A 57,671-nucleotide genomic window follows, 5' to 3' on the forward strand; every position below is an offset into this window, starting at 1 on the left:
ACAGGCGCTGTCGCTGGCTAACAGAGAGCTGTCCTGTATTTGAAGGCGATTGCTGTTGATCGTAAGATTCAGGCGATAAAGCTAAAACATCGGGACACGGATAAAGTCGCGTTGTAAAAATAAGCAATTAACTTTCCGTAAATAAGATATCTCAGTAGGCTAACGGGTTAGCAAATTCGGTAAACAGACAGCTGTAAACTTCTTTGTGAGATTTTTAAAGCATTACTGAGCGTGGCTGTGAGTTATTATGCGCCCGGCCAAAGAAAAAATGAGATTTTTTGTTAAAAGAAAATAGTTCAATTTTCTGTGAGTTTCTCTGAAGCGTTTTCAGCAGGTAATGTTGCAAGGCGTCAGGGTTGTACTGGGTTGGAAAATGTATGACCATAAACAATGATAAATGCTCTCAATGGAAGCTGAACAAATAAAGATAGAAAGATTTCTATTGAAATAAAAAATAGATGGAGCTTGCAGCAAATGAATGAGGCTTGTAATGATGAGATGATCTTTAACCTGGGGGAAGGAGTTAAGTTTTTGCCGGGAGAAAGATGCATCGTCAATGAATCAGGCACAGTTATTGGCTTATCGGAGAATAGTTACCGCTTTTTATTACTGATACTAAATGGCGAAACGGATAAGCAAGCAATAATTAAACAGGTCTGGCATGAACAAAGAGGCTCGGTTAGCGATAGCAGCTACTATGGCCAGATTTACATGCTCAGAAAAGCGTTTAGCTTAGTGGGTTTACCTAACTCACTAATAAAAACCATTCCCCGTAAAGGCGTAAAATATATGGGGAAGGTAGAAAAGAAGGCCGCGGACGCCGCGGCGAATGCCGTAGCGGGGGAAGCTATCCTGCTTGATAAAGCCTGTATGCTGGAAGAGAGTCAGGAAGTCAATGCCATACGGCTGGAAGAAGAAGATAATCAGCCGGTATTGCCAGCAGAGGAGGCGCCGCAGACCCGCGAGAGCAAGGATATGGCGCCATGGTATAACTCCAAACGGTGGAACTTTTTCATTACCGTTCTGGCCGTTATCGCCGTGTGTTGGTTGACCACTCTGTTGATGGCCGTTTTCTATTTTTTCAGATAAACAACGATTTTTGATAGTAATTGATAATTACCAATGGTTTCGCTAAGGACTATTAAGAGCGGTGCTGCTTAACTATGCACAGTCTGAGGCCGGAGTGCTTTTAGACAAAATTTACTCTCTATATTTTAAGGAAAAAATGGATGAATAGCTTAACCAAATTATACGTAGCAGCTCAGGTTCGTTTAGCTCAGTTCAGCAAAAATGAGAAGGGTGTTACTGCTATTGAGTACGCACTGATTGGTGTAGCTATGGCTACTCTGTTAGCCTTTGTTCTGGGCGATCAGGACAGCGGTTACCTCGGTGCGCTGAAAGAAACCTTCACCAAAATCACCGACGCTATCCAGAGCGTAACCATCGATAAATAAGTTTTAAAGTATTTAATACAGAGTGAAATAAATTTGTATTGCTGCAGGAATAGCCTATATTCCTGCAGCCTTTCTGTTATATTAACAATGGTTCAGGATGTGAACATAATAGTCTGGCTGATAAACATAAATTTTATTGCTATTTCTCTGTTGTTAATAGTTATTGCCTGGCAAGACATAGTCCGCCGGACCATTACTCATCGTAATCTTCTTTTTCTCCTGCTGTTATTAATTCCTCTTTTACTGTTGCGACATCAGACACCTAATATTTCCGCTGCCCTCTTGATCCTCCTGGTGGGTTTTGTATTATTCATGGTCAACGTGATTGGCGGTGGCGATGTTAAATTTGTTTCGCTGCTTTCTCTTTCTCTTCCCCATCGTGAAGTAATAATATTTCTATATACGATTGCTTTTCTCGGAGGGATAGTAACGTTAACTGGTTTGATTTTTTTCCGTCGTCAAATTCGTGAGCAGGGAGTGCCATATGGTGTAGCTATATCACTGGCTTATATCCTGGTTTATCCCTTACCTCCATTTTTTTCTCTTTATCAGGACTACCCATGAATCACAGGATGATTTTCTTTCTTTCAATAATTGTTATCGGCGTTGGTATTGCCGGTATCGTATTGCAAAAGAATCAGGCACCGACAAAAAAAACAGTAGTCTCAGCACAGCAAGAAAATAAAAGTAAAGTTATTGTTGTAGCAGAGGCAACAAGGGATCTGCAGGCCCACGATATTTTAAGGCCTGATGATTATCAGTTAAGGTCTGTCGAAATAAATAAAGACGCTAACGATATTCGGGACATTTCTTCTGTAAGCGCAAGCGGCCTTGATGGTTTCCTGTTGCTCAATAATTTATCAAAAGATAGCGCCATTCTGCCGGAGATGGTGGCATCGCCGAACAGTAAGGACTTTATTTATCGTAGCCTTAAAAGCGATGAGCTCACCTATGCTTATCCTGTAATGCAGCAGGAAGATTACCTTTTATCTTCTCTGTCGCGGGGACAGAAGGTGTCGATCTATATTCGCCTGGCGGAAATTGAGAAAGATAAAACAAACTCGGTAGGGCTGGTTTCCGAAGGAAATTCCGGCACCTCAAAACAGATGAAAAAGTTTTCTCTTAGCAAGGTAACAGATGCTTTAACTATCCTCGACGTTAAGAAAGAGGAAAAGAAAGAGGATCAGCGTAAAAGCTATAACCGGGACGAGCCGGTGGGCAGCATTATTTTACGCATGAATCAGTCACAGCTGGCTAAGCTGAGAGTGGTTGAAAAAGCAGGGGATATTCTTCTGTTCCCGGCGGATGATAATATTGCGAATTATGAAAAATATAGAATGGATGAGGTTTTACCTCAATTTGGCTCAGTCAGGGAATTAAGGGGCGGAAAGTGACGTATCGTGAACATTTAGCAATATCACCGATGTGCCAGGGGATTAACGCTTTAAGGGTCTTAATCTTTATCACCGCCATCTTATTTTGTTTCAGTTCGCTGGCGCGTGAGGTTTATATGGAGCCTGGCGATTCTCAGTCGGTACAGGTGCAGGGAAACATCGATACCGTCTTTATTTCCTCTTCTGAGGTGGCGGATTATGAGGTGATCGGCGATCGCAGCATCATGGTGTATGCCAAAAAACCTGGCCATACCGATTTACTGGTATTTGATAAAAGCGGCGAGCAAATTATGAAGAGCTCGCTGATCGTCGATCCGATCTTAGGCGCGGTACAGAAAAAAATCTCGCGCGTGGCACCTGACAGTTCGGTCTCCATCCAGAAAATGGGCAAAAGCTACATTATTAGCGGAACGGCTGCCAATGAAGAACAACGCGATATGATTTATCAGATCGTGGGTGAAGGCGTCGGCGCCAAGCGGACCGTGTACAAAAAAGAGCTTGCTGAGCTTGACAGCTCCAGCGGCAGCAGCAGTGACAGTAACGACAACAGCTGGCTGGAAGAGACCGTCTACCAGGAAGTGATCAACAAGCTGCAGCTGCCGATAACCAACCAGGTCAACGTTAAGCTGTCGATTGCGGAAGTCTCTAAATCTTTTACTGATAATGTGGGGCTTGACTGGGGAACGACATCAGGCGGGACAGCAACGACGCCTGGCACCTTCCGCTTTATCAAGTTTGACGCCAATACGCTGACCAGCCTGGTTCACGCTATCAGCAATGATTCCGTGGCGCGCGTTCTGGCGGAGCCTAACCTCTCGGTGCTTTCTGGCGAAACCGCCGAATTTCTGGTGGGCGGCGAAGTTCCCATTATTACCAGCTCCAATAATGGCGTAAGCGTGCAGTATAAGGAATTTGGCATAAAACTGAATATTGGCGCCAAGGTCAGCAACAGCAAGCGTATTCGCATTATGTTGGGCGAAGAGGTCAGTAATGTCGACAGTACCTTTAAAACCAGCGGCGGGGACAGTTTTCCCACCTTTAATACGCGGCGTGCGCGCACCACGGTTGAACTGGCCGATGGTGAAAGCTTTCTGCTGGGTGGCTTGATCAGCAATAACGAACGCGAAGAATTAGCTCGTCTCCCCTTTATCGGCGATGTGCCCATTTTAGGCGCGCTGTTCCGCAACGCGAAAACGGAGCGTACTCGTGGTGAACTGGTAGTGGTCGCTACCGTTAATTTGGTGAAGCCGATAGGCATGCGTGACGTGGTGTTACCCGATTTCCAGCGTACTTCCACCTGGGCCCGTTTCCTGAACTTTGACGGCATTAATAATCGCCGCGATCGTAAATTAGCTCAGGATTTTGTTGAACAGGGAGGATTTATCAAATGACGCCAGCTAAATATTTATTATCCAGCCTGTTTGCTCTTTTTCTGGGATTTAGCGCCAGCAGTCAGGCTGAAACCTATGGCCTGCCGAAAATAAATGAACAGCAGCTGGTTTTAAGCGACCAGGGACAAATTGCGCTGGAGATTATGGCAGGGAAAATTATTACGCAGACCCGCCCCGATTTTTCAGGCTACGTGCGTCTGATCTGGACCGGCGATAACTGGTCTGCGACCGCTAAGCAGTTAAGGCATATGCTGATTAATAAAGGACTGTCGCCTGAACGCGTTATGCTGGCGCAGGAAAGCGGCGGTTACCGCAGCCAGAATATTATGGGAATTCAGGTGTTGATTCAGCGCTTTGCTTTGCGTTTGCCTGAATGCACCTATGCTATGCAGAACTATCGCTTCCGTCTACGCGATGAGCAGGGATGTGCGCTGAATAATACGCTGAATTCTTCCATTATCAGTTCTTATCCCTATAATTTTTAAGGAACGGCGCAGATGTTGTTATTTCCGCAGAAAGAAGAGAAAGCCGCTTTTACAGAGAAGACTTTCTATGTACTCTCTGCCCGTGCCGATGTGAATGAACGTCTCTGCCAGATGCTGCATCTGGCAGGATTCAACCAGATTGAATCACGACATCAGCGTATCGGGCAGATCGGCAATCTGGAACTTTCTCCGCATGCTTACGGCGTTATCATTGATATTGAGAACCTGGAGCAGACGGATGATATTATTACCGCAGTACAGGCGATTGTGCCGCGCAATGTCTGGTGTTGCCTGGTGGGCGATAGCGATTCTATTGTGCTGGCGCAGATTTTTTCCCGTCACGGGCTGTTCTATTTCTATCTGAGCGCGCAAAGCGAAGATTTGATCCAGGCAGCGATGAATGGCGTAGTAAAAAAGACGCAGCGTAAGGCTATCGCTATCAGCGTGTTAGGGTGTAAAGGCGGTAATGGTAATACCGCCATTTCCTGGGATTTAGCCAACAGAATTTCCCAGCTGCGCAAAATGCCTACGCTTTTTATTCAGGGCGGCGCAGGTTCGCAGGATCTCGATCTGCTTATTGGCTGTAAACTGGTACAGGAAATTAATCCGGTTAATAAAAACCTGGATGCCATGAGCTGGAAAGAGGAAAGTTTTCCTGAAGTAGAAAGGGAACTATTCGATAAATACAATTTCCTGATCATGGAAGAGTCTATTGTTTCAGCCGATAAAGAAGTATTGCGTCAAATTGCTGAAAAATCTTCCTGCCTGATCGCATTAATGGATCGTTCTATGGCCTCGATTCGTATCGTAAGGCACATTATGGAAATCGTTGACGCCATTAAACGCTCCCAGCGCGCCCCAAAACGCTTGATTCTGTGCCTGAATGACAGCCGGCCTGTCACGATGGATATGCTGAGTCTGGAAGATATTCAATCACTGCTCGGCCGCCCGATTGATATCTATTTCCCCTATCGTAAGAAAGGTTTACTTTCAGCGTTGCCTTTTTTACAGCGTGAAAGACCGCCGATTGAAAGCTTAACGTTAAAGGTATTAGGTGAGTCTGAACCGGTAAAAAATCCACTGTTACGCCAGTTCGGGGGCAGGAAAGGGAAGCGCTAAATGGATATTAGCATTGAAATACAAGAGACGCTGCGCGACGGCGTCCTAAAAAATATTGAAATCAATAAGATTGAGCATCTTTTAAACGATCGCTCCTTATTATTAGTCGAAATGAATCGACTGCTTGAAAGAGTTATTGAACAGCAAAACATTTATCTTAACAGCCAGGCGCAGCATAGCATGGCTGAAATGATGGCTGATGAAATTATCGGTTTCGGTCCGCTTCGTCCGCTGCTGGAAGATGATACCGTTAGCGATATCCTGGTAAACGGGCCCAGCCAGATTTACGTTGAACGCTTTGGTAAACTGGAATTAACCAATTGCCGGTTTATTAATAATGCGCAGTTAACGGATATCGCCAAACGCCTGGTACAGCGCGTGGGGCGCCGCCTGGATGAAGGGCGGCCCTTGGTCGATGCGCGTTTGCCGGACGGGAGCCGTCTGAACGTGGCTATTCCGCCGATCGCTCTGGATGGCACCTCCATCTCTATTCGTAAATTTGGTAAAAGCAACATTGAGCTGTCGGATCTTATTCGCCTTGGCGCGATGAGCGGGCAGATGGCGAATTTCCTGATTATCGCCGCCCGCTGCCGCCTGAATATCATTATTTCCGGCGGTACCGGTTCAGGGAAAACCACGTTGCTGAATGCGTTATCAAAATATATCGATCCCAGCGAACGTATTATCACCATGGAAGATGCGGCCGAACTCAGGCTGATGCAGCCGCATGTCCTGCGTATGGAGACTCGCCTTGCCGGCGTGGAGAACACCGGGCAAATTACCATGCGCGCCCTGCTGATTAACTCCCTGAGGATGAGGCCTGACAGGATCATCGTTGGTGAGTGCCGCGGCGAAGAATCTTTTGAAATGCTGCAGGCGATGAACACCGGTCACGACGGATCGATGTCGACGCTTCATGCCAATAGCCCGCGCGATGCCATTTCACGTCTGGAGAATATGGTAATGATGGCAGGGATGCATATTCCGATTGAATCTATCAGAAGGAATATTGCCTCTGCGATAAACATTGTTATCCAGGTATCAAGATTAAATGATGGTTCTCGAAAAATAATGAACATTAGTGAGGTTATGGGTATTGAAGGCGATCGCGTTGTTCTGCAGGATATTTTTACTTTTCAAAGCCATTCTGAAAGGGATGAAAATGGAAAAATAGTGGGCGAATTCATCAACCATGGGCTGCTGGTGCGTTCTGCTGCTATGCAAAACGCCATCATGTTTAACCTGAGTGATGAGCTAAAACAGATATTTAGCATGGAGTAAGCAATGCCCTACTTTATCCTGCTTTTCGGGATTGCCGTACTGATTGTCAACGCGTTCCGCTGGCGGAAACTTATGCGGGCGGTAGAGCATAGCGCTCCGCCGCGCCAGAGATCGTCGCGGCTTTCCAGCCTGTTTTCTTTATGGCAGGAATGGAAAAGGTATGCCCTTGGCGATGGCTCGTGGAAAGCCATGAAGGGGTTGCTGATAGCGCTGGCGGCTATTGTATTGCTGCTCCTGCTGAATGCTAACTGGCTTGATTTCGATAACCTGATTTTTATCCCGCTGGTGCTGATCGCCGCGGTCATTATACAAATTCGTGTCGGCAGAACCCTGCGCCGGCGCGAGTTTGAAAACCGTTTTCCTGAAGTGCTGTCGGTGGTTAACGCCGCCGTGTCTGCGGGTAACGGTATCCAGCAGGCGCTGCATCGCTGCGGGGAAGGTATCGACGGCGAGCTGGGGCTGCTTTTTCACCGCATCGATCGCCGTCTTACGCTGGGCGAAGAGCCGGAACGCGTGTTTAACGACGCCTGGCAGGAGTATCGCTATCGGGAGTTTTACTTCTTCGTGATGGTGATGCTGGTGAGCTTACAGCGCGGCGGCCAGCTGCGCGCCCTGATTAGCCGCCTGTCGAGGGTGATTACCAACAGTAAGAACATGGCGCGCCGCAAGGCGGCGATGACCTCTGAGGCGCGCATGTCGGCCAAGATTGTTGCCGCCATTCCGTTACTTTTCTTCTGCGGAATGAAATATTTTAGTCCGGAGAACTTTGATTTTATTATCGAGGATCCGATAGGGCGGATAATTTTATATTACGTGATTGCCAGTGAAGTCGTGGGCATAGGTATTATCTGGCTGATGATGCGGAAGGCGACATAATGACATCCTTTTTTATAATTATATTTTTCACGGGCATAGTTTTAGCTTATTTAGCATTACGTCAACAGCAGCAATGGAAACAGAAACGTAAGATTATCGATCCTGACAATGAAGAGCGTAAGCTTTTATCCAAGGCTTTGCTGGACTATGAAGCGCTCATTATTGCCAACAGCAGCTGGCTGAGTTTCCTGAAGCGTATGGATGAAAGCCTGTCATTGAAGTTTCGCATTTGCGGCGCCATTGCCCTGCTGCTGTTACTTTGTAAATGGCTGGGATTTATTGAAATAGAGATGAAGGGGCTGGCGATGTGCGTGTTGCTGGCTCTGGTTGTCGTTATCGTTCTGCCGGGCATATTGATTCGTCCGGGCGTGACCAACAGCATTAAGAAAATGATGGATGCGCTGCCTTACTTTGTCGATTTGACGGCGGTATGTATCCAGGCAGGAATGACGGTAGAAAGTGCGGTGAAGTTTGTTGCCGAGCGCTCTGACGATCTTGATAAAAATCTGGCCAGCCTGATGCGCTACCTTACCAAACGTGCGGAGGTCAGCGGTCTGGAAGATGCGTTAACGGAGATATATCATTCAATAAATATTACCGAAATGCGTATGTTCTGCGGCACCTTGCAGCAGAGCGTACACTACGGCACCTCGCTGTATGATAATTTGATGGAACTGTCTAAAGATATTAGAGAGTTACAACTTCTTGATTCAGAGGAAAAAATAGGGAAGCTGTCCGCTAAGATGAGCGTCCCTTTGATTCTGTTTGTTATGTTTCCCATTACGGTACTGATTGCCGCGCCAGGTATTTTAAGGATTATTAAAAATGGACTTTTCTAAAAAAATCACAATTTGGGCAATCTGCGCCGCCTTATTAACGGGCTGCGTTGCACATGCTCCTAAAGATGCTGCAGACGTTACTTATCAGGAAGATATTTTACTCAAAGCGAAAAATTACAGCGGGCTTATTACGCTTTACCGTAGCTGGCTGAAAAAGAAAGAAGATCCCCAGGTAAGGATGAAGCTGGCTGGTTACTATTACCAGGCGGGAGATTACAAAAACTCACTTTATATTTTACAGCCGCTTTATAACAAGCCGGATATCAGTATCTATACCCTGCAGGCAAAAAATATGATCGCGCTGGGCGATTATAAACAGGCTATTCGGGTAACGGATAAAATGATTCAGCACGAGGCGCAAAGCGCGGAAGCCTATAACCTGCGCGGTATTGCTCTGGCGCTCTCCGGTAAGCTGGAGGAAGGGCAGCAGGCGATCGAAAAATCCCGCTCTTTATTTATCGCCGATGATGTTGCGCTTAATAACCTGGCGATGGTGGCGATGCTGGATCGCCGTTATCAGGAAGCGGTTGGCTTGCTGTTGCCGCAGTACCTGCGCGGCAGAAAGCAGGGACGTCTGCTGCATAATTTAGTGCTGTCGCTGGTGAAAGTTGGCGACCGGCGCTACGCCCGCAGCATTATTGAAACGGAAAACCTTTCGGACAGGCCGGATGAGCTGATTGACGCCCTGGCAAAAATTACTCCCGGCGGTAAGGAGATAGGCTAATGGGACGGCGATGGAAAGCAGCTCGTCAAAGCAGATTTCTTAAAAATCAACAGGGGATCGCGACGATTGAGTTCGCCTTAACGGTGGTGATTTTTATCTGCATGTTCCTTTTTGTAGTAGAAATCGCCCGGCTGGCTTACGTCTCGTCCGTTATCGATCTGGCGGTATCTGAAGCGGCAAAAGAAGCTAAAAACGCGCCCGCCGGCAGCAATGGCGGCTACCGTAGTCGCTTTGAACAGCGTCTGCTAACCCAGGGTGGGACGTTCTGGAGCTTTTTAACCCGTGAGGATGCCGTCTCCATCAATATCGCCTTTGCTACCTCAATAAGGGATATGATCGATAACGGCGGCGATACGTCGAACTATATTAAGCGTCCCATCGCCCGTTACCAGGTGATTTATCATTACCACCCAATGTTTTTTCCTTTCCCCGGTGCATGGGCGAATCAATTTTTGAATCGTGAGGTGATCTTTGTCCAGGAATATGAACGTTCGAAATTTATGGACTGATCGGCGTGCGGCGGTTTCCGTAGAGTTCGTAATGATCTCTATCGCGCTTATCGTGTTTACGTTTTTTTTAACCGATTTAATTATCCGGCAGGCAACAATAGGAAAACTGGATCGGGTTTCCTATTCCGTTTCGGGTATTTTGCGTGAGCGCATTCAGCTTTTTGACGCCCGCGAAACGTTAAATCAGCAGGATGTGGAGCTGGGCGTCGAGCTGGCTGAGCGTATGCTGAAGGATATGCATACCAATGTCGATCTTTCCAAACTGGCTATGCAGGTGGAAGAGCTGCACTTTGAGGATCCGATTAGCCTTAATGACGAGCGTAAACAGGTAAAACTGTACCGTAGCTGGGCTGGCGGAAACAGCGCTACCGGCTGTCGGGCTCCGCAGCCGTTAAACCAGATGACGCAGTTAACGCCCAAAGGCAGCTACGGGCGCTGGGTGCCTTTATATCAGGTGACCGTTTGCCTGCCGAATAACAGCCTGTATACCCGTTTAACATCAACGGAGCAGAAGCCGGTACTCTCTTCCTTCGCTATTGTGATGCTGCGGTGATAAATGAAGATAACGTTTTTACTTTTGCTGCTGCTGTTAGCGCCGGGGCTCTCCCTGGCGCAGTCGCGGGCGGTGGTTTTCATTGATTCGGAGCAGGCGGAGCAGGCGACTTTAGCGGAAGAGCTTAACCTGATGCTCTACTACAGCCCAACGCTGCGCTCAAAATTGCAGGTTGAGCTTTTTGACATTAACCCGCGGGGCGTCGCCTTCTCCGGCAATCTGGTTTATCAACTTGATCGCAACGGGCAGGCCGTATCTCGCTATCGCCCGGATTCTTTACCTTATCTCATCTGTCTGGATGAAGACAAAGAACGCTTAAGGATAGTTTTCGCGAAAAAGGAACAGTTATGTCTGTGCGTACAAACTTGTTAACGGCGCCAGCGCGTTTTTGTGCCGATCGACGCGGAGCATTTGCGATTAGTTTCGCTATGCTCGGCAGTTCATTACTGGCATTAGCAGCTTTTGGTTTTGAGGGATCGCGCTATATCACCGAGCGCGCAAGGTTATCTGACGCTATGGAGCAGGCGGCGCTGGCCTTGACCGCAGAAGATAACGGCGAAGGCGCTGCGCGCAACTATTCGTTGTCCAGCGACTATTTTCGCGCCTACATGCGCCATGATAAATCCGTATTCAAGCCCACCGTGATTGTGAAGCGCGGAACCTCAGCGACTAACCACAATCTCTCCTACGTTGAATATCGCGTCAGCGGTCAGACGCTGCAGGATTCATGGTTCTCCTCCTCGTGGTTCCCCAGCTTTGATAAACAAGTAAAAATCGGCGATAACGGCGCGGCGCGTAAGTATCGCTCCAATATGGATGTACTGTTTGTTACGGATTTCTCCGGCTCAATGAATGAGAGTTTCGGCAGCAGTACCAAACTGATGGAGCTGAAGCGTATCGTATTACAGCTTTCTGAAGAGCTTTTCGCCTATGATATGAGCAATAAGGTTGGCTTTGTCCCGTTTGGTTGGGGCGCCAAAAATGGCGGCAACTGTGATTTACCCTTTGTGGTTAACAGTGCGGTGCCGCCTAACCTTATCTCTTCGAACGATAAGCTTACCAGTCTTGAAAGATACGTTAATATCTCTGGCACCGTCGCCTCGATTCCGAACAAGGTTAATCAGATCTACATTCCATTAGCGCAGGCCTCAAAGGACGCCTGTTTAAATGAAAGTAGTTCCTGGAAAGTACCTTTAACCAGCGACTATAACCAAATCGCGCAGATTAACGGCATGACGGCCAGCGGCGGTACGCTGGTGAGTACTGGCCTGTTGCTGGCTACGCCTTATCTGGTTGAAGGCACCGAGTCGCGTAAGGTGATGGTCATTGTTTCCGACGGCACCGACGATCCTAACACGGTGCAAATTACGCCCAAGTTAATTAACGCCGGCATGTGCGACAGAATCCGTGAGGTAATTTCCACCGAGGAATCCGTAGGGAAAATCACCTTTATTGGTATTAACTATGCGCCCACATTCGACTGGAAAAGATGCGTCGGTGAGAAAAACTTTTACCTGCCGCAGAATATTAAAGAGCTGGAAGACGATTTGCGTCGGGCGGTATTTGAAGAAGTAGGACATAATGTTTTGAAAGATTGATAAAGTCTGAAGTCGGTCATTTCCGATCCTGTTCATAGTTCTCATAAAAATAACAGCTAAGGCTGTTATTGAGAGATTTTATAAGGGTAAATAAGGATAATTTAAGTGCTTAACTTTCACAAAAGGCTTAGCATTCGCTTCGTAGTTATCCATAGCCTGTTAATAAAGCGTGGATAGTTGCAATGATATGAAAGTAATTATTAGCTGGCGTTTAACGGGCTGCTTTAACTGTAACGCCAGCAAATCTTTCGTATTAATTATTCCCGTTCCATTTATGATTAAGGATTGATTTTTAAATGAAAACAAAATTTATGCTCTCTGTATTGGCTGGTCTGGTAGTTTCTGCTTCAGCAATGGCTTCTACCCCTGCCAGCTACGATACTAAATTCAACGTTAGCGCAAACGTACCGGACAGCGTGAAAATCACCGATCCGGATGGCCGTCCGGTGACTGAAGTTGACGTAGTTCTGGAAGCTGCTCCGTCTGGTAAAATGGAAGCAGAAGTTCGCGATCTGAAACTGTGGAGCAACAACGTTGCTGATACCGCTGTTCAGCTGGTAATGGATGACGCTGGTATGGCTACGGGCGAAGCTTTCACCCTGTTCAATACCGATGGCGGCACGATGAAGTCTATGACTTATAAAATCGCTACCGCTACTACTGGCGGTCCGCAGGAGTTCGTAAACTCAGGCGACAGCAATAACTACAACCTGACAGTTAACGGCACCCACGCCGAGCTGCCGGTTGCGTTCCAGTTCACCTCTATCGATAATTACGATACTCTGGGCCAGGGTCACTATACTGGCGTAGTTTACGCTAACGTAGTTGCTAACCCGTAATAATTCCTTTAAAGGATTGGGGCAGTCTACGGACTGCCCTATTAACATATGATTACTAATAACTATATTGTCGGACTGGGTGCGGCAATTCTGTTATGGAGTCAGGCTGTATTATCTGTTACTCGTTCACAGGTAGATTTAGAGATTTCAGCAGAATCTATACCCAAAGTCACAATTTATTATGATGGTAAGCCTGTTGATGGCAAAGATATTGATTTTCCACTGGCTATTGGCAGCACATCAAGGAAATTTGAAAATACTTCACCACTAATTCATTTAGTAGGGAATGTTGACCAGGCTGATATTATTTTTACCGATAAAGAATTTAAATTATTACACGCCAATGGCGATCAAAACAGCATAGCACTCACTGGTAGTTTTATTTTTAAGAAAGTAGAAAAAGAATCTACGCAAACTTTACGCATGCCGGTAATAAAGAAATTAACTCAGGGCTCCACTGAGAATGGCGTAAAGATCCGTTTTGTTTCTGAACATCTGGCTGTTGACTATGCTAAAGGTAAATACGCTAATACTTTTACCTTAATGGTTTCGCCGATCCTTTAATTTTTTAAGAAACGCTGGGGAATATGAATAAGACAATAAAACTTATAATATGCTTGCTGGGGGCTGGCTCAGGAGGCATCACCTTCCCGTTGTTGGCTTCTGATATTGCACTCCCGGACGGGTTTGAAGATATTTTTGATGCCAGGCAAAATGGCGTATTCAATATTATCTACACTGACATCTCTATTGCGTCGATTGCCGTAGAATTCGATCGTCGTGAGGTTCGGCTGCTGGCGCCCTCGGTAATTGTTGAGCAGATTACCGCAGAGGATATGCCAGCGTTAACGCTATCAAAAGAGGCGCTGTTAGAGAAACTGTCAGCGCCTTTAATGCGCGTAGGCAAAGAGGCCTACGCCGAAAAAGAGATTGTCGCCAGCCTTGATGAATCGGATGCGTCGCTGCGCCTGATTTTCCCGGCCTCGTACTTTAAGGCGAAAGAAGAGGCTTATGAACGCACCTATGTGCCTTATCGTAATCAGGCAGGGTTTGTTCATAGCCATAACCTTAACTATTTATCGGACAGCTATAGCGACAGCCTGAGCGTATCGGCTGTAGATACGCTTAACCTGACCGGCAATAGTTATATTAAGGGAGCGTGGAGCTATGCCGAAGGAATTAATTTTAACCTTGACGAGCTGGCGCTAAACCTTGAGCACAACAATACGCGTTTTAAGGCGGGGCGTCAGCGCTTAACCGGTAACCTGGACGACAGTACGCCGTCCATGAACTACAGCTTCTATAACTCCGTCAGCTATGATGGCGTTTCATTAGGCTATATGCTGGATGGTTATCTCGATCCCGGCAACGGCGCCGCCACGCCGGTGACGGTCTATTTACCGCAGGCGGGAACGGTTGAAGTTTACCGCAGCGGACGCCTGATCGATCTCCAGCAGTTTCCTGCCGGCCTGCAGCGTTTAAACACCGATTCCTGGCCCAGCGGCGGTTATGACGTCACGCTGGTAGCCAAGCTGAATAGCGGCAGCCGGGAAGAGAAAGTGCAGCCGTTTTTTAAACGCAACGGCAGGTTTCGTTCCGGTGACATAGAATACCTGGCCCAGATGGGACGTTACGATCAGCGCCGCGGCGCGCTGGCCTCCCGTACCTTCCGTGGAAGCTGTAACAGCGGCTGCGATAACTATAAGCATGGCATTGGCGATAACTATTTCGCCAATCTGTCGCTGGGTTATACCACCGAGTCAGCCTTCTCCTTCGGGGGCGGGGTGCTAATGGATAACGAAACTGTCTACGGCAACGCCAGCATGGATATTCCGGTTAACAGCTGGTTTGCCCAGCGGTTATATGCTGATGCCGTTTACGGTGATGAAAATAGCTTCGGCTATCAGGTCGGCCTGATGAAAAATATTCATCGGTTCGGCCTGAACGTTAGCTATCGTGATAACCGATACCGCGGCGAGGAGAGCGAGTTCCGCCGTTTTGGTATTGTCCCCACCTACAATTTTGACTATCTGCAGTTTGGCGTGAGCGCCAATTTGCCCTGGAACGTGGGGCTGGGGGTAACCTACGGGCTTAATACGCTTTATCAGGACTACGGGCGCCAGCAAAAGTCAGAATTTGAAAGCTGGGATGTTACTTTAAACCGTGATTTTATGCTGTCCAATATGGTGAATTTACGCGTCGATTTAGGCTACCACCGCGGCGTTAATGAATTTACCAGCTTATATTCCAACGACAGCGCTACGGAAGATCGCATATTTGCTCAGCTGACGCTGGGATTACGCGAGCGTAGCTACAACCACTATCAGTCTCTTTATTTACGTTCGCGTTTTAACGACGACGGCAGCGACAAAAATCTTTATAGCGCCGACTATACGCTGGATTTAGATAATCCGGAGTTCGATCGCGGCGGAAGATATTCACTGAACGCCAGCTACGATCGTGGACCGGGTGAAAGCAATAGCGCCGGCGCCGGCGTATCCGTAGATAACCGTTACGGCTACAGTGCGGCAGGCATTACTAAGTCTTTTGGTAATAACAACTACAGCCAGCTCTATCTTTCACAGCGTAGCGGATTCGCCATTGGCGACGGAGAGATCGCTCTTGGGCGAATGGGCAACACTTCGGCGCTGATTGTCGATGCCCGCGACCTGCCTGAAGATCAATATTTTGAGGTGCGTAACCTTAGCGGCGAGCCGGTAGTGGTTAAGGGCGGCCAGAAAACAACGATGGGAATTGCCCCTTATCAGAAAGTAACGCCGAAGGCCGAGCAGATGTTTACCGGTAAGACGGATGCTTTTTATAACCTGACTACGCAATCAACTACGACCTGGGCGCGCCCGGGCCAGGTGTATCAGGTCAAGATCTCCGCCACGAAAAACCAGACGGTTACCGGACGACTTTATTATGACGGTCAGCCGATGGCTCATGCTCGCGTCGTGGGGGGTAACGCCATGTCCGATGAAGAGGGTTTATTTGTCGGTGACTTTACCTTGAAAACTGACAGCCGTCTGGAATCGCTGACGGTAAATAAAGAAGGGCAGGTTTATATCTGTCCACTGTTAGAACAAAACGTCCGGGTGGCCCAGGGCATAATGCAGATTCGTGAGGTTAATTGTGAAATTCAATAAAGGATTATGGTGGTCGTTAGGGATGGCATCTCTGTTGGCGACCGGGGCCGCAAAGGCTATCGAAGTTATTCCCGTGGTGAAGGAAATTAAAGAAGAAACGCCGCGAGAAAACTACATTACGGTTAAATCTGTTTTCCGCGCTGAAGAGAGCGTGGATGACAAAAAAACCGCTAAGCAGCAGCAATACGAGTTCGTTACGCTGGAACTGTTTTACGTCCCTAACCCCGGTGACGGCAAAGAGGAACGTATTAAAGAGCTGGGCGCGGAAAATCCCACGCTGGTCTTCTCGCCCACCAAGCTTGTCGTTCCCTATGGCGAAGAGCGCAAGGTTCGAATTATGCCGCTGAAACCGGTTACCCATGAACAGGTCTACCGCCTGCGCGTTCGTCCCGCCTATCCGGAGCAGGCGCTGGATAAAGGAAAAGTTCGCTTTGCCATCGGCTATGACGTGCTGCTGCGCTATTTGCCGAGCGGCAAACGTACTCAGGGTATCGCCCTGAGCTGTAATAAAGATAAGTGGGTATTAAATGCAACCGGCAACGTCCGCAGCGAGCTGCGCAATTTAGTTATCGATGGACGTAAAGTAAAAGGGCAGTACAACGTCTATCCCGGCACCGATCGTACGCTGACGGTAAGCAAACAGCTTGCGTTTGAACTGCAAGGTAAGCTGCACACCTATGAAAATTGCCAGCGTAAGGAGTAACGCCATGCGACGGTGGTTAACCTTATCTACTTTGCTGTTGCCCTTGGGCGCTCTGGCCGAGGGCGCGATAATGATACAACCGAAACTTAACGGAGAAATACATATTTTCTCCGAGGGAGCGACGGGAGGCGGTGGACAGGATGTTATGGCCTTTACACAGAAGGCAGGTAAATCGCTGACGGTAAACGTTATTCCGTCAGGCCCGGCCAGCTGTAAAGATGGTAATATTGTGCTGCCGTCGTCGCTGCGTTTACCGATGACTTTAGTCGAAAGTAATCATAAGTTACGCTGCGGAGAACCGTTATTTTTTGACAGCGACGCCAGCCAACGGTTGCTCAGGGTTAAAGTTGAAGCCAACTATCAACAACAAAATAGCCGCGCGTTATTTGCGCAGCAGGAATATAGCGGCCGGGTACAGATAGGCAGCGTCAGTTTTAATACCGAAGCCGGTGAAAGCGAGCAGTTCCCTATTTATCTGGATGCCACTCTGCTGGCGGCGAGTACCGCGCCGGTTTTGAAAGTGGCTTTTAATAAATCTGCGGCCTCATTCGGACAGGTAAGCGAAATGCAGGATTATTCGATTACCAGAGAATTGAGGATAACCAAAAAGACGCAGGCAAGCGAAGAGTCGTTTCCCTATACGGTGAAATTTGAATCTTCACAGATTCAAAATGGTCATTATAACCTGCGTCCGTCAACGGGAGATAATCTGGTTCCTTATCAAATTCTGGTTGAAGGAAAAGAGGTTTTACCGGAAGGCGATTACCAGGGACAGCTGCCGTCAGGTAAAAAAACGTCTCAAACGTTAAATATCGAATTTAAGCTTGCAGGGCATAACTTTAGGGGCATGGCGGCGAAAACCCGCTTGCTTGATACCATTACCGCAGTAATAACACCGGAAAGTTAACAGGAGAACAATATGAAAAATTTAATTTTGCCGGTCTTGATGCTTTTTACAATGTTTAACCAGGCGCAGGCCGCAGGCGTGCCCTCCAGGGTCACTATTGAAGTTAATGCAGAGATTAGTACGGGCGTTCGTATTTTTGCTGAAGGAAAAGATGTTACCAACAGCTCAATACCGCCGATTACGCTAAAAGATAAGAACGGCTATATGGATGGTATTACGCCGGTATTACATTTTATTGGCAACGCCAGTTCGGTTTCCATCTCTTTGCAGGAACCCACCGGGCAGAATTTAATCTCGGAAAATAACGATGAGATGAGAATCAAAACCTCCTGGGTGCGCGCGGATGGCGGTGAGGTAACCACGGCGTATCCGCTCCAGAACCAGCCGGTTTATCCAACATTACAGGATGTTCCCGATCAGCTGAAAGGGGTTAAAATCCGTTTTATCTCGGCGGCGCGTAGCGAAACTTATCCGCTAGGTTTGTACAGCGGCACCTATGTGGTAACGGTGACGCCATCCGTTTAACGGCGGTTGCCGTCAGGGCAGAATAGCTCTGCCCTGGTTTCCTGCGGACCTAACGGATTAATGCGGCGCAGGCGAGCGGCTTTAAAATTCAAATTAAGCGATTATATACAGCAGCAGCCCAGGGCGATAAACCGTCGCCCTGGGCTTGTTGTTTACTGATATTAAGCAAGCGCTTACGAGGCGAGAGAAAGCGCGGGTTTTTTGCCATGCGCTTCCAGCCACTGCGCTACCCGCTCTTTCTGAGCATCGTTCAGCCACATACCCAGCTTGGTGCGACGCCAGATGGCATCGTCCCGCTCGCGTACCCATTCGTTTTCCACCAGGTAACGCAGTTCTGCTTCATAAAAACCGTGTCCGAACTCTTCTCCCAGATCCGCCAGCGCGGTTGCGTTCTGTAAGATCAGCTCGCTGTTGCCGCCATAGGTGCGGGCATAGTGGCGCGCCATGCTCTCACTGATAAACGGATAGCGGCGGCGCAGGCTGGCGGCGTAATCCTCACGCGTTCCGGCGATATCGCCGCCAGGCAGTACGGCATTTTTGGTCCATGCCGGGCCGGCGTCAGGATAATATTTCGCCAGTTTGTCCAGCGCATGCTCGGCCAGCTTGCGGTAGGTGGTCAGCTTGCCGCCGAAAACCGACAGCAGCGGCGCCTTGCCGGCATCGTCACGTACATCAAGCGTATAGTCGCGCGTAATGGCCTGGGGCGAATCGGACTCATCATCGCACAGCGGGCGCACGCCGGAGTAGGTCCAGACGATATCCTGACGCGTCAGCGGCTTGTTAAAATGCGCGTTATAAACTTTCAGCAGGTAGTCGATTTCGCTGTCGTCGATTTTAACCTGCCCGGCATCGCCTTTATATTCGACGTCGGTGGTGCCGATAATGGAAAACTCATCCATCCACGGGATAACGAATACGATACGATGATCTTCGTTTTGCAGGATATAGGCCTGTTTTTCGCTATGTACGCGCGGCACCACGATATGGCTGCCTTTAATCAGACGGATGCCGTAAGGCGATTTCAGCTGCAGGCCGTCGTCGAACAGCTGTTTAACCCAGGGACCGGCGGCGTTGACCAGGCCTTTTGCCCGCCACGTCAGTTTTTTTCCGCTGTCGATATCTTCTGCTTCTACTATCCACAGGCTATTTTCGCGCCAGGCGCGGGTAACGCGCGTGCGGGTGCGCACTTCGCCGCCCTGCTTTACCACTTCCTGCGCGTTCAACACCACCAGGCGCGCATCGTCGACCCAGCAGTCGGAATATTCGAAACCGCGCGAAATTTCCGGTTTCAGTACCGACGCTGAGCCAAAGCGCACGCCCTTGCTGCCCGGCAGGCTGGTGCGTTTACCCAGATGATCGTAGAGGAACAGACCGGCGCGGATCATCCATGCCGGACGTAAGTGCGGGCGATGGGGCAGGCGAAAGCGCATGGGAAAGGCAATATGCGGCGCCATTTTCAGCAGCACTTCACGCTCGGCCAGCGCTTCACTGACCAGGCGGAACTCATAGTGCTCCAGATAGCGTAAGCCGCCGTGAATCAGCTTTGAGCTGGCGGAAGAAGTCGCGCAAGCCAGATCCTGCGCCTCCAGCATCAGCACTGACAGACCGCGTCCTGCGGCATCGGCCGCAATACCGGCACCGTTGATGCCGCCGCCGATAACGATCAGATCTTTGGTTTCCACGTCATCTCCTCCGATGTTCGAAATAGTTCGTCTATGCTCGTTTTCGAACATGATGATAATCGTAAACCAACATTGACGCCAGCGTTAACCCAATAAAAACATCTTTGCGTGATTGAGTTAACATTATTGCTGGCCGGCGGCAGTAACCGCTTTGCTGGTCTGGTTATTGTGGCGGCGCTTCGCGCTACAATAGGGAGGACCGGCGGCGCTAAGCCGTTTTGCTACGGCTGCCCGTCGCGCGTCCCGGCACTGGCGAACTGGAAACTAACATGGAACAATTTGAATGCATTAGCGTCGATATGGCGCAACACTATCTGACAGAGCGCGAGGCGTTGCTGGTAGATGTCCGCGATCCGCAAAGTTTTGCCGCAGGACATGCTAAGGGGGCGTTTCATCTGACAAACGACACCCTGAACCACTTTATGCAGCAGGCGGATTTTGCCACGCCGGTGCTGGTGATGTGTTACCACGGCAATAGCAGCAAAGGGGCCGCACAGTATCTGATTCACCAGGGATTTGAACAGGTTTACAGTATAGATGGCGGCTTTGACGCCTGGCGTACGGCTTATCCGCAGCTGGTAGAATAAGCCTTACGCCGAACGACAGAATCAGGGAAGGAATATGATACGGCTTACAGGATTTGCTGACCCGCGTATGGCGCAGCTGTTTGTGGACTATATGGCGGTGCGCGGCATCAGGTTATATATCGTACCGGAAGAGCGGCTGACCGTCGTGCTGGAAGATGAGAGCCAGCGGGAGATTGTCGAAAACGAACTTAAACAGTTCCTGGACGAACCGCTGCAGCCGCGCTATCAGGCCGCCAGCTGGCGGAGAGAGCGTATTGACAGCACAGCGTTATGGCGGGGAGAAAGCATCCTGACGCTGCTGCGCCAACGCGCCGGACCGCTCACGATAACGCTCGCGCTGCTCTGCTGCGTTATCTTTGTGGCGATGCGGCTTTTCGGCGATCTGACCCTGCTTGCCTGGCTGAGCTGGCGCATGGACGGCGGGCAGCTTTCTCAGCCCTGGCGCTGGGTTAGCCATATCCTGCTGCATTTCTCGCTGCTGCATTTGCTGTTTAATCTGCTGTGGTGGTGGTATATCGGCGGCATGCTGGAAAAGCATCTCGGCAGCAGCAAGCTGTTGGTGATTACGCTGATTGCAGCGCTGCTGGGCGGCTGGCTGCAGGCGCAGTACGACGGCCTCTTCTTTAGCGGCTTGTCCGGCGTGGTCTGCGCGCTTATGGGCTACGCCTGGCTACGCGGCGAACGCGATCCCGCCGGCGATATTTTTCTGCCGCGCGGCCTGATGGTTTTTATCGCGCTTTGGCTGGCCGTTATCTACATCACTATTCCTGACGCGTCGGCTGTCGCCCTTGTTATTTGTCTGGCCGCGGGCATGGCGATGGCCTTTGTCGATACGCTCCGCCGGCGCTATCGCTGACGATTGATTATTCTCAGGCTGCCGCTTAAACGGGATGCAGCCTGATGCCATACCTGTACAGGAGATTTATGTGAAGCAGACGCAACGTCATGACGCGATTATCGATCTGGTCCGGCGCCAGGGTTATGTCAGTACTGAAGAGCTGGTGGAGCATTTTGACGTCAGTCCGCAAACCATCCGGCGCGATCTGAACGATCTGGCGGAGCAGAATAAGATCCAGCGGCATCACGGCGGCGCGGCGCTGCCTTCCAGCTCAGAAAATACCGCCTGGCAGGATCGTAAGATGATGTGGTCGGCGGAAAAGGCGCGTATCGCCCAGCGGGTGGCGAGCCAGATTCCTGACGGCGCCACGCTGTTTATTGATATCGGCACCACGCCGGAGGCGGTGGCGCACGCGCTGCTGCATCATAACGATCTGCGTATTGTTACCAACAATCTCAATGTTGCGACGCTGCTGATGACCAAGCCTGACTTTCGTTTGATCATCGCCGGCGGCGAAGTGCGCACGCGCGACGGCGGCATTATGGGCGAGGCGACGCTGGATTTTATCTCCCAGTTTCGGCTCGACTACGGCATTCTCGGCATCAGCGGCATCGATATGGATGGTTCGCTGCTGGAGTTTGATTATCACGAGGTTCGCACCAAGCGGGCGATTATTGAGAATTCACGCTGCGTAATGCTGGTCACCGACCATTCCAAATTCGGCCGCAATGCGATGGTGAATCTGGGCAATATGAGCCTGATCGACTACCTCTTTACTAATGAAGCGCCGCCCGCCAGCGTGATGAAAGTGATCGAGCAGCACGAGGTTCATCTGGAGCTGTGCTGAAATCAGGCCACGCTCATGCCCATCAGGTGCAGTAAATGCTGCGCCTGCTGCACCGCCTCCCGGCGATGCATCACCCCAAGCTTTTGATACAGATTACGAATATGGGTTTTTATCGTGGTCTGCGCCACGGCCAGCTCGCCGGCGATCTGATCGTTACTGTAGCCGGAATAGATCAGGCCGAGCACCTGCCATTCGCGCTGGGTTAACGGACTGGTGCGAATCAGCTCCGGCACCTGCGGATGATTCAACAGGCGGCTGACGAAGCTCTCGTCGAAATGGGCGAATTTATGACGATGATGCTGGTTAATATCGCGCAAAATGCGCTGCGCCCGATGCTGCTCCAGCTCCGGCAGCGTATGCAGCTGCAGCAGCTGGCGCAGCTGCTGCGCCATCGTCTCGCCTTCTATGACGAAGTGGCTGATAAAACCGGTGCGGTTCGCCAGCGTCAGCGCTTCTATCAGCGCCTGTTGCGCGGCGCTTTTCCGTTCGGTTTGCCAGTAAAGCGCGTTGAGCAGCAGCAGGTTACGGTTCATATCGCTGGTTAAACGTAGCCGCCGGGCATTTTCGTTTAGCTCATCCAGCACCACTTCCGCCTCATCAAACTGCCCCAGCAGAATCTGGACGCGGGCGATATTGCGCCACTGCCCCTGAGAGAAGTGGTTATCGGCGCTGGCGGGCCTGGCGGTCAGCCGTAGCCAGTTAGCGGCGGCGACTTTATCGCCGGTCATCTGCCAGTAGATAACGCGCGGCTTATCGGCGTTGGTTACCCAGTCGCTGTGATACTGGCCGTTGCCCAGCAGATTTTCGCAGCGAATTAAATGGCGGCGCGCGTTGTCCAGATCGCCCCGCGCCAGCGCGCATTTCGCCAGCATAGCCAGGCACTGCAGCTGCTGCTGCGGCTGGAAGTTGGCCAGTACCGCCAATCCTTTGCGCGCTGTGGCCTCCGCCTCGTCGAGACGCGCCCATGACCAGAGCAGCTGAGAGCGAATGCGCAGCAGAAATTCATGCATCGGCAGCTGCTCCAGCCCCTCTTCATTGATCAGCGCAAACGCCTTTTCCTGAATATCCCACGCGGTTTGTAAGAAGCCCTGCGCCAGCAGGATCTCGCTCTGCTGCAGCAGCGCCCAGAGCGCGTAATGACAGCTGTTATAGTGGTGCGCCATTTCTTCGGTCTGCTGCATAACCGTTAGCGCCGCTTCCAGCTCGCCCTGACAGTGCAGCACCTCGCCCTTGACAGATGTGGCGACGATGCGGCTGTAGTAATGCGCCAGCGGCAGATGAGCCAGCGCCTGATTCGCCAGACGTTCCGCCTCTTCCGGCTTACCGGCGTTGATGGCGACCTGCGCGCGCAGCGCATCAAATTCGGCGCCCAGCACCGGATCGATGGCGATTTGCTGCGTCGTCATCTCTTCTTCCGCCCGCGCCAGCAGCAAATTGACTTCGCCGTAGCGGTGCTGACTCTGCGCCAGCCAGGCCTGCAGCAGAATCAGACGCGGGTTATCGACCAGCAGCTGCCACGGCAGCGCTTTCAACCCTTCCTCCAGCAGCGCCAGCTCGCTGTGGTTAAACAGCGACCAGGCGTGATGCAGCAAAATATCGCGCAGCAGCGCGGTATCTGCCGCCGCCAGCGCATGATGGATCGCCTCGCCGGCGTAGCCGAGCGCCATCCAGCCTTCGGCCGCCGCGCGATGCAGCTGCTGCAGCTCGCCGCCTAACTCCCACTGACTGCGCTGGCGCAGAAAGCTGGCAAACAGCGGATGGAAATTAAACCAGCCGCCGCGATCGTCCATTCGTTGCAGAAACAGGCCCTGACGCTCGGTTTCCTCAAGGCGCAGCTGCGCGTTCTCCTCGCCGGTCAGGCGGGCGATTAACGTATCGTTCATCGATCGCAGCACCGAGCTACGCAGCAGAAAATTACGCGTTGCGCTGTCCACATAGCCCAGCACTTCATCTACCAGATAATCCGAGAGGTGGCTGGCGTTGATGCCGGCCAGACGCTGAGCGGACTGATGCGTCGGCGTATTCGACTGGCGTTCCGTCAGGGCGATAAGCTGCAGGGCGGTGGCCCAGCCCGCCACTTCGTCGCACAAACGCTGCGAATCATCCGCGCTTATCGGGCGCTGCAAACGGCAGTCAAAAAACTGCCTTGCCTCCTGCGGCGTAAAGGCCAGCGACTGGCTGTTGATTTCCAGCAGCTGCTCGCGCACCCGCAGATTCGCGATACCGAGCGAGGGCAGGTTGCGCGACAGAATAATCAGCGTCAGGTTTTCTGGCTGATGGCGGATAAAGAAACGCATCGCCTGATGAATGGCGTCGTTGGTAATCAGATGATAATCGTCAATGACCAGAAAAAGCGGGCGCTGCCACTCGGCGAGCTCGACAAACAGCTGGGAGAACAGCGCGCTCAGGCTGGCGTATTGCCGCTTCTGCGCCAGCGCTTCGCTGCGTAGACAGTGTCCGCCGGTTGCCTGTTGCATCGCCGCCATAAAGTAGTTGGCGAAGCGCTCCGGATAGTTATCGCTTTCATCCAGCGAATACCAGCCGAGATCGCTTTTGTCTGCGGCCCACTGGGCGACCAGCGTGGTTTTGCCGTAGCCGGCCGGGCTGCTGATTAACGCTAAGCGGTAGTGCGCAATGTTCGCAAGCCTGGCTATCAAACGCTCCCGAACAATGGTGTTCTGAAGCCGCAGCGGACGGCTGAGTTTCGACGGTATCAGCATGGCGACACTTCACTGTGTTGACATAGAAGGAAACAAAAAGAATTAATTCACGGCGTGTAATTATTCAGTACTTTCTGACGACCGACAGCGTAATGCAAGGATAAGGAGCGGGCACAGTTCATTAAGTTGCACCTCATCACATTTCTTTATCATTTTTTGGCATTTTTTTGATTAATGTCTAGCGGGTGCGAAGTTTATGTAAGTTAAAGGTTAATGTAACGGGTTTTGTCTTCAGCTGATAGCGGGGTTGTTCTGCTAATTACGGCAAAATTTATCATTTTGTTTACATTTATTGCCGCGCGCCGTAAGCATTTTTCCTTAATAACGTCTTAACTAATTGGGCGGGCGAATAACCGTTGCGACTACGCCCTGCGGCTCCTCCCCATTGAATCCGATGCCGGGAGGATGCTCTCCTGAGCGCTTAACGTCAGCATGTGCGCATCATTTTTGCGAAACCATTTACTTAGCGGAAGAGATTTGTATGTCGCAGCAAAAATTTAATCAGGCACGTTTTGAGGCGGCGTTAACGCGCCAGTGGCAATATCTGGGGCTGGCAAGCGCCAGTGAAATGACCCGACATCAGTGGTGGCAGGCGGTCAGCGCGGCGCTGGCGGAGCTGCTGGCGGCGCAGCCGGTAGCGCAGCCGGGCAAGGCGCAGCGCCATGTAAACTACCTCTCAATGGAGTTTCTGATTGGCCGGCTGACCGGCAATAACCTGATCAACCTTGGCTGGTATGACGCGGTAAAAACGCTGCTGGCGGAGCAGGGCGTTGAGCTAAGCGCGCTGCTGGAGGAGGAGATCGATCCGGCGCTCGGCAACGGCGGTTTAGGGCGTCTGGCGGCCTGCTATCTTGATTCGATGGCGACGGTGGGACAGTCGGCTATCGGCTACGGCCTGAATTATCAGTATGGCCTGTTTCGCCAGTCGTTTGCCGGGGGGCAGCAGCGTGAGGCGCCGGATGACTGGCAGCGCGATCGCTATCCCTGGTTTCGCCATAACGCCGCGCTGGATGTGCAGGTTGGCATCGGCGGAAGGGTGATAAAAAACGGCGACGGCTCGCTACGCTGGGAACCGGCGTTTCTCATGCGCGGCGAGGCCTGGGACCTGCCGGTTATCGGCTACCGCAACGGCCTGGCGCAGCCGCTGCGCCTGTGGCAGGCGACTCACGCTCATCCGTTCGATCTCTCGCTGTTTAACGAGGGAGAGTTCCTGCAGGCGGAGCAGCCGGGCATCGATGCGGCTAAGCTGACGAAAGTGCTCTATCCCAACGACAATCATCAGGCCGGCAAGCGCCTGCGCCTGATGCAGCAATATTTCCAGTGCGCCTGCTCGGTGGCGGATATTTTGCGCCGTCATCATCAGGCCGGACGCGCGCTGGCGACGCTGCCCGATTATGAGGTAATTCAGCTTAATGATACCCATCCCACCATTGCGATACCCGAGCTGCTGCGCGTTCTGCTGGATGAGCATCAGCTGTCGTGGGAAGAGGCGTGGCATATCAGCAGCAGGGTTTTCGCCTATACCAACCATACGCTGATGCCGGAGGCGCTGGAGCGCTGGGACGAACGTCTGGTGCGCTCGCTGCTGCCGCGGCACTTTATGATTATCAAAGAGATTAACCGGCGCTTTAAAAAGCTGGCGGCGCAGCAGTGGCCGGGCGATGAGGCGGTATGGGAAAAAGTAGCGGTGCTGCACGATAAGCAGGTGCGGATGGCGAACCTGTGCGTGGTAAGCGGCTTTGCGGTTAACGGCGTGGCGGCGCTGCACTCTGAGCTGGTGGTAAAAGATCTGTTCCCGGAGTATTACCAGCTGTGGCCGCATAAATTTTTCAACGTCACCAACGGCATTACGCCGCGCCGCTGGCTGAAGCAGTGTAACCCGGCCCTGTCGGCGTTAATCGACGAAACCTTAGGCCATCAGCGCTGGGTGACGCAGCTTGATGCGTTAACAGGGCTGGAGCCATATGCCGATGATAAGGCGTTTCGCCAGCGCTATCGCCAGATCAAACTCGACAACAAGCAGCGGCTGGCGGCCTGGGTGCAGCAGGTTGCCGGCATTGAAATCAACCCCGCCGCGCTGTTTGACGTACAGATCAAACGGCTGCACGAGTACAAGCGTCAGCATCTCGCGCTGCTGCATATTCTGCACTGCTATCGTCAACTGCGCGACAATCCGCAGCTGGATAAAACGCCGCGCGTCTTCCTGTTCGGCGCCAAGGCCGCGCCCGGCTACTACCTGGCGAAAAATATCATTTACGCGATCAATAAAGTCGCGGAGACGATCAATAACGATCCGCTGATCGGCGATCGTCTGAAGGTGGTATTTATTCCCGATTATTGCGTCAGCGCCGCAGAGCGGCTGATCCCGGCGGCGGATCTTTCCGAGCAGATCTCTACCGCCGGCTATGAGGCTTCCGGCACCGGCAACATGAAGCTCGCCCTGAACGGCGCGCTGACTATCGGCACGCTGGATGGCGCCAACGTCGAAATTGCTGAGCAGGTGGGCGAAGAGAATATTTTTATCTTTGGCAACCGCGTGGATGAAGTGAAAGCGCTGAAGGCGAACGGCTACGATCCGAAAAAGCTGCGTAAGAAAGATAAGCATCTCGACGGGCTGCTGAAAGAGCTGGAGAAGGGCCATTTTAGCGATGGTGATAAGCATGCCTTTGATTTGCTGATGAATAGCCTGACGAAGCAGGGCGATCCCTGGCTGGTGCTGGCGGATTTCGCCGACTACATTGCGGCGCAGGAGCGCGTGGAGGCGCTGTGGCGTGATAAGGAAGCCTGGACGCGGGCAGCTATTCTGAATACAGCGCGTACCGGCATGTTCAGCTCCGATCGCTCTGTACGCGACTATCAGCAGCGTATCTGGCAGAGCCAGCGCTGAAGGAGAGCGGCGCAGGCCGCTTATAGTCAATCATGGGTTCAGGAAGCGTTATGGATTTAACTCAGTTTGAGCAACAGGCCAGCGCGGCCGGCATTGCTGCCAGCTATATCAACGCCAAAGGAAAGCCGGAGGCGATAGCCGCAGAAACCAGAGAGCTGCTGCTGAAGGCGATGGCGTTCCCGCGCGCGGCCAGCGATGCGCCGCTGCCGGCGGTGAAAGTGTTCGGCGGACGACGTAAGCGAGTAATCACTATTGGCGGCAACGGTTCGTTTCAGTGGCAGCTGCAGAGCGAGCAGGGAAAAAGCTGGCAGGGCGAGGTGCAGGGCGGCGAGACGTTAACGCTGCCGCCGCGTTTGCCGCAGGGCTATCATCAGCTGACGCTGAAGCAGGGGAAAAAGAGCTGGGCGTGCCGGGTGATTATGGCGCCGCGCCGCTGCTATGAGCCGCAGGCGCTGCTGGAAGGGCGCAAACTTTGGGGCGCCTGCGTACAGCTTTATACGCTACGCTCTGAGCGCAACTGGGGCATCGGCGATTTCGGCGATTTAAGCGCCATGCTGATGCAGATCGCCGATCGCGGCGGCGACTTTATCGGCCTTAACCCCATTCATGCGCTCTATCCCGCCAGCCCTGAAAGCGCCAGCCCCTACAGCCCCTCTTCGCGGCGCTGGATGAACGTTATCTATATCGATGTCGGGCGGGTGCCCGATTTCCAGCACGGCGAGGCGGCGCAGCGCTGGTGGAAGAAGAAGGAGACGCAGCGGCGCGTAGCGGCGGCGCGGCAGGCCGACTGGGTGGATTACACCGCGGTGAGCCAGCTGAAAATTGAGGGGCTGCGACTCGCCTGGGCGCAGTTCGCCAGCCGTGATGAGCAGGATGAGACGCGGCTGCATTTCGAAGCCTTTATTCGCGCCGGCGGCGAGAGCCTCTACAGCCAGGCGGCCTATGACGCGCTGCACGGCGCGATGCTGAAAGAAGATGCGCAGCGCTGGGGCTGGCCGGTATGGCCGGAAGCCTGGCGCCACGCGCAGAGCGAGGCGGTACAGCAGTTCTGCCGTCAGCATGAAGATGAAGTGCGCTTCTGGCTCTGGCTGCAGTGGCTGGCGAATCGCCAGTTCGACGAATGCTGGCAGCTCTGCCGGCAGCGCGGCATGTCGATTGGCCTCTATCGCGATCTGGCTGTCGGCGTGGCGGAAGGCGGCGCGGAGACCTGGTGCGATCCCGATCTCTACTGTCTGAAGGCCTCGGTAGGCGCCCCGCCCGATATACTGGGGCCGTTAGGGCAGAACTGGGGACTGCCGCCGGTCGATCCGCACGTGATGGTCGAGCGCGCCTATCAGCCCTTTATCGATATGCTGCGGGCGAATATGGCCAGCTGCGGCGCGCTGCGTATCGATCATGTGATGTCGATGCTGCGTCTGTGGTGGATTCCCTACGGCATGACGGCCGATCGCGGCGCCTATGTCTCTTATCCGGTGGACGATCTGCTGTCCATTCTGGCGCTGGAAAGCCAGCGTCATCGCTGTATGGTAATTGGCGAAGATTTAGGCACGGTGCCGCAGGAGATCGTCGGTAAACTGCGCAGCAGCGGCATTTACTCGTGGAAGGTGCTGTTCTTCGAACAGGAAAGCGCCGATTGTTATCGTGCGCCGCAGCAGTGGCAGCGTCAGGCGATGGCCAGCGCCACCACCCACGATCTGCCGACGCTGCGCGGCTTCTGGAGCGCGGGCGACTTAACGCTGGGCGAAAAGCTGGGGCTTTATCCTGATAAAGAGGTGCTGAAGGGGCTGTTTGCGAACCGCGAGCAGCAGAAACAGGCGTTGCTCAACGCGCTGCATCAGCAGGGCTGCGTGCCTAAAAAGCTCGGCAAGCGGGCGGCGAAGCTGCCGATGTCGCCGGAGCTGAGCCGCGGGATGCAGCGTTATATCGCCGCCAGCTCCAGCGCGCTGCTGGGATTACAGCCGGAAGACTGGCTGGATATGGATATGCCGGTGAACGTGCCGGGCACGGTGGATCAATATCCTAACTGGCGGCGCAAGCTTAGCCGCACGCTGGAAGAGATGTTCAGCGATGAGCAAATTAGCCGGTTGCTTAAAGATTTAGATAGCTGCCGTAAAAAATAGGGCGGTCCGGGGTTAATCAGGCGCGACAGGTAATAATAAAGGTGGCTAAAGCAAGCTTTTATTATTACCGTTTTTCCTGCTAAGCAGCACAATATTTTCGTTGGCCGCGTCCGCTATAGCTATTAGCTCTGAAAGCGAGCTATATCTCACCGGATATAGTAATTTTTTATTGATTAACGTCACGGGGAAAAGGTTTATTTTTTAGTGGCCAGCGAATTTCTTTTGATTGCGTCAGCTATTTTCAGCATACATTAGCCAGCGTAGGGTTACCTCACGGGTGTGAAATTTCTTACACCTAATTATGAGGACAAATAAAATGACCACTACCTATACCCCTTATATTGATGTTTCCGTTAATGCACAATGGGACGACTGGCAGAACTATCCGCAAGGGCGCCCTAATCCTGTCTATACCCAACGCGTTATTGACTGGAAAATGGACGGCCTTATTCTGGCGTTTCTGACATTTGAACCTAAAAGCCGAAGCGCATGCTGGGCGGCGCAGCCGACCATGCCGCTGGAATGGGCTAAACCGCTGGCTGATGATTTAAATGCGTTTGGTAAAAAAGTCATTGTCTCTTTTGGCGGCGCGGCTAATTATGATATTTCCGCTAAGCTGACTGTTGAAGAGCTGGTGGCAACCTATGAAAAAACCATTGCCCTGCTCGGCGTTACAGGGCTGGATTTCGACCTGGAAAACGATCTGTACGATGCAGATAAAATTTGCCAGGCGTTAAAAAGGGTACAGAAAAACTATCCGGATGTTGCGCTTAGCTTTACCCTGCCGGTTATGCCTGCCGGGCTGACAAATACCGGCTTAGGTATTGTACGTAAAGCCGCTGATGCTGGCCTGGATTTTGTCGTCAACGGGATGGCGATGGATTACTACAATCCTGCCTATTATGACCATATGGGGAAAGCGGCTAATGATGCGGTCACCAGTATGGCTAATCAGATGGCGGCGTTTTACCCGACGCTTTCTCTGCGCGACCTGTATAACAAAGTGGCGGTAACGCCGATGATCGGTAAAAATGACGATATGTCGATGTTCACATTAGAAAATGCGCGTGAAGTTGGCGTATATGCAAGGGAACATAACGTCGCCTTTATCGGCTCATGGTCGTTAAACCGTGATAATCCGTCAAACTCCCAGTGGGTTGAGCTGGAATCCAGCAGTAATCCACAGCAAACCTACTCCTGTGAATATGCCAAATATTTTATCGGCTAACTAAAGCGATAATAATAAAATTACAGCAGCGTATCTGATTGCCTGCAATAAAGGCAGCCTTTGCGGCTGTCTTTATTATGTGCCAATTTTATCCTGGCATTTATGGCTAAAAGACTAATTATTTCCCGGCGAGGTTAATCCTGCCTGTTAAACATGTTCACAGGCGCCACGCTATTAAAAGACGTCGGCCAGGGGGATAAATTATTTTATCTGACCAGCGGGATAGCATAGGGAGCTGCTAATATAACAAAAGCGGCTCTAAACGCCGCTTTTGCGAATAACCAGCGCTAAACCGACCGGCTGATCAGTAGTAAGAGTGCTCACCGCGCTGGTGCTCGGTCAGATCGCGCACGCCTTTCAGTTCCGGGAAAGCGGCCAGCAGCTCTTTTTCAATCCCTTCTTTCAGCGTCACATCGACCATAGAACAACCGTTACAGCCGCCGCCGAACTGCAGAATGGCATAGCCTTCATCGGTAATTTCCATCAGCGACACGCGCCCACCGTGGCCGGCCAGCTGCGGGTTAATCTGCGCCTGCAGCAGATACTCAACGCGTTCAATCAGCGGCGCGTCATCTGCAACCTTACGCATTTTGGCGTTCGGCGCTTTCAGCGTCAGCTGAGAACCGAGGTTGTCAGTTACAAAATCGATCTCAGCGTCTTCCAGGTAAGGGGCGCTCAGCTCATCGACGTAGGCGGAAAGCTTCTCGAACTTCAGCTCGGTATCGGACGGCTCTACGGCATCGGGCGGGCAGTAGGAAACGCCACATTCAGCAGATGGCGTGCCCGGATTAATGACGAACACGCGAATCTGGGTGCCATCTTCCTGATTTGACAGCAATTTGGCGAAATGCTCCTGGGCGGCATCGGTAATTCGGATCATGGCAGTTGCTCAATAGTTGACTAATTTAGTTGGTTATAATACGCCCATCTCCGACGCTCTACAAGGTACGGCACAGGCACCAAATCTGGACGCTGGCGGCGCCGGCCTGCATCAGCAGGCGGCTGATTTCCGCCACCGTACTGCCGGTTGTCACCACATCATCGATTAATGCGATATGGCGATCGCGCACGGTGATTTCAAGGCGAAAAGCATTGCGCAGGTTCCGTTTACGGGCGCTGGCGCTCAGCTGATGCTGTATGTGACCGGCGGCGCGGCGCGTAAGCCCGTCGGGACGCCAGGCGCAGCCCAGCCAGCGCGCCAGCGGCCGGGCCAGCAGATCGGCCTGGTTAAAACCGCGTCGCCAGGCGCGCCTGTGATGCAGCGGCACGGTCAACAGCAGATCGGGGCGTTGCAGGCCGCGTTGACGTCGGGCTGCCAACCAGCTTAGCAAAATCAGTCGCGCCAGCATCACAGAGAGTGCGGTCACGCGTGAGAATTTATGGCGGGCGATAAGCTGACTGAGCGGCGCGCCATAGGCGCTAACCGCAACCAGATGTTGCCAGGGCGGCGGACGGCGCAGACAGCGGCGACAGGCGAGCAGCGGATTTGCGGCGGCCAGGCCGCAGCGCGGACAACACGGCGGCAGCGGCGGCAGCGCGCGCAGGCAATAGCTGCACAGCCCCTGGCGCGGTAATTTCAGCGGCGTCTGGCATAGCCAACAGCCAGCCTGCATTGGTAGCATAGCGCTCTCCCTGACGGACAATAAAGAGACAATAACTGATGACGCAGCTCTACTGGCACACTATCGGCACCGGCGATCGTAATCTTGTGCTGCTTCACGGATGGGGATTGAATGCGGAGGTGTGGCGTTGCATTGCGCAGCCGCTCAGCGCACATTTTCGCCTGCATTTAGTCGATCTGCCGGGCTTTGGCCGCAGCCAGGGTTTTGGCGCGCTGAGGCTGGAGGAGATGGCGGCGGCGCTGCTGCCTCAGCTGCCTGAAAAGTCGCTGGTGCTGGGCTGGTCGCTGGGCGGCCTGGTCGCCAGCCAGCTGGCGCTGCGCTATCCGCAGCGGGTGGAGGGATTGATCAGCGTGGCTTCTTCTCCCTGCTTTACCGCTCAGGGCGATTGCTGGCCGGGTATTAAACCCGATACGCTGGCCGGTTTTCAGCAGCAGCTCAGCGAGAATTACCAGCGCACCGTTGAGCGCTTTCTGGCGTTGCAGACGCTGGGCGCCCAGAGCGCCCGGCAGGATGCGCGTATGCTAAAAGAGGTGGTGCTCTCCCAACCGTTTCCTGCGCCAGAGGTGCTGGCCGGCGGCCTGGATATTTTGCGCTATGTCGATCTGCGCAGCGCCATGGATAACCTGCAAACGCCGCTGCTGCGTATTTACGGCTCTCTTGACGGTCTGGTGCCGCGCAAAGTCGCCGCGCTGCTGGATGAGCGCTGGCCGCAAAGCGCCTCGTTGATAATAGAGAAGGCGGCGCATGCGCCTTTTGTGTCTCATCCGCAGGCGTTTTGCGAAGCGGTGGCGCGCTTTGGCAATTCTGTTTAAGAATCTTTATACCTTTAGCTGGCAAAATGTCACCGGGCGTTAATACTTGATGCTGAGCAAGGCCGCTGACTTTGACGTTCTGAAAGTCACCCAGGGAGTCGGGCGCTTCAACCCTGTCTCATTGTATCCATTCGGCGGCCATAGGGATAATCGGTCAACTTTAATGCGAAGGTGTACTATGAATCTGATGAAAACTGTTGTTGTTACCTGCCTGCTGGGCGGCCTCTCTTTCTCCGTGCTGGCGGCGAAAGAGGTGACGAAAGAAGAAGCGCAGAAGATGAATCTGGAAAAAATCGGCACCGTTAATACCACAGCGGAAACCACTTCGCCGATGGATGCCAAACGCGAACTGTCAAAAATGGCGGATGAGAAGGGCGGCCAGTATTACGTTATCGTCGCCGGACGCGAGCATGGGCGCTTCAGCGCCACGGCGGACGTATATAAATAAGTTGTCGGCAGGCATAGTGGCTATGCCTGCTGTCCTTTCAGCCACAGATAGCCCCATGGCGGCAGCGTAACGGGCTGGGCGCCGTCAATAAGCCGCTGCTCCACAATATCGCGATATTTTTTAGCCTCCGGCAGGCTGGTCTTCACGCTGTTGCCGCTCAAATTAAACAGACACAGTAAACTGTTCTCTCTCTCCGGCGTGTAGCGCCGCATTATCAATAGCCGGCTGTCGCCGTCGAGAATTTCCAGCGGATTATCGGGATGAAACGCCGGCTGCCGCGTGCGCAGCTGAATCAGCGCGCTAAGGCGGTTAAAAATCTGCTGGCGCAGATAGTCGCCGCCCGCCAGCGCCTTCTCAATAGCGGAGAGCGCATATTTTTCGCGGTTAATCGCGCGGTTGTGGCCTGCCACCCTGACGCCCTCATTATCGTTACGCGAACCCAGTATGTTCTGAATATAAATCGCCGGCACGCCGGGAAACGCCAGCAGGATGGCGTGCGTCAGCATAAAGCGGCGGATGCGCGTATCGTCATCATCATCCTGCTTATTGAGCGCATCCATCCAGGTGACGTTGATTTCATAAGGGCTGGTGGTGCCATCGGGGTTGTTTTTATAGGAAACCAGCGCGCCCTCCAGCGCTAAATCGCGCACCAGCGAAACGATTTCTACCTCCGGCAGGATGCCGCGCGCCGGATTAAGGCCGATGCCGTCATGGGAGGCGAGAAAATTAAAGAAGGTAGTGGCGCCGCCGCCCAGATCGAGCCCGGCGGCCCACTGACGCAGCGCGCGCGCCGAGCCGTTATGAACGGCGTGCAGCACCAGCGGCGGCAGGGAAAACTGATAGACCATCTGCGCCTCATCCCGCCCGTTGCCGAAATAGCTGATATTGTCCTGATGCGGCACGTTGGTTTCAGTAATAATGACCGTGCCGGGCGCCACCACATCGGCGATAGCGCGAAACAGTTTAACCAGCAGATGGGTATTTTCCAGATGGATACAGCGCGTGCCGGGCGTTTTCCACATATAGCCGACGGCATCAAGCCGCACATAGTCGGCCCCTTTTTTCAGATACTCCAGCAGCACGTCCACCATGCGGATTAACACTTCAGGACTGGCGAAGTTAAGATCGATCTGATCGGCGCTAAAGGTGGTCCAGATATAGTGGGTTTCGCCATTGGCGCGTAGAAAGGGCGTCAGCAGCGGCGAGGTGCGCGGGCGGGTGACGCCGCTTAAGTCGGCGCCCGGCGGCATGCTGATAAAAAAATCGTCCCAGCCCGCGTCGCAGGCCAGATAGTGTTTAAACCAGGCGCTGTGCGAGGAGATATGGTTGCAGACAAAATCGAACATCAGGCGCGTATGGGTATGCAGCTCCGCCACGTTGCGCCATTCGCCGCAGACCGGATTTACCTGATGGTAATCGATAACGGAAAAGCCATCGTCGGAAGACCAGGGAAAAAAGGGCAGCAGGTGGACAAGGTTGAAGGTGGACTGGAAATGCTGTTGGTAAAAGCGCGAAAAGGTAGCGAGCGTCGGCGCTTCCGGCTCGCGGAACTGATCGGCATAGGCGATCAGCACCACATCTTTTTCATCCCAGTGCGCTTTGCGTGGTTTTTTTATCCCGTCGCGCGCGGCGCGCACGTGTGAAAGCAGGCGCTCACGCGCGGCCGCAGGAAAAGTGTTCTGGTAGATCTTATCGATTAGGCTATTGATAATATCCATTTTTACCCGGCAGGCCACGGCGCTACGTTCAGAAAGGCGGTCATTTTACTGTAGCCCGCCGGGCTGAATTCGCAACCGTGGCTGCGTGGCTAATGACAGCTTTCGCTTTTTAACGCCTGATAGCGTTCAGCGGGCATCACCTCAATAGCAATACTCTGCGACGGCTGCGGCATCCGACGCAGGAACAGCAGCAGCGCGCCGTTAAACAGCAGCACCAGCAAGATAGTCAGGCTGCTGGCAAGCGGCTGCTCGCCAAGACGTGAGCACTGCCAGAACAGCGTCGCCAGCGAATAAGCCACGTTTAAGCCCCACAGGATTGAAAAGCCCATCCAGCGGCGGCTGCTTTCGCGGGCGATCGCGCCCATTACCGATACGCAGGGAACGTAGAGCAGTACGAACAGCAGATAGCTAAAGGCGGCGGCATCGCTGCCGAACTGGCGGTGCATCTGTCCCATGGCGCCGCTGGCCATTTCGCCATCGCCTTTGCTGGCCTCAATCGGGTTTGCCAGTACGCTCAGGCTCAGCGTCTCTTTTAATCCATCCCAGGTTTCCGTTACCGCATCTTTCAGCTCTTCTGTCAGGCTCCACGCTTCGGCATCGAAAGGCTCTTCATGCAGCGCTTCGGCGGTATAGAGGGTATTCAACGTGCCGACCACCACCTCTTTCGCCATCGCGCCGGTCAGCAGGCCAACCGTCGCCTGCCAGTTATCGGCATGTACGCCAATGGGCGTCAGCAGCGGCGTAATCACCCGGCTGACGCTGGCCAGCGCTGAGTCGTTAATGCTGTCTACCGGCTGACCGTTAAATGAAAAACTGTTCAGCCCGCCGATCAGGATACTGGCGACCACGATCACTTTGCCGGCGCGCAGAACAAAGCTGCGCAGACGCTGCCAGGCCTGCAGCGCCAGGCTTTTCAGATGCGGAACGTGCCAGCTCGGCAGCTCCATTACGAAAGGCGAGGCTTCGCCGCGCAGCAGCGTATGTTTTAACAGCAGCCCGGTTAAGATCGCCATTACGATCCCGGTCAGATAAAGGCTGAACACTACCAGCGCGCCATGCGAGCCGAAGAAAGCGGCGGAGAAAACGGCGAATATCGCCAGCCTGGCTCCGCAGGACATAAAGGGCGCCATCATTACGGTAATCAGCCGCTCGCGCGGCGCGTCCAGCGTACGGGCGCCCATCACTGAAGGAACGTTGCAGCCGAAGCCGACAATCAGCGGCACAAAAGATTTACCCGGCAGGCCGAGCGACTGCATGAGCCGATCGACGACAAAGGCGGCGCGCGCCATATAGCCGGAGTCCTCCATAAAGGAGAGGAACAGATACATCAGGCCGATCTGCGGCACCAGCGGTAAAACCGTATTAATCCCGCCGCCGATGCCCTGTGCGAGGAACAGCGTCAGCCATGTCGGGAAATGCAGCGTATGACCAAGCCACTGGGTGCCGTGAATAAACAGCGCCGCCGAGCCGACGTCGAACAGCGGCTGCAGCGCGCCGCCGATATTGATCGCCAGCAGGAACATCAGATACATCATCAGCAGGAAGACGGGGATGCCCAGCCAGCGGTTGAGCACGATGCGGTCGAGGCGCTGCGACAGACGGTCCGGCGCCGCCTGCTGCTGGTTGCTGACGCCCGCGCAGATTGCGGCAAGCTGCTGATAGCGCGCCGCCGCGATCTCGACGGCGGCATCCTGCGTTAGCGAAACTTCCGCTTCCGCCAGCCGCTGTAACGCCAGATCGCCCGCCTGCTGGCGACTGTAGATATCGCCCTCCAGCAGCTGGAACGCCAACCAGCGCCGCCGCTGACGCGGTTCGCTCACCGGCATCGCCGCCGCCAGCCGCTCTGCCGCCTCATTCAGCGCGGGCGGGTAGGCCACTTCAATCGGCGCGCCCATGCGGATGCCGGCGTCAATCAGCTGTTTCAGGCGATCGAGGCCGCTGCCGCGCGTTGAAACCACCGGCACTACCGGACAGCCGAGACGCTGTTCCAGCGCCGGAATATCAATAGTGATATTCTGGCTTTCCGCCATATCCAGCATATTCAGCGCCACGATGCAGGGCACGCCCAGCTCGCGCAGCTGTAACGTCAGATAGAGGTTGCGCTCAAGGTTGCAGGCGTCGACGACGTTAATCAGCAGGTCCGGCTGCTGGCTCAGCACGAAGTGGCAGGCGATCTGTTCATCAAGCGAGGCCTGCTGAGAAACGGTGGTCAGGGAGTAGGTGCCGGGAAGGTCGATGAGGTTGACGCGAGTATTACCGGCGGTAAAGAAGCCTTCTTTACGCTCGACGGTAACGCCCGCCCAGTTGCCGACGCGCTGGCGCGCGCCGGTAAGCTGGTTAAACAGCGTGGTTTTACCGGCGTTCGGATTGCCCAGCAGGCCAATCGTGCACTGTTTCATGCCGCCTCCGTCTGCGTAACCGGCTGTAGCTGCAACAGCGCCAGGTCTTTTTTACGCAGCATCAGGCTTACCCGGCCCGCCTGTATTTGCAGAGGATCGCCTAAAGGCGCGATACGAACCACCTCAAAGCAGGAACCGGGCAGCAGGCCCAGGGAGAGTAATTTCTGACGCCAGGCAGGGCTGACTGCGGAAGAGAAACCGATTATTTGATAGTGCTGACGGGCAAGCAAAGACATGGCTGGTACCTCATTGACCGTCGCGTTGCGCGACAATAACAAAACGGCTCCATATTAGTGAGAATAATTCTCGTTAATGTTGATTTAGAACAAAAACGGAACAGAGGGCGGCAAAAAGCCGCCCGGAAGGGTTAACGTTTTTTGCCGAGGGCGGCGGCCAGCGCGTCGCCCATGGCGCTGTTGCCTGAGGCGCTGGCGGCGCGTGGACGCGCTTTAGCGGCGGCGCGGCCGTTGTTCTCGCGTCCCTGAGCGCGCGGCGCGCCGCGTGAGGCGTTTTCGCCCGGCTGCTCGTCCAGCCGCATGGTCAACGCGATGCGCTTACGCTGCAGATCGACCTCCAGCACCTTCACTTTGACAATATCGCCCGCTTTAACCACGGTATGCGGATCTTCAACGAACTTATCGGAGAGTGAAGAGATATGTACCAGACCATCCTGATGAACGCCGATATCGACAAAGGCGCCGAAGTTGGTCACGTTGGTTACCGCGCCTTCCAGCACCATGCCCGGCAGCAGATCGTTCATGGTTTCGACGCCTTCCGCGAACTGCGCGGTTTTAAACTCAGGACGCGGATCGCGGCCCGGTTTTTCCAGCTCTTTCAGAATATCGCTGACCGTCGGTACGCCGAAGCGCTCGGTGGTGAAATCTGCGGCTTTCAGATTGCGCAGCTCGCCAGCGTTGCCCATCAGTTCGCGCAGCGACTGGCGGGTAGCTTCGAGAATACGCTCGACTACCGGATAGGCTTCCGGATGCACGGTTGAGGCGTCAAGCGGGTTATCGCCGTGGTTGATGCGTAAAAAGCCGGCGCACTGCTCAAAGGCTTTCGGGCCGAGGCGGCTGACTTTCAGCAGCTGCTGGCGATTCTGGAAGCGTCCGTTCTCATCGCGCCAGCTGACGATATTCTGCGCCATCATGCGCGTCAGGCCGGCTACGCGCGTCAGCAGCGCCACGGAAGCGGTATTGAGATCGACGCCAACGGCGTTAACGCAGTCTTCCACTACCGCATCCAGCTTTTTCGCCAGCATCGACTGGCTGACGTCATGCTGATATTGACCGACGCCGATCGATTTCGGATCGATTTTTACCAGCTCCGCCAGCGGATCCTGCAGGCGACGGGCGATAGAGACCGCGCCGCGCAGCGAAACATCCAGATCGGGGAACTCCTGCGCCGCCAGTTCGGAGGCGGAGTACACCGAGGCGCCCGCCTCGCTGACCACCACTTTCTGCGCCGTAACCTGCGGAAACTGTTTTTGCAGGTCGAGGAAGAAGCGCTCGGTTTCCCGCGAGGCGGTGCCGTTGCCGATAGCGACCAGCTCCACCTGATGGCGGATGCAGAGCGCCGCCACCGCCGCCGCCGCTTTCGCCGCCTGGCCGGTGTGCGGATAAACGGTATCGGTCGCCACCAGCTTGCCGGTTGCGTCCACCACGGCAACCTTAACGCCGGTGCGCAGGCCGGGATCGAGGCCCATCGTGGCGCGCATGCCGGCCGGGGCCGCCATCAGCAGATCGTGCAGGTTGCGGGCGAAAACGTTTATCGCCTCTTCTTCCGCCCGCTCGCGCACGCTGCCCATCAGCTCGGTTTCCAGGTGCAGCAGCACCTTGATGCGCCACGTCCAGCTCACCACCGCCTTGCGCCAGGCGTCGGCCGGAGCGTTATTCAGGCGCAGGTTAAGGTGGTCGGCGATCAGCTGCTCGCCGTAGCTTTCGCGCGGCGGCTCGTCGAACTGCGGATCGGCGTTGAGCGAGAGCTGCAGCACGCCTTCGTTGCGCCCGCGGAACATCGCCAGCGCACGGTGGGAAGGCACGGTAGCCAGCGCTTCGTGATGATCGAAGTAATCGCGAAACTTGGCGCCCGCTTCCTCTTTCCCTTCCACCACGCGTGACACCAGATGGGCGTTTTTCCACAGATAATCGCGCACCTTCGCCAGCAGCGCGGCGTCCTCCGCAAAGCGCTCCATCAGGATATAGCGCGCGCCGTCCAGCGCCGCCTTAACGTCGGCGACGCCTTTATCGGCATCGACAAATTCAGCGGCCAGCTGCTCCGGCTGATGCGACGGATCCTGCCACAGCGTATCGGCCAGCGGCTGCAGCCCCGCTTCGATGGCGATCTGCCCGCGCGTGCGGCGTTTCGGCTTGTAGGGAAGGTAGAGATCTTCGAGTTCGGTTTTGCTCAGGGTGGCGTTGATCGCGGCGGCGAGTTCATCGCTGAGCTTGCCCTGTTCGGCGACGGATTTAAGAATCGCCTGGCGACGATCTTCCAGCTCGCGCAGATAGCCGAGACGGGTCTCCAGCTGGCGCAGCTGGGTATCATCAAGCCCGCCGGTTACTTCCTTACGATAACGTGCGATAAACGGCACGGTATTCCCTTCATCCAGCAGGCGGATAGCGGCATCAACTTGTTCAGCCCGCGCCTGAAGTTCACCCGCAATAATGCGGTTCAGCGAATCATTCATTATCGGTTCACTATCTTGCTAGCACAGTTTGAGAAACAGGGGACAGTTATACGGATTGACGGCTGAAATTGCCAGCGATGCGGCGCGCTTTGCGCCAGATTCCGCAAGCGGCTTCGCGATTGACGATTCTGTTGTACCATTAGCGCAAACGGGCGGCGCTGCCGGCCCGCCGATGATGATTAGCAGACAGGATAGCGGCGTGAAGACTCAACTGATTACCCGTGAGGGGTATAACAAACTCAGGGCGGAGCACGATCATTTATGGCATGAGAAGCGCCCGGAGATTACTAAAATCGTCTCCTGGGCCGCCAGCCTGGGAGATCGCTCGGAAAATGCGGATTACACCTACAACAAGCGCCTGCTGCGTCAAATCGATCGCCGGGTGCGCTATCTGCGTAAATGCCTGGCGGAGCTGAAAATCGTCGATTATTCGCCGCAGCAGGAGGGAAAAGTGTTTTTCGGCGCCTGGGTTGAGGTGGAGAACGAGCAGGGCGAAATAAAGCATTTTCGTATCGTCGGGCCGGATGAGATTTACGGCGAGGTAAAGGATTATATTTCTATCGACTCGCCGATGGCGCGCGCGCTGATTAAAAAAGAGGTGGATGATGAGGTGCAGGTTAATACGCCAGAGGGGGAAAAGATCTGGTTTGTGAAGCGCATCGAGTATCAGCGTGATGAGGGTGGCGCAGCATAAAAAGAGCGGAGAATAATGGCCTTTTAATCAAGCCGGGGCGGTACTTATTCTCCGGTGGCGAAAGAGAACGGCAAAAAACAGAGTTCGACCCAGGCCGGGATAAAATCAGGGCCTCAGGCGAAGGCTTTTTAGTGGAAGCGCTGGCTGAGGTTACCGGCCAGCGCCGCGTCGGTTGAGGTCGGCGCCGGCAGAAAATCCGCCAGCGCCCGTTTGTCGGCGGAAAAGTTCGCCCCGCCGGCAGCCTCGATATCGGTTACGTTGCCGCCGGCAGGCTCTGCCGCCATCACGTAACCGCTGATAAACAGTACCAGCGAGCCAATCAGCATTATCTTGTTCATCGTTATTCCCGGCTGATAAATAAAAGAACGCGTGCCCTGATGAATATAGGTTTTAGCGATGCCCGGTGAAAAGCGCTGTTTTCTCAGCAACCGGGGCGGGTTGATTTATCGCTGGATCGGTAACTGTTGGCCTGCGAATTTTCCTGGCTCAGCGTAACGGCAATAAAATAAACGCCAGCGTTTTCTGCTAATAGTTGCAGGTAACGCGCGCTAATCTGACGACGCGCGGCCAGAGCGGCGGCGAGAAAAGCAGGCGCCGGGTGGGGTAACTATTTAACCCGTTATTTTTTAAGCAAAAAATTTAAGCGTGACGATCCGCGCCAGCCTGAGAGAGAGATCGCGGCGCGATTTCAGAAAAGCCGGATCGCGGCGGCGTTGCCTGCGTGACGGCGTAAAAGGTGATTAAAGGCGCGATAACCTGCTGTTTAATATGCTTTGTAACAATTTCGGCTAGAATATAAACCAATAATGACTGTCACAGCTACGCTTCTTTTTTAACAATATCGGCTCAGGCAATAGCGCCTTTGGGAGTATCGAAATGCAAGAAAACTACAAAATTCTGGTCGTTGACGATGACATGCGCCTGCGTGCGCTGCTGGAACGTTATCTGACCGAACAGGGTTTTCAGGTGCGCAGCGTGGCTAACGCCGAGCAAATGGATCGCCTGTTAACCCGCGAATCCTTCCACCTGATGGTGCTTGATCTGATGTTGCCGGGAGAAGATGGGCTGTCGATCTGCCGTCGTCTGCGCAGTCAAAGCAATCCTATGCCGATTATTATGGTGACGGCGAAAGGCGAAGAGGTCGATCGTATCGTTGGGCTGGAGATCGGCGCCGACGACTATATTCCGAAGCCGTTTAACCCGCGTGAGCTGCTGGCGCGTATTCGCGCCGTGCTGCGCCGCCAGGCCAACGAGCTGCCGGGCGCGCCCTCGCAGGAGGAAGCGGTGATCGCCTTCGGTAAATTCAAGCTGAATCTCGGTACGCGCGAGATGTTCCGCGAAGACGAGCCGATGCCGTTAACCAGCGGCGAGTTTGCGGTGTTGAAGGCGCTGGTCAGCCACCCGCGCGAGCCGCTGTCGCGCGATAAGCTGATGAACCTGGCGCGCGGGCGGGAATACAGCGCCATGGAGCGCTCCATCGATGTGCAGATCTCACGCCTGCGCCGTATGGTGGAAGAAGATCCGGCGCATCCGCGCTATATCCAGACCGTCTGGGGCCTGGGCTACGTTTTTGTACCGGACGGCACTAAAGCATGAAGCGATTCCGCTTTTCTCCCCGCAGTTCGTTTGCGCGCACGCTGCTGCTGATCGTCACGCTGCTGTTTGTCAGCCTGGTAACCACCTATCTGGTGGTGCTTAACTTCGCTATTTTGCCCAGCCTGCAGCAGTTTAATAAGGTACTGGCCTATGAAGTGCGAATGTTGATGACCGATCGGCTGCAGCTGGAGGATGGCACCCAGCTGGAGGTGCCGCCGGCTTTCCGGCGTGAAATCTACCGTGAACTGGGGATCTCTCTTTACACCAACGCGGCGGCGGAGGAGAGCGGATTACGCTGGGCTCAGCATTATCAGTTTTTAAGCGATCAGATGGCGCGTCAGCTTGGCGGCCCTACCGATGTGCGGGTTGAAGTGAACAAGAACTCGCCGGTGGTCTGGCTGAAAACCTGGCTGTCGCCCGATATCTGGGTGCGCGTGCCGCTGACGGAAATTCATCAGGGCGATTTTTCGCCGCTGTTCCGCTATACGCTGGCGATCATGCTGCTGGCGATCGGCGGCGCCTGGCTGTTTATTCGCATTCAGAACCGCCCGCTGGTGGAGCTGGAGCGCGCGGCGCTGCAGGTGGGGAAAGGCATTATTCCGCCGCCGCTGCGTGAGTATGGCGCCTCTGAGGTGCGTTCGGTTACGCGCGCTTTTAATCAGATGGCCTCCGGCGTTAAGCAGCTGGCGGACGATCGCACCTTACTGATGGCGGGCGTCAGCCACGATCTGCGCACGCCGCTGACCCGTATCCGTCTAGCCACGGAGATGATGAGCGCAGAGGATGGCTACCTGGCGGAATCGATTAATAAAGATATCGAAGAGTGCAACGCTATTATCGAGCAGTTTATCGACTATCTGCGCACCGGCCAGGAGATGCAGACCGAACGCGCCGATCTTAACGCCGTGCTGAATGAGGTAGTGGCGGCGGAAAGCGGCTACGAGCGCGAAATTGAAGATGCGGTTATGCCGGAAGAGCTGATACTGGATATCAATCCGCTCTCCATTAAGCGCGCGGCGGCCAATATGGTGGTGAACGCGGCGCGTTACGGCAACGGCTGGATTAAGGTTAGCAGCGGGCGGGAGCTGCAGCGCGCCTGGTTCCAGGTTGAGGATGATGGTCCGGGCATCAAGCCGGAACAGCTCAAGCACCTGCTCCAGCCTTTCGTGCGCGGCGACAGCGCCCGCAGCACCAGCGGTACCGGCCTGGGGCTGGCGATTGTGCAGCGCATTATCGATGCGCACCAGGGATCGCTGGATATTGGCGTCAGCGAGCGTGGCGGCCTGTGTATTCGCGCCTGGCTGCCGTTGTCCGATACGCCGCATCCGTCTGCGGCGCTGCCCGCCACCTCCGCCACAGGCTAAGCGATAAAGCAAAACCCCGCCGGAAGGCGGGGTTAATAATAAATAAAGGCCGTGATGCTGTCAGGCGTTACCGGCAGAGTTAACCCCGCCGCAGAGCGGGGTTTTTCCGTTACCCGGCGTTAAATCTGCGGGCCGGCGGCTACCAGCGCCGCGCCGGCAGGCGTATCGGTGTACTTCTCGAAGTTGTTGATAAAGCGCTGCGCCAGATCCAGCGCCCGACTCTCCCACTGCGCGGGATCCTGCCAGGTGTTGCGCGGATCGAGAATATGGCTATCGAGCCCGGCCAGCGATACCGGCACTTCAAGGTTAAAGATCGGCAGCGTATGGGTCTCCGCATTCGACAGCTCGCCGTTGAGGATCGCGTTGATGATTGCGCGCGTATCCTTCAGCGAAATACGCTTGCCGGTGCCGTTCCAGCCGGTATTAACCAGATAAGCCTCCGCGCCCGCCGCCTGCATCCGTTTCACCAACACTTCCGCATATTGCGTCGGGTGCAGCGTTAAAAACGCCGCGCCAAAGCAGGCGGAGAAGGTCGGGGTGGGTTCGGTTACGCCGCGTTCAGTGCCGGCCAGCTTAGCGGTGAAGCCGGAAAGGAAGTGATACTGCGTTTGGTCGGGCGACAGACGCGAAACCGGCGGCAGTACGCCAAAGGCGTCGGCGGTAAGAAAAATAACCTTTTTCGCGTGGCCCGCTTTAGAAACCGGCTTCACGATATTATCGATATGGTAGATCGGGTAGGAGACGCGGGTGTTCTCCGTTTTGCTGGCGTCGCTGTAATCAACTGAACCGTCGCTGCGCACCACGACGTTCTCCAGCAGCGCGTCGCGTCGAATGGCGTGATAGATCTCCGGCTCCGCCTGCTCTGACAGGTTAATCGTTTTTGCGTAACAGCCGCCTTCGAAGTTGAATACGCCGTCGTCGTCCCAGCCGTGCTCATCGTCGCCGATAAGCTGACGTTGCGGATCGGTGGAAAGGGTGGTTTTACCGGTGCCGGAGAGGCCGAAAAAGATCGCCACGTCGCCCCTGGCGCCCACGTTAGCCGAGCAGTGCATCGCGGCGATGCCTTTCAGCGGCAGCAGGTAGTTCATAACCGCGAACAGGCCTTTTTTCATTTCGCCGCCGTACCAGGTGCCGCCGATCAGCTGCATATTTTCGCTAAGGTTAAACGCGACGAAATTTTCTGAATGCAGGCCCTGCTGCTGCCAGTCGGGGTTGGTGCATTTTGCGCCATTCATAACGACAAAATCGGGTACAAAGCTGGCGAGGCTCGCCTCATCGGGGCGGATAAACATATTTTTGACGAAATGCGCCTGCCAGGCGACTTCGGTGATAAAGCGTACGCTCAGGCGAGTATCGGGGTTGGTGCCGCACCAGGCGTCGATAACAAACAGACGCTTGCCGGAAAGCTGCCGCGTTACGCATGATTTCAGCGCCTGCCAGGTTTCCTGTGATAAAGGCTGGTTGTCGTTTTTGCCTTTGCCCTGATCGTTCCACCACAGGGTATCGCGCGTGGCGTCATCGCGCACAATATATTTATCTTTTGGCGAGCGTCCGGTAAAGATACCGGTGTCGACGGCAATCGCGCCAGACTGCGTTAGCGTGCCACGCTCATAGCCGGTCAGCTCCGGTCGGGTTTCTTCCTTAAATAAAGTTTCATAATCGGGATTATGAACCACTTCAACCGTATCGGTGATGCCATAAGCGACGAGATCCTGTGGCGTCAGGCCATTAGCGCGCATATTACTGCTCCTTTGTCGATTTGTACTGCCACAAATGTAGGGGGAGGACTTGCTGCGACCAGCCATAAAACAGAACGAAGCGATTCAGTCTGCTTTACAATTGCGGCAGTCTACTACTGTCTCCATACAGCGGAAGGAGAGAGTAACAGAAATGAGAGACAAAACGGTTTTTTATGGAAATTCATCTTTATCCGATGAAAAGTAATGGTTAATGAAGAGTTATTGTGAAACAAGATTTCATTTTATCGCCGCCGCGCCATAGTTTTATGCTGCTTTAACGCGCAGAGCCAGTGGATTCACACAACAGGGGCGGGCGTCGTTTAGCCCTGTTGCGGATGATGTTGTTAACAAAAAGGCGGCTTCGGGCCGCCTTAAAAATGAGTTGAGCGTTTGCTTAGCCGCACACAGACGATCTGTTTGTTAACGGCCCTGCCGCGTCTTACTCATGCTTAATGGATCTGCTCGCTGCCGCCGCTGGAATCGTTGCGAATCGCCGCGATATCTACCGCATCGTAGAGATAGTGGCTGCCGCAATAGTCGCAGTGCATATCGATCTGGCCATCCTCCTGCAGAATCTGATCGACTTCTTCCTGCGGCAGCGTTTTCAGCACTTCGCCGCAGCGCTCGCGCGAGCAGGAGCACTTAAAGCTGACGCTTTGCGGATCGTAAACCGTCACTTCTTCCTGGTTATAGAGGCGCCAGAGCACTTCGTTGGCCGGCAGGCCGATCAGCTCTTCGGTTTTAATGGTCTCCGTTAGCGTCGCCAGGTGGTTGAAATCTTCCGGATCGGCGTTCTGCGCCGGCAGCACCTGCAGCAGGATACCGCCGGCGCCCGGCTGACCTTGATGTTCGCCGGTGCGAATAAACAGGCGCGTCGGCAGCTGTTCGGAACGCATAAAATAGTCTTCCAGGCAGGCCGCCAGCGTCTCGCCTTCCAGGCCTACCACGCCCTGATAGCGTTCGCCTTTCTCCGGAGAGATGGTGATAACCAGATAGCCGTTGCCGACCATCTCTTTCAGCGTGCTGCCCGGCACGATATCGCCCTGCATACGCGCCACGCCGCGCATCTCCTGACGGTTGTTGCCGTTAATGACCGCCAGCGACAGCGCGCCGTCGCCCTGCAGCTGCACCGTGATGTCCCCTTCGAATTTCAGCGTGGCGGTCAGCAGGCTGGTAGCCACCAGCAGTTCGCCCAGCAGCTGCTGGACCGGCTGCGGATAGTCGTGGCCGGAGATAATTTCCCGCCACGTATCGGACAGATTAACCAGTTCGCCGCGAACCGCGTGATTTTCGAACAGGTAACGGTGCATTTGGTCTTGATGAGCCATAGTTTTTCTCTCGTGTTGGCGGCGCGTTATTCGTCGCCAGAAAATTTAAATTTCATCAGATCGCGGCGCTCTTTTTTATCCGGCCGGCGATCGGGGTGCGGCATCGTCAGGGCGTTCAGCTTACGCGCCTGCGCCATCTTCTCGCGTTTTTCCACGCTCTCCGGCGTTTCGCTGTAGAGCTGCTGCGCTTCGCTGGCGGGACCGCGCCGATCGGTAACGGCACGGATGATAACGGTGCGCTCATCGTTGCCCTGCCGTAAGGTCAGTTCGGCATCCAGTTCCACCAGCTTGCTGGGCTTGCTGCGCTGTCCGTTATAGTGAACCTTGCCGCCTTCAATCATTTCGCGCGCCAGCGCGCGGGTTTTATAAAAGCGCGCGGCCCACAGCCATTTATCGAGCCGGACGCCCTCTGCGGTTTTCTCTTTCATTGCTGCTCCCGTCGGGTTTAGCGCGCCTCCGGCCTCAGCGCGCCGAGCAGGGTACGGTAATCGCTGATGCTCTGGTGACGAGCGAAGGTTTTCTCCGGCTGGCCGGAATCGGGATTGCCAACGCCAAGACAGCAGGCGATTCCCCAGCGCTTTGCCGCATCCAGTACCGGTTCGCTGTCATCGATAAACAGCGTGCGATGCCTGTCGAAGCCGGTATGCCGTTCTACGGCCTGCCATAAACGCCGATCCTCTTTCGGAAAGCCAAATGTATGGGTCGATAGCAATAAATCAAGGTGCCGATCGAGACCGGTTTGCTGAAGCTTTACGTCAAGATTAAAAGGATGCGCGTTAGTCAGCAGAATGGTGCGCTTGCCGCAGGCGCGCAGCGCGTGCAGGAAGGGAAGGGTATCGGCGCGCAGCCGGGCGCGGGCGCGTATTTCCCAGGTCATGGCGCGGATATCCAGCTGCAGCTCCCGGCTCCAGTAATCCAGACAATACCAGTTTAGCGTATGCTGCACCGCCTGGTATTTCGCCATAATAAAGCGCTGCGCTTCTGCGAGAGGGATGTTGCGCTGCTGGCTTAGCCTGTGCGGCACCAGCGTTAGCCAGAAATAGTTGTCGAACGCCAGATCGAGCAGCGTGCCGTCCATATCCAGCAGCACGGTATCAATATCGCGCCAGTTAATCTCAAGCTTCATGCCGTCTCCGGGCCAGTCAAAATGGGCCACAGGGTAGCATAGTCGCCGGCGTCAGAATAATGGACGCATGCCCGGCAACGGCGTGAGCGCATGGTTAAAGCACTTATCATAGTAGTGCTGAATTTCCACGATACGCTTGCGGTTGCGGTGGATGCGTTTTAGCGCCAGCAGACCGTTTACCACTATGCTCAGGCAGAGCGCCAGCAGCAACAGCGAGGTGCCTAAATAGCGCCAAAGCGTCAGCGGATCCGGCTCGCTGTGCAGCGTGATATGGCGCGTGCCGTTGGCGTCAGTATGGATGCTGGTAATAATGCCCGCGGCGCTAAACGAGGTGTGCAGCAGCATGCCGGCAAGGCGCTGCAGCTCCTGCCACTGATCGGATGCGTTGAAATCAAACAGCGAGACGGCGGGCTGCGGATGGTTAACCAGCTGACGTCCTTCATCGCTGACGATGAGGAACCCGTTGGGCGGCGGGCTGTTTAACGCCTCTGCCGCGCGATGCGTTTCGCGATAAAAGAAGGTTGACGTTGAGGTGTTAACCAGATTTTCCAGCGCTTCGGCGCTGACCGGGCGCAGCAGTACGTTCATGCCGTTCAGCGCGCCTGAACCCGCCCGCTGCACCAGCGTTTCCCAGTCTTTCGCATTGCCGAGGTTAACCAGCGCGTTTTTCAGCCGCACGCAATCCTGCTGCTGATTACAGAGATCCTGAGTTTTCACCACCAGATCGGCAAAGTCGTCCAGCAGGATCATTCCCGATTTCTGAATAGCGGTAGCCAGCTGCGGGTTCAGCTTGCTGTCGGCGCCGTTTTGCGGATGCAGCTGCTGATTGGTTAAGGTCAGCAGCGCCGTGGCCTTATCGATAATCTCCGACTGCGGCAGGGGTAAGGGCGAAGCCATATTCCAGTAGATGGCCGAGCAGTCAAAAGGCATAAAGGCATAGCTGCGGTTGCTCTGATAGCTGGCGGGAACCGAACACATGCCGGTACCGCTGACTTTCAGGCTGTCGCCGACGTGCAGCGGCATCTGCTCCAGTTCGGTCACCGAGTTAACCTGGATGCGTTCGGTGCCGGTAAGCCACGCCAGGCTTAACTTCAGCGGCATGGTTAACGGCACCCAGCTCACCAGCAGCGCCAGCACCAGCAGCGAACCGCAGGCCAGCACCAGATTTTTTCGCCAGCGCTGGATGGGGAAATTACGCACCTCATCCTGCAGCGAGAGGAACCGGCCCTGACGCACCACATGGCGATTAAGATAGATATCCACATCGGTTGTTTGCCCCAGATCGTAAGCGACGTAGGGCTGCCAGTGCGGCGGGTAGATCAGATCGATAATGCCGAGAGAAATATTGTTAATCTGCCCCTGACTCGCTTCGCTGAACAGCCCCCAGCGCTTTGGCGCGCCGCGCAGGCAGTGAATTTCGCGCAGATCTTTCTCCGCGGGGCGGCGGTACATAAACCACAGGCTGACGGCGATCAGCGCCAGGCTGGCGCAGACCAGCCACGGCATAAAAATCAGCGGCGTCACCAGGCTAACAAACAGCAGCAGCAGGCCGATGCAGATAACCGTGGCTTCGCGCGTGCCGTCGCTGCGCGACAGGCAGTGCTCTTCCGGCGTCTCCTTACGCACCTGCAACAGCTCGATATTTTCACTCTGTTCCTGACGGATCGAGGCGTTGGCCGCGCTGGGATTCACCACCGAAGGCAGCATGCTTTGCTCCCAGGCGTAGCTCAGTAAAGAGTGGCCGTTAAGCGAGATCACCAGCGGTATAGTGTGCGTTTTGATCAGCTCGACAAAATTCTCTTCGGCGATGTACTGCTCCCACAGCGGCGGCAAATGCACCTCAAGCGCATCGAGATAGTAACGCCATTTTTGCGGATCGTCGGTGGAAAGGCCGTAGCGGGTAATGGCGCGGGTAACGGGATAGACTTTATTGCTTTGCGAACTTAACGACAGCATTTCGGGCGAGGCGCTGGCCCCGCCGGGCTGGATGGTGCGCTGCTTCTTCGCCAGCGAATCGAGATAGCGTTCAACGGCTTCACGCTCTTCCGGCGTCAGGTTGCGGTGCGGCGGACTAATAAACGGCAGCGGTTTCGCCAACGGCGGGCGATGCCGCATAGCGTACCAAAAACAGATACCTGCGATAACAGAGCAGGTAAGCATTACACCAAGAATAATAATTATTGTGTTCATGCTATGCTCATTCCAGCCATACTGCTGCCGTCACTATTGCTCGCTCCAGGCTATGTTACAGGAAGTGTACTAATTTTGGCGGGATTAGGTAGCGCTGGCAACCAACCTGATAACGAAAATAGCGCACAAAATCATAAAATTAGATGTACTATACAGAAAACCTTATTGAGATGTTACCCGGCACGGCTAAAGGAAAGTATCGGTATTATCCTATTTGTCAGCCGGCCGTTGACTTTAGCGTAAAGCCTGGTCTGCCATCGCCAGCGCTGATTGTTATAAAAAAGTAAATTAAAGCATATGATGATTGGATTCCCGTGATGCCTGTCGCACAATATATGTTTGCCGATCTTGATGTCATGTCGACGACCGGCCGGCGATTGTTAACCGCGCTCTATCTGGGGTCCCCATGTCAAGAGAATTAGAGAAACCCAAAATTTTAAGTGTTGAGCCTGTTGCCCGCTCGCGCCTGTTTACCATTGAGGCGGTGGATCTGGTTTTCAGCAACGGCGAGCAGCGCGTATATGAACGTATGCGTCCTTCCGAGCGCGAAGCCGTAATGATTGTGCCGATTATCGATAACCAGCTGGTGCTGATTCAGGAATATGTGGTGGGCCTGGAAACCTATGAGCTGGGCTTTCCGAAAGGATTGATCGATGCGGGCGAAACGGTATTTGACGCGGCGAATCGTGAACTGAAAGAAGAGGCGGGATTCGGCGCGACAGCGATGGAAACCCTGGGCAAACTGACCTTAGCGCCCTCCTATTTTTCCAGCAAAATGAATATCGTGGTGGCGGAAGATCTCTATCCCGAAAAGCTGGAAGGGGATGAGCCGGAGCCGCTACCGGTCATTCGCTGGCCGCTGGATAATTTAATGGCGCTGTTGAATGAGCCTGATTTTAGCGAAGCGCGTAACGTTAGCGCGCTGTTTTTGGTGCGCGAATGGCTAAAAAAACAGCAGCGCCTTGTCGGTTAAACCGCGTGACGAAGCGCTAAACACAAGAAACATAAAAAAGGGGCGAATCATCGCCCCTTTTTACATCGCCTGGCGACGATCAGAATAGCTCGTGCGTCTCGCCGTTATCCATCAGCGTAGTACCGACATCGTGCACCGAATACTCGGTAGGCTGCGTGCCTTCGATAAAGTATTCCTGCCGCGTATTGCCGCCGCCGTTGGCTAGTTTGCCGGTGCTGCGATCGATCGTTACCGTAACGATACCGGGCGGCGGCGTCAGCGGCTGCTCCGGTACGCCTTCCAGCGCCGCTTTCATATAATCATCCCACGCCGGCTGCGCGCTTTTAGCGCCGCCCTCATAGCCGGAAATCTGATCTTTAATCGCGCCGGAGAGGGTTGACCGCCCTAAATCGCGGCGGTGATCGTCAAAACCGATCCAGACGGTGGTGACCACGCCGGGGCCATAGCCGGAGAACCAGGCATCCTTCGAGCTGTTGGTCGTGCCGGTTTTACCGCCGATATCGTTGCGCTTCAGATCGCGTCCGGCGCGCCAGCCGGTGCCCATCCAGCCGGGTTCGCCAAAAATATTGGAGTTCAGCGCGCTCTTAATCAGGAAAGAGAGCGGCGTGTTAATCACGTGCGGCGCGTACTGCTGCGCTTCCGGCGGCTGCGTTGCGCCTACCTGCTGCAGCGCAGGCTGCGGCACCGCGGCGTTACGATTTTCCTGCGATATCGCGACGTTTTCCACGCTCTCCTCGCTCAGCGCGACCGATTTTTTGGTTTCGCCGTAAATCACCGGCAAATTGCATTGCGGACAGGCGACGCGCGGGTGGTTCTCGAACAGCGTCTCGCCGTTTTCATTTTCGATCTTACGAATAAAGTAGGGATCGACAAGGAACCCGCCGTTCGCCATCACCGCATAGCCGCGCGCCATTTGCAGCGGCGTAAAGGAGGCGGCGCCAAGCGCCAGCGATTCGGTACGCACGATGTTTTGCGCCGGGAAGCCGAAGCGCTGCAGATACTCGGCGGCATAGTCGACGCCCATTGCGCGCATAGCGCGTACCATGACGACGTTTTTCGACTGTCCCAGCCCCTGACGCAGACGAATCGGGCCATCGTAGGTCGCCGGGGAGTTTTTCGGACGCCAGTCGGAACCGGCGCCCGCGTCCCAGCGTGAGATCGGCACGTCATTGAGAATCGATGCCAGCGTCAGACCGCGATCCATCGCTGCGGTGTAGAGGAACGGCTTGATATTCGAGCCGACCTGACGCAGCGACTGCGTTACGCGGTTGAATTTGCTCTGGTTGAAATCAAAGCCGCCCACCAGCGCGCGTACCGCGCCGTCATGCGGATCAATAGAAACCAGCGATGAGTTTACGTCCGGCACCTGAGCCAGCCACCAGCTATTCTCAACCTTACGCACCCAAATTTGCTGTCCGGGCTGGAGCACCTGCGTTACGCTGCGCGGCGCCGCGCCCTGTAGCGTATCGGACTTAAAGGGGCGCGCCCAGCGAACGCCTTCCATCGTCAGTGAAACGTTGCTGCCGTCGCGCATCAGCGCGGTCGCTTCGCTGGCGCTGGCGCTGGTGACCACCGCGGGCCATAGCGGGCCATACACCGGCAGCGCCTTCAGCGTTTTCAGAATCTGGCTATGTTCCCAGGCGGGCTCGCCGACCCGCCACAGAATATTGGCCGGGCCGCGATAGCCGTGGCGCATATCGTACGCCAGCACGTTATTACGCACCGCCTCCTGCGCCGCCTGCTGCAGGCGACGGGTAACGGTGGTGTAAACTTTGAAACCGTCGCTGTAGGCGTTCTCGCCATAGCGCTTCAGCATCTCCTGGCGCACCATTTCGGTAAGATAGGGGGCGGAAAAGGCGATTTCCGGCCCGTGATAGCTCGCCTCTAATGGTTCGCTGCGCGCTTCCGCGTACTGTTGCTGCGTGATGTAGTGCTGATCCAGCATGCGCGCCAGCACCACATTACGGCGCGACAGCGCGCGCGAGTGGGAGTAGAGCGGATTGAACGTGGAGGGCGCTTTCGGCAATCCGGCAATCATCGCCATTTCGCTCAGCGTCAGCGCATCGACATTCTTACCAAAGTAGACCTGAGCAGCCGCGCCGACGCCGTAGGCACGGTAGCCGAGATAAATCTTATTCAGATAAAGCTCAAGGATTTCATCTTTGCTAAGCAGCTGTTCAATGCGGATCGCCAGGAACGCCTCTTTGATCTTACGCATCAGAGTGCGTTCCGGGCTCAAAAAGAAGTTACGCGCCAGCTGCTGGGTAATGGTGCTGGCGCCCTGCGAAGCATGGCCGGAAAGCAGGGCGACGCTGGCCGCACGGAAAATGCCGATCGGATCGACGCCGTGATGCTCGTAAAAACGGCTATCTTCGGTAGCGATAAAGGCTTTAACCAGCTCAGGCGGCATTTGCGCCAGAGTCAGGGGAATACGGCGCTTTTCGCCATACTGGGCGATAAGTTCGCCATCGGCGCTGTAGACCTGCATCGGCGTCTGCAAACGAACATCTTTCAGCGTGTTTACATCCGGCAGCTGCGGCTCAATGTACTTGTATAACCCGTAAATCGAGCCGACGCCCAGCAAAATGCAACACACTGCAAGGATCAATAAATACTTTACGAACTTCACCTGAGATTTCCCACTTCATGTCATTTGGGCAGTTTATAAACAATCGCGCGGTAGTATAAAGGCAAGCCAGACGCTTTGATACGTCCTTTTATCGTATGACGATATGGAGATCGCGCAAAAATGGCTTTTCAGAATTGGCAGGTGGGGCTGGACATTCAGAACGGGCAGCTCTGCGCCTTAGCTATCCAACGGCGCCGCAACGGCTGGCAGCTGCGCCACTGGTGGCGTCATGCGCTGCCGCACAACGTATTGAATAATGGCGCATTAATCGAATCTTCCGCGTTAATCGCTCTGCTGCAGCGCTGGCGCAAGCTACTGCCGCGCAATATATCTTTGCGTACCGGTTTCCCTGCCCAGGCGGTGCTGCAACGCTATCTGGCCGCTCCTCCACGCCAGCTGCGCGAACCGGAGCTGGGGCGCTATGCCAGCGCCGCGGCCGAACGCCTCTTTCCGCTGACCGCTAACGAGCTGGCGCTGGATTACTGCATGCTGCCGTCGACGCGCCTCTGCCTGACCGCCGCGCGGCGAAGCATCGTTAAACAGTGGCTGTTGACGCTTTCGCTGGCTGATTTAACGCCGGAGGTAATAGCGCCCGCCAGCAGCGCGCTGGAAACGGTCGGCGAGCTGATGCGGCTACCGGCGGAGTCGGCGCTGATCCACCAGCTTGCCGATCACTGGCTGTGGTTTATGCCCGGCAGGGAGGAGGCCGTTTCAGGCTGGGCGCCGGGAGTTCTGACGCTGGAAAGCGGGCAGCTGGCGCAGGTATTGCCGACGGCGCGGCGGTTCTGGTTTAGCGCCGCGCTGTCAGCTGAGCGGCCGGCGGGCATGCAGCCTTTGCAGCCGCTCAGCCTGCTGCGTTTTATGCAGCCGCCGCTGCCCGCCGGCGACGGCATGTTTACCCTTGCGCTTGGGCTGGCGTTGCACCCGCAGGAGAGGCGATGAGCGGCGTCAACCTGCTGGACTGGCGCCAGCGCATGCTGCGGCGACGGCTGTTGCGCTGGGCCTGGTTAAGCGGCGGGCTGTTGCTGCTGGCGCTGACATTATTGCTGGCCGGGCGGCAATGCCTGGTGAAAAAGCTGGAGCGGCGGCAGGCGATATTGCTGCACTGGCGCCAGGCGGACCGGCAGCTGCAACCGCTAATGCAGCGGTACAGCGAACTGCGGGCGCAGCAGCAAAAGCTACGGGAGCAGGCGGCGCGGCGGCAGGAGCGGCGACAGCGGCTGGCCTACTGGCCGGCGTTCCTGCAGCAGCTTGAGCTCAGCGTGCCGGAGAAGCTCTGGCTCTCCTCCTTAAAACACCAGCAGCGCAGGCTCTGTCTTGAAGGCTCCAGCCAGCAGCCGGATGCCGCCCGGCTGCTGGGCCAGCGGCTCAGGCAGCCGCCGTTATTAGCGGACTGGCAGCCCGGCGCGCTGCAAAAAAACGCAGACGGCCTTTATCGCTTTACGCTGGCGGCGCAGCTGGCGGGAGAAACAGATGATGGAAAATGAGTTTTTGCTGCGCTGGCTGCTGATGGCGGAAAGGCTGCGCTGGCTGAGCCTGCCCGCCGTGCTGCTGACGATGGCGTTAGCCGTCAACGCTCTCTGGATTGGGCCGCTAAAGGCGCAGCTACGCCAGCTACAGCAGGAAACCACGCTGCAACAGCGGCAATATCGTCAGCGCCTGACGCTGCTGCTAAATCAGGCGGGGTTACAGCAGCTGCAGGCGCGTAATCAACAGCTGCTGGATGAGATGGTGCGTGCGGGCAGGCCGTTTTCGCTCTATACGCTGCTGCAGCGCAGCGGCAGCGAACTGGAACAATGGCTGCCTGGCGAGCGGGAAAGCGAACTCAGGCTGTGGCTAAGCTGGCCGCAGCTACAGGCGCTTTTTGCCTATCTGGCTGGCTGTGAGCCAGCGCCGCTGCTGAATTCTTTTACCGTACAGCGTAAGGAGGCGCGTCTGTATGCCACATTCTATCTGGCGTTTGAGCGGCAGGCGTTGCTGGATTAGCGGAATAGCGCTGTTGCTCGCTCTGCCTGCCGCCGGGCGCGATCCTTTCGCCGCGCCGCAGGCGGTGTGCCGGCAGCCAGCGGCTTCGCTGGCGAACTGGCGGCTGCTGGGCATTATCGGACGAGATAATGATTACGTTGGCTGGCTGCGTTCAACCGAGGGGGAAACGCTGCGCGTGGCGCATGGCCGCCCCTTGCCTTTCGCTGAATGGCAGCTCGAAGAGCTGGCGCCGTTTCGCCTGACGCTGCGTGCGCCTGCCGGCTGCCTGCCGCCATTCGCCACGCTGCAAATAAAAGGAAAATATGATGAGGATCGGGATAGTGCTGCTGTGGCTGCTGAGCGCCGTCGCGCAGGGACGGGATGAGCCGCTCTCTGTTGCTTTTCAGGATGCGCCGATAGCGCAGGTTTTGCAGGCGCTGGCGGATTATCAGCAGTTAAATCTGATGGTCGCGCCTGGCGTTGAAGGACAGATAACGTTGCGTCTGCAGGATATTCCCTGGCGGCAGGCGCTGCATCTCGTGGCGCGTATGGGACGGCTGACGATTGAACAGCAGGATAAGGTACTGCTGGTATTTCCTCAGGGTTGGCAGGAGGCGGAAAAAGAGCAGGGCGCGCAGCAGCAGCCCTTACGGGAACTGGCGCTGACCCTGCGCCATGCGGACGTGGCCAGCGTCAACGCCAGCCTGCAGGCCGAGCGGGGGAAATTAATGACGGAGCGCGGCAGCGTTACCGTAGATACGCGCGCCAATATGCTGTTGCTGCGCGACACGCCCGCGGCGCTTAACGGCGTGGCGTCATGGGCGCGCGCGCTGGATGTGCCGCTGGAGCAGGTAGAGCTGACGGCGCATATTGTCAGCATCAGCGAGAGCCATCTGCGCGAGCTGGGCGTAAGCTGGCAGCAGTCGGGCGAAGAGATGATTAACCAGGCGCTGCGCAATCCTGCCCTGAATCTGAATTTCGGCGTCAGTTCGCCGTCGCTGACGGCTGGCCTGACGCTGGCTCGTCTGGATGGCCGTCTGCTGAATCTGGAGCTGAGCGCGCTGGAACAGGAGAACCAGATTGAGATTATCGCCAGCCCAAGATTAATCGCCTCGCACCAGCAG

General features: G+C 54.7%; 53 protein-coding genes (1 of these 53 cut by a window edge). 38 read left to right on the forward strand and 15 right to left on the reverse strand.

Features of this window, described 5'->3' with window-relative positions; all coding sequences use genetic code 11:
• The first annotated feature begins 474 nt into the window (after window positions 1–474).
• The 21 genes from FKM52_RS11890 to FKM52_RS11990 all read left to right on the forward strand — a co-directional run bounded on the left by FKM52_RS11890 (window position 475) and on the right by FKM52_RS11990 (window position 18,346).
• Window positions 475–1,089 carry a winged helix-turn-helix domain-containing protein gene (locus FKM52_RS11890; protein WP_141176394.1) on the forward strand — a complete coding sequence of 205 codons (615 nt, stop codon included), beginning with the start codon at window positions 475–477 and terminating at the stop codon, window positions 1,087–1,089.
• A 140-nt stretch (window positions 1,090–1,229) separates the two neighbouring features.
• A complete protein-coding gene (locus tag FKM52_RS11895) occupies window positions 1,230–1,454 on the forward strand; it encodes a Flp family type IVb pilin (protein ID WP_141176395.1) in 225 nt (74 codons plus the stop codon).
• Between the two features lie 99 nt (window positions 1,455–1,553).
• Window positions 1,554–2,018 carry an A24 family peptidase gene (locus tag FKM52_RS11900; RefSeq protein WP_246085526.1) on the forward strand — a complete coding sequence of 155 codons (465 nt, stop codon included), beginning with the start codon at window positions 1,554–1,556 and terminating at the stop codon, window positions 2,016–2,018.
• A complete protein-coding gene (locus tag FKM52_RS11905; protein ID WP_246085527.1) occupies window positions 2,015–2,848 on the forward strand; it encodes a CpaB family protein in 834 nt (277 codons plus the stop codon). Before FKM52_RS11900 ends, FKM52_RS11905 begins: the two co-directional genes overlap by 4 nt.
• Before the next feature lie 29 nt (window positions 2,849–2,877).
• Window positions 2,878–4,239, forward strand: coding sequence for a type II and III secretion system protein family protein (locus tag FKM52_RS11910; RefSeq protein WP_281284987.1), 1,362 nt, complete (start codon window positions 2,878–2,880; stop codon window positions 4,237–4,239).
• The gene (locus FKM52_RS11915) at window positions 4,236–4,724 is read left to right on the forward strand and encodes a hypothetical protein (RefSeq protein WP_141176397.1); all 489 of its coding nucleotides are present in this window, start codon (window positions 4,236–4,238) and stop codon (window positions 4,722–4,724) included. Before FKM52_RS11910 ends, FKM52_RS11915 begins: the two co-directional genes overlap by 4 nt.
• Window positions 4,725–4,736: 12 nt before the next feature.
• Window positions 4,737–5,843, forward strand: coding sequence for a CpaE/TadZ family protein (locus FKM52_RS11920; RefSeq protein ID WP_141176398.1), 1,107 nt, complete (start codon window positions 4,737–4,739; stop codon window positions 5,841–5,843).
• Window positions 5,844–7,124, forward strand: a complete 1,281-nt coding sequence (locus FKM52_RS11925; protein ID WP_141176399.1) for a TadA family conjugal transfer-associated ATPase — start codon at window positions 5,844–5,846, stop codon at window positions 7,122–7,124.
• Window positions 7,125–7,127: 3 nt separating this feature from the next.
• The gene (locus tag FKM52_RS11930; RefSeq protein WP_141176400.1) at window positions 7,128–8,000 is read left to right on the forward strand and encodes a type II secretion system F family protein; all 873 of its coding nucleotides are present in this window, start codon (window positions 7,128–7,130) and stop codon (window positions 7,998–8,000) included.
• Window positions 8,000–8,839 carry a type II secretion system F family protein gene (locus FKM52_RS11935; protein ID WP_141176401.1) on the forward strand — a complete coding sequence of 280 codons (840 nt, stop codon included), beginning with the start codon at window positions 8,000–8,002 and terminating at the stop codon, window positions 8,837–8,839. The genes FKM52_RS11930 and FKM52_RS11935 overlap by 1 nt, the downstream gene beginning before the upstream one ends.
• Entirely contained in the window at window positions 8,826–9,563 is a 738-nt protein-coding gene (locus FKM52_RS11940; RefSeq protein WP_141176402.1) for a tetratricopeptide repeat protein, read from the forward strand. Before FKM52_RS11935 ends, FKM52_RS11940 begins: the two co-directional genes overlap by 14 nt.
• Window positions 9,563–10,072, forward strand: coding sequence for a TadE/TadG family type IV pilus assembly protein (locus FKM52_RS11945; protein WP_141176403.1), 510 nt, complete (start codon window positions 9,563–9,565; stop codon window positions 10,070–10,072). The genes FKM52_RS11940 and FKM52_RS11945 overlap by 1 nt, the downstream gene beginning before the upstream one ends.
• Window positions 10,047–10,625: a tight adherence pilus pseudopilin TadF gene (gene tadF / locus FKM52_RS11950; RefSeq protein ID WP_141176404.1), complete on the forward strand. Its 579-nt coding sequence runs from the start codon at window positions 10,047–10,049 to the stop codon at window positions 10,623–10,625. The genes FKM52_RS11945 and tadF overlap by 26 nt, the downstream gene beginning before the upstream one ends.
• A gap of 3 nt (window positions 10,626–10,628) precedes the next feature.
• Complete coding sequence (locus tag FKM52_RS11955; protein WP_141176405.1) at window positions 10,629–10,997, forward strand: hypothetical protein; 369 nt, start codon at window positions 10,629–10,631, stop codon at window positions 10,995–10,997.
• On the forward strand, window positions 10,973–12,223 hold the full coding sequence (locus FKM52_RS11960) for a TadE/TadG family type IV pilus assembly protein (protein WP_141176406.1): 1,251 nt from the start codon (window positions 10,973–10,975) through the stop codon (window positions 12,221–12,223). Before FKM52_RS11955 ends, FKM52_RS11960 begins: the two co-directional genes overlap by 25 nt.
• 296 nt (window positions 12,224–12,519) lie before the next feature.
• Window positions 12,520–13,062 carry a hypothetical protein gene (locus FKM52_RS11965; RefSeq protein WP_141176407.1) on the forward strand — a complete coding sequence of 181 codons (543 nt, stop codon included), beginning with the start codon at window positions 12,520–12,522 and terminating at the stop codon, window positions 13,060–13,062.
• Between the two features lie 48 nt (window positions 13,063–13,110).
• A complete protein-coding gene (locus tag FKM52_RS11970; RefSeq protein WP_141176408.1) occupies window positions 13,111–13,626 on the forward strand; it encodes a hypothetical protein in 516 nt (171 codons plus the stop codon).
• 89 nt (window positions 13,627–13,715) lie between these two features.
• Window positions 13,716–16,211 (forward strand): TcfC E-set like domain-containing protein, encoded by a 2,496-nt coding sequence (locus FKM52_RS11975; protein WP_246085528.1) that lies wholly within the window; start codon window positions 13,716–13,718, stop codon window positions 16,209–16,211.
• Between the two features lie 22 nt (window positions 16,212–16,233).
• Window positions 16,234–16,914, forward strand: coding sequence for a fimbrial biogenesis chaperone (locus FKM52_RS11980; protein WP_141176410.1), 681 nt, complete (start codon window positions 16,234–16,236; stop codon window positions 16,912–16,914).
• A 4-nt stretch (window positions 16,915–16,918) separates the two neighbouring features.
• Complete coding sequence (locus tag FKM52_RS11985) at window positions 16,919–17,821, forward strand: hypothetical protein (RefSeq protein WP_141176411.1); 903 nt, start codon at window positions 16,919–16,921, stop codon at window positions 17,819–17,821.
• Window positions 17,822–17,833: 12 nt separating this feature from the next.
• Complete coding sequence (locus FKM52_RS11990) at window positions 17,834–18,346, forward strand: hypothetical protein (RefSeq protein ID WP_141176412.1); 513 nt, start codon at window positions 17,834–17,836, stop codon at window positions 18,344–18,346.
• Window positions 18,347–18,519: 173 nt separating this feature from the next.
• Here the strand turns inward: FKM52_RS11990 and glpD are convergent, their stop codons facing one another.
• The gene (glpD, locus tag FKM52_RS11995) at window positions 18,520–20,028 is read right to left on the reverse strand and encodes a glycerol-3-phosphate dehydrogenase (RefSeq protein ID WP_141176413.1); all 1,509 of its coding nucleotides are present in this window, start codon (window positions 20,026–20,028) and stop codon (window positions 18,520–18,522) included.
• A 269-nt stretch (window positions 20,029–20,297) separates the two neighbouring features.
• Here glpD and glpE point away from each other — a divergent pair, with 269 nt between their 5' ends.
• The 3 genes from glpE (at window position 20,298) to FKM52_RS12010 (ending at window position 22,300) form a co-directional block, all read left to right on the forward strand.
• Window positions 20,298–20,615, forward strand: coding sequence for a thiosulfate sulfurtransferase GlpE (glpE, locus tag FKM52_RS12000; protein ID WP_141176414.1), 318 nt, complete (start codon window positions 20,298–20,300; stop codon window positions 20,613–20,615).
• 34 nt (window positions 20,616–20,649) lie between these two features.
• Window positions 20,650–21,471: a rhomboid family intramembrane serine protease GlpG gene (glpG, locus tag FKM52_RS12005; protein WP_141176415.1), complete on the forward strand. Its 822-nt coding sequence runs from the start codon at window positions 20,650–20,652 to the stop codon at window positions 21,469–21,471.
• A gap of 70 nt (window positions 21,472–21,541) precedes the next feature.
• The gene (locus FKM52_RS12010; RefSeq protein ID WP_141176416.1) at window positions 21,542–22,300 is read left to right on the forward strand and encodes a DeoR/GlpR family transcriptional regulator; all 759 of its coding nucleotides are present in this window, start codon (window positions 21,542–21,544) and stop codon (window positions 22,298–22,300) included.
• A gap of 2 nt (window positions 22,301–22,302) precedes the next feature.
• On the opposite strand, the gene malT is transcribed toward FKM52_RS12010, so the two are convergent.
• Window positions 22,303–25,020 carry an HTH-type transcriptional regulator MalT gene (gene malT, locus FKM52_RS12015; RefSeq protein ID WP_141176417.1) on the reverse strand — a complete coding sequence of 906 codons (2,718 nt, stop codon included), beginning with the start codon at window positions 25,018–25,020 and terminating at the stop codon, window positions 22,303–22,305.
• Window positions 25,021–25,501: 481 nt separating this feature from the next.
• Between malT and malP the strand changes: the two genes are divergently transcribed.
• The 3 genes from malP (at window position 25,502) to FKM52_RS12030 (ending at window position 31,255) form a co-directional block, all read left to right on the forward strand.
• A complete protein-coding gene (gene malP / locus FKM52_RS12020) occupies window positions 25,502–27,907 on the forward strand; it encodes a maltodextrin phosphorylase (RefSeq protein ID WP_141176418.1) in 2,406 nt (801 codons plus the stop codon).
• 50 nt (window positions 27,908–27,957) lie between these two features.
• Window positions 27,958–30,027 carry a 4-alpha-glucanotransferase gene (gene malQ, locus FKM52_RS12025; protein WP_141176419.1) on the forward strand — a complete coding sequence of 690 codons (2,070 nt, stop codon included), beginning with the start codon at window positions 27,958–27,960 and terminating at the stop codon, window positions 30,025–30,027.
• A 316-nt stretch (window positions 30,028–30,343) separates the two neighbouring features.
• Window positions 30,344–31,255 carry a chitinase gene (locus tag FKM52_RS12030; RefSeq protein ID WP_181407930.1) on the forward strand — a complete coding sequence of 304 codons (912 nt, stop codon included), beginning with the start codon at window positions 30,344–30,346 and terminating at the stop codon, window positions 31,253–31,255.
• 304 nt (window positions 31,256–31,559) lie between these two features.
• On the opposite strand, the gene nfuA is transcribed toward FKM52_RS12030, so the two are convergent.
• Window positions 31,560–32,135, reverse strand: coding sequence for a Fe-S biogenesis protein NfuA (gene nfuA / locus FKM52_RS12035; RefSeq protein ID WP_141176421.1), 576 nt, complete (start codon window positions 32,133–32,135; stop codon window positions 31,560–31,562).
• A gap of 58 nt (window positions 32,136–32,193) precedes the next feature.
• Window positions 32,194–32,877: a DNA utilization protein GntX gene (gene gntX / locus FKM52_RS12040; protein ID WP_141176422.1), complete on the reverse strand. Its 684-nt coding sequence runs from the start codon at window positions 32,875–32,877 to the stop codon at window positions 32,194–32,196.
• A gap of 38 nt (window positions 32,878–32,915) precedes the next feature.
• Between gntX and bioH the strand changes: the two genes are divergently transcribed.
• Window positions 32,916–33,689: a pimeloyl-ACP methyl ester esterase BioH gene (gene bioH / locus FKM52_RS12045; RefSeq protein WP_141176423.1), complete on the forward strand. Its 774-nt coding sequence runs from the start codon at window positions 32,916–32,918 to the stop codon at window positions 33,687–33,689.
• 178 nt (window positions 33,690–33,867) lie between these two features.
• A complete protein-coding gene (locus tag FKM52_RS12050) occupies window positions 33,868–34,137 on the forward strand; it encodes a YdgH/BhsA/McbA family protein (protein WP_141176424.1) in 270 nt (89 codons plus the stop codon).
• A 20-nt stretch (window positions 34,138–34,157) separates the two neighbouring features.
• Here the strand turns inward: FKM52_RS12050 and FKM52_RS12055 are convergent, their stop codons facing one another.
• The 4 genes from FKM52_RS12055 to FKM52_RS12070 form a co-directional block, all read right to left on the reverse strand.
• Window positions 34,158–35,855 (reverse strand): alpha-amylase family glycosyl hydrolase, encoded by a 1,698-nt coding sequence (locus FKM52_RS12055; protein WP_141176425.1) that lies wholly within the window; start codon window positions 35,853–35,855, stop codon window positions 34,158–34,160.
• An 89-nt stretch (window positions 35,856–35,944) separates the two neighbouring features.
• Window positions 35,945–38,254 (reverse strand): Fe(2+) transporter permease subunit FeoB, encoded by a 2,310-nt coding sequence (gene feoB / locus FKM52_RS12060; RefSeq protein ID WP_141176426.1) that lies wholly within the window; start codon window positions 38,252–38,254, stop codon window positions 35,945–35,947.
• Window positions 38,251–38,490 (reverse strand): ferrous iron transporter A, encoded by a 240-nt coding sequence (feoA, locus tag FKM52_RS12065; protein WP_141176427.1) that lies wholly within the window; start codon window positions 38,488–38,490, stop codon window positions 38,251–38,253. Before feoA ends, feoB begins: the two co-directional genes overlap by 4 nt.
• 131 nt (window positions 38,491–38,621) lie before the next feature.
• Window positions 38,622–40,946, reverse strand: a complete 2,325-nt coding sequence (locus FKM52_RS12070) for a Tex family protein (RefSeq protein WP_141176428.1) — start codon at window positions 40,944–40,946, stop codon at window positions 38,622–38,624.
• Window positions 40,947–41,142: 196 nt separating this feature from the next.
• On the opposite strand from FKM52_RS12070, the gene greB reads away from it, so the two are divergent.
• Entirely contained in the window at window positions 41,143–41,637 is a 495-nt protein-coding gene (greB, locus tag FKM52_RS12075) for a transcription elongation factor GreB (protein WP_141176429.1), read from the forward strand.
• A gap of 128 nt (window positions 41,638–41,765) precedes the next feature.
• Here the strand turns inward: greB and FKM52_RS12080 are convergent, their stop codons facing one another.
• Window positions 41,766–41,975, reverse strand: a complete 210-nt coding sequence (locus tag FKM52_RS12080) for a hypothetical protein (RefSeq protein ID WP_141176430.1) — start codon at window positions 41,973–41,975, stop codon at window positions 41,766–41,768.
• 538 nt (window positions 41,976–42,513) lie between these two features.
• Between FKM52_RS12080 and ompR the strand changes: the two genes are divergently transcribed.
• Together ompR and envZ are read left to right on the forward strand one after the other, a co-directional pair.
• Entirely contained in the window at window positions 42,514–43,233 is a 720-nt protein-coding gene (gene ompR, locus FKM52_RS12085) for an osmolarity response regulator transcription factor OmpR (protein ID WP_038629697.1), read from the forward strand.
• Complete coding sequence (gene envZ, locus FKM52_RS12090) at window positions 43,230–44,597, forward strand: two-component system sensor histidine kinase EnvZ (protein ID WP_141176432.1); 1,368 nt, start codon at window positions 43,230–43,232, stop codon at window positions 44,595–44,597. Before ompR ends, envZ begins: the two co-directional genes overlap by 4 nt.
• 119 nt (window positions 44,598–44,716) lie before the next feature.
• Here the strand turns inward: envZ and pckA are convergent, their stop codons facing one another.
• From pckA to FKM52_RS12115, 5 genes are all read right to left on the reverse strand, one after another.
• Entirely contained in the window at window positions 44,717–46,336 is a 1,620-nt protein-coding gene (gene pckA, locus FKM52_RS12095) for a phosphoenolpyruvate carboxykinase (ATP) (RefSeq protein WP_141176433.1), read from the reverse strand.
• Window positions 46,337–46,785: 449 nt separating this feature from the next.
• Window positions 46,786–47,664: an Hsp33 family molecular chaperone HslO gene (gene hslO / locus FKM52_RS12100; RefSeq protein ID WP_141176434.1), complete on the reverse strand. Its 879-nt coding sequence runs from the start codon at window positions 47,662–47,664 to the stop codon at window positions 46,786–46,788.
• Window positions 47,665–47,690: 26 nt separating this feature from the next.
• Entirely contained in the window at window positions 47,691–48,092 is a 402-nt protein-coding gene (gene hslR, locus FKM52_RS12105) for a ribosome-associated heat shock protein Hsp15 (protein WP_141176435.1), read from the reverse strand.
• 17 nt (window positions 48,093–48,109) lie between these two features.
• Entirely contained in the window at window positions 48,110–48,790 is a 681-nt protein-coding gene (yrfG, locus tag FKM52_RS12110) for a GMP/IMP nucleotidase (RefSeq protein WP_141176436.1), read from the reverse strand.
• 51 nt (window positions 48,791–48,841) lie between these two features.
• On the reverse strand, window positions 48,842–50,980 hold the full coding sequence (locus tag FKM52_RS12115) for an intracellular growth attenuator family protein (RefSeq protein WP_141176437.1): 2,139 nt from the start codon (window positions 50,978–50,980) through the stop codon (window positions 48,842–48,844).
• Between the two features lie 406 nt (window positions 50,981–51,386).
• Here FKM52_RS12115 and nudE point away from each other — a divergent pair, with 406 nt between their 5' ends.
• Window positions 51,387–51,953: an ADP compounds hydrolase NudE gene (gene nudE / locus FKM52_RS12120; protein ID WP_141176438.1), complete on the forward strand. Its 567-nt coding sequence runs from the start codon at window positions 51,387–51,389 to the stop codon at window positions 51,951–51,953.
• A 79-nt stretch (window positions 51,954–52,032) separates the two neighbouring features.
• Here the strand turns inward: nudE and mrcA are convergent, their stop codons facing one another.
• Window positions 52,033–54,582: a peptidoglycan glycosyltransferase/peptidoglycan DD-transpeptidase MrcA gene (gene mrcA / locus FKM52_RS12125; RefSeq protein ID WP_141176439.1), complete on the reverse strand. Its 2,550-nt coding sequence runs from the start codon at window positions 54,580–54,582 to the stop codon at window positions 52,033–52,035.
• Between the two features lie 120 nt (window positions 54,583–54,702).
• Between mrcA and pilM the strand changes: the two genes are divergently transcribed.
• The 5 genes in view from pilM to hofQ are tightly spaced (at most 13 nt apart) and all read left to right on the forward strand, a layout consistent with a single transcriptional unit that may run on beyond the window.
• Window positions 54,703–55,524, forward strand: coding sequence for a pilus assembly protein PilM (gene pilM / locus FKM52_RS12130; protein ID WP_141176440.1), 822 nt, complete (start codon window positions 54,703–54,705; stop codon window positions 55,522–55,524).
• Entirely contained in the window at window positions 55,521–56,069 is a 549-nt protein-coding gene (locus FKM52_RS12135) for a PilN domain-containing protein (protein WP_141176441.1), read from the forward strand. The genes pilM and FKM52_RS12135 overlap by 4 nt, the downstream gene beginning before the upstream one ends.
• Window positions 56,056–56,568, forward strand: coding sequence for a HofO family protein (locus tag FKM52_RS12140; protein WP_141176442.1), 513 nt, complete (start codon window positions 56,056–56,058; stop codon window positions 56,566–56,568). The genes FKM52_RS12135 and FKM52_RS12140 overlap by 14 nt, the downstream gene beginning before the upstream one ends.
• A gap of 13 nt (window positions 56,569–56,581) precedes the next feature.
• Entirely contained in the window at window positions 56,582–56,932 is a 351-nt protein-coding gene (locus FKM52_RS12145; protein WP_181407931.1) for a HofP DNA utilization family protein, read from the forward strand.
• Window positions 56,871–57,671, forward strand: the 5' portion of a protein-coding gene (gene hofQ / locus FKM52_RS12150) for a DNA uptake porin HofQ (protein WP_141176444.1). Its footprint extends 426 nt past the window's final position; only the first 801 of its 1,227 coding nucleotides appear in the window; its start codon is at window positions 56,871–56,873; its stop codon lies beyond the right edge, outside the window. The genes FKM52_RS12145 and hofQ overlap by 62 nt, the downstream gene beginning before the upstream one ends.

Source organism: Mixta tenebrionis, assembly GCF_006517625.1.
In the GTDB taxonomy this organism is placed as follows: Bacteria; Pseudomonadota; Gammaproteobacteria; order Enterobacterales; family Enterobacteriaceae; genus Mixta; species Mixta tenebrionis.

What these genes read in the sequence shown, in the direction of transcription:
- FKM52_RS11960 (WP_141176406.1), top strand. Translation starts at nt 10,973, where the DNA reads ATGTCTGTGCGTACAAACTTGTTAACGGCGCCAGCGCGTTTTTGTGCC.
- FKM52_RS11980 (WP_141176410.1), top strand. Translation starts at nt 16,234, where the DNA reads ATGGCATCTCTGTTGGCGACCGGGGCCGCAAAGGCTATCGAAGTTATT.
- gntX (WP_141176422.1), bottom strand. Translation starts at nt 32,877, where the DNA reads ATGCTACCAATGCAGGCTGGCTGTTGGCTATGCCAGACGCCGCTGAAA.
- nfuA (WP_141176421.1), bottom strand. Translation starts at nt 32,135, where the DNA reads ATGATCCGAATTACCGATGCCGCCCAGGAGCATTTCGCCAAATTGCTG.
- ompR (WP_038629697.1), top strand. Translation starts at nt 42,514, where the DNA reads ATGCAAGAAAACTACAAAATTCTGGTCGTTGACGATGACATGCGCCTG.
- FKM52_RS11990 (WP_141176412.1), top strand. Translation starts at nt 17,834, where the DNA reads ATGAAAAATTTAATTTTGCCGGTCTTGATGCTTTTTACAATGTTTAAC.
- hslR (WP_141176435.1), bottom strand. Translation starts at nt 48,092, where the DNA reads ATGAAAGAGAAAACCGCAGAGGGCGTCCGGCTCGATAAATGGCTGTGG.
- FKM52_RS11945 (WP_141176403.1), top strand. Translation starts at nt 9,563, where the DNA reads ATGGGACGGCGATGGAAAGCAGCTCGTCAAAGCAGATTTCTTAAAAAT.
- pilM (WP_141176440.1), top strand. Translation starts at nt 54,703, where the DNA reads ATGGCTTTTCAGAATTGGCAGGTGGGGCTGGACATTCAGAACGGGCAG.
- yrfG (WP_141176436.1), bottom strand. Translation starts at nt 48,790, where the DNA reads ATGAAGCTTGAGATTAACTGGCGCGATATTGATACCGTGCTGCTGGAT.
- FKM52_RS11890 (WP_141176394.1), top strand. Translation starts at nt 475, where the DNA reads ATGAATGAGGCTTGTAATGATGAGATGATCTTTAACCTGGGGGAAGGA.
- envZ (WP_141176432.1), top strand. Translation starts at nt 43,230, where the DNA reads ATGAAGCGATTCCGCTTTTCTCCCCGCAGTTCGTTTGCGCGCACGCTG.
- FKM52_RS11905 (WP_246085527.1), top strand. Translation starts at nt 2,015, where the DNA reads ATGAATCACAGGATGATTTTCTTTCTTTCAATAATTGTTATCGGCGTT.
- FKM52_RS11935 (WP_141176401.1), top strand. Translation starts at nt 8,000, where the DNA reads ATGACATCCTTTTTTATAATTATATTTTTCACGGGCATAGTTTTAGCT.
- FKM52_RS12030 (WP_181407930.1), top strand. Translation starts at nt 30,344, where the DNA reads ATGACCACTACCTATACCCCTTATATTGATGTTTCCGTTAATGCACAA.
- FKM52_RS11940 (WP_141176402.1), top strand. Translation starts at nt 8,826, where the DNA reads ATGGACTTTTCTAAAAAAATCACAATTTGGGCAATCTGCGCCGCCTTA.
- bioH (WP_141176423.1), top strand. Translation starts at nt 32,916, where the DNA reads ATGACGCAGCTCTACTGGCACACTATCGGCACCGGCGATCGTAATCTT.
- malQ (WP_141176419.1), top strand. Translation starts at nt 27,958, where the DNA reads ATGGATTTAACTCAGTTTGAGCAACAGGCCAGCGCGGCCGGCATTGCT.
- malT (WP_141176417.1), bottom strand. Translation starts at nt 25,020, where the DNA reads ATGCTGATACCGTCGAAACTCAGCCGTCCGCTGCGGCTTCAGAACACC.
- FKM52_RS12135 (WP_141176441.1), top strand. Translation starts at nt 55,521, where the DNA reads ATGAGCGGCGTCAACCTGCTGGACTGGCGCCAGCGCATGCTGCGGCGA.
- pckA (WP_141176433.1), bottom strand. Translation starts at nt 46,336, where the DNA reads ATGCGCGCTAATGGCCTGACGCCACAGGATCTCGTCGCTTATGGCATC.
- FKM52_RS11925 (WP_141176399.1), top strand. Translation starts at nt 5,844, where the DNA reads ATGGATATTAGCATTGAAATACAAGAGACGCTGCGCGACGGCGTCCTA.
- malP (WP_141176418.1), top strand. Translation starts at nt 25,502, where the DNA reads ATGTCGCAGCAAAAATTTAATCAGGCACGTTTTGAGGCGGCGTTAACG.
- FKM52_RS11895 (WP_141176395.1), top strand. Translation starts at nt 1,230, where the DNA reads ATGAATAGCTTAACCAAATTATACGTAGCAGCTCAGGTTCGTTTAGCT.
- FKM52_RS11915 (WP_141176397.1), top strand. Translation starts at nt 4,236, where the DNA reads ATGACGCCAGCTAAATATTTATTATCCAGCCTGTTTGCTCTTTTTCTG.
- FKM52_RS11955 (WP_141176405.1), top strand. Translation starts at nt 10,629, where the DNA reads ATGAAGATAACGTTTTTACTTTTGCTGCTGCTGTTAGCGCCGGGGCTC.
- FKM52_RS12140 (WP_141176442.1), top strand. Translation starts at nt 56,056, where the DNA reads ATGATGGAAAATGAGTTTTTGCTGCGCTGGCTGCTGATGGCGGAAAGG.
- feoA (WP_141176427.1), bottom strand. Translation starts at nt 38,490, where the DNA reads ATGTCTTTGCTTGCCCGTCAGCACTATCAAATAATCGGTTTCTCTTCC.
- FKM52_RS12055 (WP_141176425.1), bottom strand. Translation starts at nt 35,855, where the DNA reads ATGGATATTATCAATAGCCTAATCGATAAGATCTACCAGAACACTTTT.
- FKM52_RS11970 (WP_141176408.1), top strand. Translation starts at nt 13,111, where the DNA reads ATGATTACTAATAACTATATTGTCGGACTGGGTGCGGCAATTCTGTTA.
- FKM52_RS12080 (WP_141176430.1), bottom strand. Translation starts at nt 41,975, where the DNA reads ATGAACAAGATAATGCTGATTGGCTCGCTGGTACTGTTTATCAGCGGT.
- hslO (WP_141176434.1), bottom strand. Translation starts at nt 47,664, where the DNA reads ATGGCTCATCAAGACCAAATGCACCGTTACCTGTTCGAAAATCACGCG.
- FKM52_RS11920 (WP_141176398.1), top strand. Translation starts at nt 4,737, where the DNA reads ATGTTGTTATTTCCGCAGAAAGAAGAGAAAGCCGCTTTTACAGAGAAG.
- glpG (WP_141176415.1), top strand. Translation starts at nt 20,650, where the DNA reads ATGATACGGCTTACAGGATTTGCTGACCCGCGTATGGCGCAGCTGTTT.
- FKM52_RS11985 (WP_141176411.1), top strand. Translation starts at nt 16,919, where the DNA reads ATGCGACGGTGGTTAACCTTATCTACTTTGCTGTTGCCCTTGGGCGCT.
- feoB (WP_141176426.1), bottom strand. Translation starts at nt 38,254, where the DNA reads ATGAAACAGTGCACGATTGGCCTGCTGGGCAATCCGAACGCCGGTAAA.
- FKM52_RS11930 (WP_141176400.1), top strand. Translation starts at nt 7,128, where the DNA reads ATGCCCTACTTTATCCTGCTTTTCGGGATTGCCGTACTGATTGTCAAC.
- FKM52_RS11910 (WP_281284987.1), top strand. Translation starts at nt 2,878, where the DNA reads ATGTGCCAGGGGATTAACGCTTTAAGGGTCTTAATCTTTATCACCGCC.
- FKM52_RS12050 (WP_141176424.1), top strand. Translation starts at nt 33,868, where the DNA reads ATGAATCTGATGAAAACTGTTGTTGTTACCTGCCTGCTGGGCGGCCTC.
- tadF (WP_141176404.1), top strand. Translation starts at nt 10,047, where the DNA reads ATGAACGTTCGAAATTTATGGACTGATCGGCGTGCGGCGGTTTCCGTA.
- FKM52_RS12115 (WP_141176437.1), bottom strand. Translation starts at nt 50,980, where the DNA reads ATGAACACAATAATTATTATTCTTGGTGTAATGCTTACCTGCTCTGTT.
- FKM52_RS11965 (WP_141176407.1), top strand. Translation starts at nt 12,520, where the DNA reads ATGAAAACAAAATTTATGCTCTCTGTATTGGCTGGTCTGGTAGTTTCT.
- glpE (WP_141176414.1), top strand. Translation starts at nt 20,298, where the DNA reads ATGGAACAATTTGAATGCATTAGCGTCGATATGGCGCAACACTATCTG.
- nudE (WP_141176438.1), top strand. Translation starts at nt 51,387, where the DNA reads ATGTCAAGAGAATTAGAGAAACCCAAAATTTTAAGTGTTGAGCCTGTT.